Annotated in this window: 45 protein-coding genes and 2 pseudogenes; 37 read left to right on the forward strand and 10 right to left on the reverse strand. The window is 50.9% G+C overall.

The window, feature by feature from the left end:
- Nucleotides 1–308: 308 nt before the first annotated feature.
- Together R5268_RS18215 and R5268_RS18220 are read right to left on the reverse strand one after the other, a co-directional pair.
- Nucleotides 309–396: pseudogene (locus R5268_RS18215) on the reverse strand (IS200/IS605 family transposase); the annotation flags it as partial.
- Between the two features lie 66 nt (nucleotides 397–462).
- Nucleotides 463–945: a hypothetical protein gene (locus R5268_RS18220; protein WP_317420364.1), complete on the reverse strand. Its 483-nt coding sequence runs from the start codon at nucleotides 943–945 to the stop codon at nucleotides 463–465.
- Nucleotides 946–1,287: 342 nt separating this feature from the next.
- Here R5268_RS18220 and R5268_RS18225 point away from each other — a divergent pair, with 342 nt between their 5' ends.
- Entirely contained in the window at nucleotides 1,288–2,232 is a 945-nt protein-coding gene (locus R5268_RS18225; RefSeq protein WP_317420362.1) for an ArdC family protein, read from the forward strand.
- 238 nt (nucleotides 2,233–2,470) lie between these two features.
- On the opposite strand, the gene R5268_RS18230 is transcribed toward R5268_RS18225, so the two are convergent.
- Complete coding sequence (locus R5268_RS18230) at nucleotides 2,471–2,920, reverse strand: transglycosylase SLT domain-containing protein (RefSeq protein WP_317420360.1); 450 nt, start codon at nucleotides 2,918–2,920, stop codon at nucleotides 2,471–2,473.
- 469 nt (nucleotides 2,921–3,389) lie between these two features.
- Between R5268_RS18230 and R5268_RS18235 the strand changes: the two genes are divergently transcribed.
- From R5268_RS18235 to R5268_RS18390, 32 genes are all read left to right on the forward strand, one after another.
- Complete coding sequence (locus R5268_RS18235) at nucleotides 3,390–3,773, forward strand: relaxosome protein TraM (protein ID WP_317420358.1); 384 nt, start codon at nucleotides 3,390–3,392, stop codon at nucleotides 3,771–3,773.
- Nucleotides 3,774–3,975: 202 nt separating this feature from the next.
- Nucleotides 3,976–4,674, forward strand: a complete 699-nt coding sequence (locus tag R5268_RS18240; protein WP_317420357.1) for a helix-turn-helix transcriptional regulator — start codon at nucleotides 3,976–3,978, stop codon at nucleotides 4,672–4,674.
- 52 nt (nucleotides 4,675–4,726) lie between these two features.
- On the forward strand, nucleotides 4,727–4,918 hold the full coding sequence (locus tag R5268_RS18245; RefSeq protein WP_317420356.1) for a TraY domain-containing protein: 192 nt from the start codon (nucleotides 4,727–4,729) through the stop codon (nucleotides 4,916–4,918).
- A gap of 245 nt (nucleotides 4,919–5,163) precedes the next feature.
- Nucleotides 5,164–5,547, forward strand: a complete 384-nt coding sequence (locus R5268_RS18250) for a type IV conjugative transfer system pilin TraA (RefSeq protein WP_317420354.1) — start codon at nucleotides 5,164–5,166, stop codon at nucleotides 5,545–5,547.
- Nucleotides 5,548–5,575: 28 nt separating this feature from the next.
- The gene (gene traL / locus R5268_RS18255) at nucleotides 5,576–5,881 is read left to right on the forward strand and encodes a type IV conjugative transfer system protein TraL (protein WP_317420353.1); all 306 of its coding nucleotides are present in this window, start codon (nucleotides 5,576–5,578) and stop codon (nucleotides 5,879–5,881) included.
- Between the two features lie 10 nt (nucleotides 5,882–5,891).
- Entirely contained in the window at nucleotides 5,892–6,464 is a 573-nt protein-coding gene (traE, locus tag R5268_RS18260) for a type IV conjugative transfer system protein TraE (protein WP_214183242.1), read from the forward strand.
- Nucleotides 6,445–7,218: a type-F conjugative transfer system secretin TraK gene (locus R5268_RS18265; RefSeq protein WP_317420349.1), complete on the forward strand. Its 774-nt coding sequence runs from the start codon at nucleotides 6,445–6,447 to the stop codon at nucleotides 7,216–7,218. Before traE ends, R5268_RS18265 begins: the two co-directional genes overlap by 20 nt.
- 1 nt (nucleotide 7,219) lies before the next feature.
- The gene (locus R5268_RS18270) at nucleotides 7,220–8,602 is read left to right on the forward strand and encodes a TrbI/VirB10 family protein (RefSeq protein ID WP_317420348.1); all 1,383 of its coding nucleotides are present in this window, start codon (nucleotides 7,220–7,222) and stop codon (nucleotides 8,600–8,602) included.
- A 10-nt stretch (nucleotides 8,603–8,612) separates the two neighbouring features.
- Nucleotides 8,613–8,777 carry a hypothetical protein gene (locus tag R5268_RS18275; RefSeq protein ID WP_155402986.1) on the forward strand — a complete coding sequence of 55 codons (165 nt, stop codon included), beginning with the start codon at nucleotides 8,613–8,615 and terminating at the stop codon, nucleotides 8,775–8,777.
- 89 nt (nucleotides 8,778–8,866) lie between these two features.
- The gene (locus R5268_RS18280) at nucleotides 8,867–9,256 is read left to right on the forward strand and encodes a hypothetical protein (RefSeq protein ID WP_317420345.1); all 390 of its coding nucleotides are present in this window, start codon (nucleotides 8,867–8,869) and stop codon (nucleotides 9,254–9,256) included.
- Between the two features lie 110 nt (nucleotides 9,257–9,366).
- Nucleotides 9,367–9,576: a hypothetical protein gene (locus R5268_RS18285; protein ID WP_317420343.1), complete on the forward strand. Its 210-nt coding sequence runs from the start codon at nucleotides 9,367–9,369 to the stop codon at nucleotides 9,574–9,576.
- Between the two features lie 296 nt (nucleotides 9,577–9,872).
- Nucleotides 9,873–10,133, forward strand: a complete 261-nt coding sequence (locus R5268_RS18290) for a hypothetical protein (protein WP_317420342.1) — start codon at nucleotides 9,873–9,875, stop codon at nucleotides 10,131–10,133.
- A 4-nt stretch (nucleotides 10,134–10,137) separates the two neighbouring features.
- Nucleotides 10,138–10,665 carry a type IV conjugative transfer system lipoprotein TraV gene (gene traV / locus R5268_RS18295; protein ID WP_317420341.1) on the forward strand — a complete coding sequence of 176 codons (528 nt, stop codon included), beginning with the start codon at nucleotides 10,138–10,140 and terminating at the stop codon, nucleotides 10,663–10,665.
- Nucleotides 10,665–13,355, forward strand: coding sequence for a type IV secretion system protein TraC (traC, locus tag R5268_RS18300; protein WP_317420339.1), 2,691 nt, complete (start codon nucleotides 10,665–10,667; stop codon nucleotides 13,353–13,355). Before traV ends, traC begins: the two co-directional genes overlap by 1 nt.
- A complete protein-coding gene (gene trbI, locus R5268_RS18305; protein WP_317420337.1) occupies nucleotides 13,331–13,762 on the forward strand; it encodes a type-F conjugative transfer system protein TrbI in 432 nt (143 codons plus the stop codon). Before traC ends, trbI begins: the two co-directional genes overlap by 25 nt.
- The gene (traW, locus tag R5268_RS18310) at nucleotides 13,762–14,388 is read left to right on the forward strand and encodes a type-F conjugative transfer system protein TraW (RefSeq protein WP_317420335.1); all 627 of its coding nucleotides are present in this window, start codon (nucleotides 13,762–13,764) and stop codon (nucleotides 14,386–14,388) included. The genes trbI and traW overlap by 1 nt, the downstream gene beginning before the upstream one ends.
- Before the next feature lie 11 nt (nucleotides 14,389–14,399).
- Nucleotides 14,400–15,374 carry a conjugal transfer pilus assembly protein TraU gene (gene traU / locus R5268_RS18315; RefSeq protein ID WP_410795846.1) on the forward strand — a complete coding sequence of 325 codons (975 nt, stop codon included), beginning with the start codon at nucleotides 14,400–14,402 and terminating at the stop codon, nucleotides 15,372–15,374.
- 11 nt (nucleotides 15,375–15,385) lie between these two features.
- Entirely contained in the window at nucleotides 15,386–16,003 is a 618-nt protein-coding gene (gene trbC, locus R5268_RS18320; protein WP_317420332.1) for a type-F conjugative transfer system pilin assembly protein TrbC, read from the forward strand.
- Nucleotides 15,996–17,813, forward strand: a complete 1,818-nt coding sequence (gene traN / locus R5268_RS18325) for a type-F conjugative transfer system mating-pair stabilization protein TraN (RefSeq protein ID WP_317420330.1) — start codon at nucleotides 15,996–15,998, stop codon at nucleotides 17,811–17,813. The genes trbC and traN overlap by 8 nt, the downstream gene beginning before the upstream one ends.
- The gene (gene traF, locus R5268_RS18330) at nucleotides 17,810–18,601 is read left to right on the forward strand and encodes a type-F conjugative transfer system pilin assembly protein TraF (protein ID WP_317420328.1); all 792 of its coding nucleotides are present in this window, start codon (nucleotides 17,810–17,812) and stop codon (nucleotides 18,599–18,601) included. Before traN ends, traF begins: the two co-directional genes overlap by 4 nt.
- Before the next feature lie 15 nt (nucleotides 18,602–18,616).
- Nucleotides 18,617–18,901, forward strand: a complete 285-nt coding sequence (locus R5268_RS18335) for a hypothetical protein (RefSeq protein ID WP_317420326.1) — start codon at nucleotides 18,617–18,619, stop codon at nucleotides 18,899–18,901.
- Nucleotides 18,898–19,419: a type-F conjugative transfer system pilin assembly thiol-disulfide isomerase TrbB gene (gene trbB, locus R5268_RS18340; RefSeq protein ID WP_317420325.1), complete on the forward strand. Its 522-nt coding sequence runs from the start codon at nucleotides 18,898–18,900 to the stop codon at nucleotides 19,417–19,419. Before R5268_RS18335 ends, trbB begins: the two co-directional genes overlap by 4 nt.
- Before the next feature lie 112 nt (nucleotides 19,420–19,531).
- Nucleotides 19,532–19,888, forward strand: a complete 357-nt coding sequence (locus R5268_RS18345; RefSeq protein ID WP_317420324.1) for a hypothetical protein — start codon at nucleotides 19,532–19,534, stop codon at nucleotides 19,886–19,888.
- Nucleotides 19,881–21,278, forward strand: coding sequence for a conjugal transfer pilus assembly protein TraH (traH, locus tag R5268_RS18350; RefSeq protein WP_317420323.1), 1,398 nt, complete (start codon nucleotides 19,881–19,883; stop codon nucleotides 21,276–21,278). Before R5268_RS18345 ends, traH begins: the two co-directional genes overlap by 8 nt.
- Nucleotides 21,268–24,138, forward strand: a complete 2,871-nt coding sequence (gene traG / locus R5268_RS18355; protein WP_317420321.1) for a conjugal transfer mating-pair stabilization protein TraG — start codon at nucleotides 21,268–21,270, stop codon at nucleotides 24,136–24,138. Before traH ends, traG begins: the two co-directional genes overlap by 11 nt.
- 56 nt (nucleotides 24,139–24,194) lie before the next feature.
- Nucleotides 24,195–24,527 (forward strand): heavy metal-binding domain-containing protein, encoded by a 333-nt coding sequence (locus R5268_RS18360; protein ID WP_317420320.1) that lies wholly within the window; start codon nucleotides 24,195–24,197, stop codon nucleotides 24,525–24,527.
- Between the two features lie 51 nt (nucleotides 24,528–24,578).
- Entirely contained in the window at nucleotides 24,579–25,073 is a 495-nt protein-coding gene (locus R5268_RS18365) for a hypothetical protein (RefSeq protein ID WP_317420319.1), read from the forward strand.
- 163 nt (nucleotides 25,074–25,236) lie between these two features.
- Nucleotides 25,237–26,439, forward strand: coding sequence for an IS256 family transposase (locus R5268_RS18370; protein ID WP_317420317.1), 1,203 nt, complete (start codon nucleotides 25,237–25,239; stop codon nucleotides 26,437–26,439).
- Nucleotides 26,440–26,528: 89 nt separating this feature from the next.
- A complete protein-coding gene (locus tag R5268_RS18375; RefSeq protein WP_410795844.1) occupies nucleotides 26,529–26,678 on the forward strand; it encodes a TraR/DksA C4-type zinc finger protein in 150 nt (49 codons plus the stop codon).
- A 158-nt stretch (nucleotides 26,679–26,836) separates the two neighbouring features.
- Complete coding sequence (gene traD, locus R5268_RS18380) at nucleotides 26,837–29,065, forward strand: type IV conjugative transfer system coupling protein TraD (protein WP_317420315.1); 2,229 nt, start codon at nucleotides 26,837–26,839, stop codon at nucleotides 29,063–29,065.
- Entirely contained in the window at nucleotides 29,065–34,164 is a 5,100-nt protein-coding gene (traI, locus tag R5268_RS18385) for a conjugative transfer relaxase/helicase TraI (protein WP_317420313.1), read from the forward strand. The genes traD and traI overlap by 1 nt, the downstream gene beginning before the upstream one ends.
- Nucleotides 34,165–34,558: 394 nt before the next feature.
- On the forward strand, nucleotides 34,559–35,494 hold the full coding sequence (locus R5268_RS18390) for a hypothetical protein (protein WP_317420312.1): 936 nt from the start codon (nucleotides 34,559–34,561) through the stop codon (nucleotides 35,492–35,494).
- Nucleotides 35,495–36,268: 774 nt separating this feature from the next.
- On the opposite strand, the gene R5268_RS18395 is transcribed toward R5268_RS18390, so the two are convergent.
- Nucleotides 36,269–36,688, reverse strand: coding sequence for a type II toxin-antitoxin system HigA family antitoxin (locus R5268_RS18395; protein ID WP_036419713.1), 420 nt, complete (start codon nucleotides 36,686–36,688; stop codon nucleotides 36,269–36,271).
- Nucleotides 36,685–36,996: a type II toxin-antitoxin system HigB family toxin gene (locus R5268_RS18400; RefSeq protein ID WP_036419711.1), complete on the reverse strand. Its 312-nt coding sequence runs from the start codon at nucleotides 36,994–36,996 to the stop codon at nucleotides 36,685–36,687. The genes R5268_RS18395 and R5268_RS18400 overlap by 4 nt, the downstream gene beginning before the upstream one ends.
- A gap of 494 nt (nucleotides 36,997–37,490) precedes the next feature.
- Here R5268_RS18400 and R5268_RS18405 point away from each other — a divergent pair, with 494 nt between their 5' ends.
- Nucleotides 37,491–37,817, forward strand: coding sequence for a colicin transporter (locus R5268_RS18405; RefSeq protein ID WP_317420310.1), 327 nt, complete (start codon nucleotides 37,491–37,493; stop codon nucleotides 37,815–37,817).
- A gap of 22 nt (nucleotides 37,818–37,839) precedes the next feature.
- Here R5268_RS18405 and R5268_RS18410 read toward each other — a convergent pair whose 3' ends face one another.
- Complete coding sequence (locus R5268_RS18410) at nucleotides 37,840–39,096, reverse strand: colicin-like pore-forming protein (RefSeq protein WP_317420308.1); 1,257 nt, start codon at nucleotides 39,094–39,096, stop codon at nucleotides 37,840–37,842.
- 219 nt (nucleotides 39,097–39,315) lie between these two features.
- Between R5268_RS18410 and R5268_RS18415 the strand changes: the two genes are divergently transcribed.
- From R5268_RS18415 to R5268_RS18425, 3 genes are read left to right on the forward strand one after another with little or no spacing between them, the layout of a single operon-like run.
- A complete protein-coding gene (locus tag R5268_RS18415; protein WP_317420305.1) occupies nucleotides 39,316–39,897 on the forward strand; it encodes a recombinase family protein in 582 nt (193 codons plus the stop codon).
- On the forward strand, nucleotides 39,872–40,141 hold the full coding sequence (locus R5268_RS18420; protein WP_317420303.1) for a hypothetical protein: 270 nt from the start codon (nucleotides 39,872–39,874) through the stop codon (nucleotides 40,139–40,141). The genes R5268_RS18415 and R5268_RS18420 overlap by 26 nt, the downstream gene beginning before the upstream one ends.
- 37 nt (nucleotides 40,142–40,178) lie before the next feature.
- Nucleotides 40,179–40,760, forward strand: a complete 582-nt coding sequence (locus tag R5268_RS18425; protein ID WP_317420301.1) for a ProQ/FINO family protein — start codon at nucleotides 40,179–40,181, stop codon at nucleotides 40,758–40,760.
- A gap of 150 nt (nucleotides 40,761–40,910) precedes the next feature.
- On the opposite strand, the gene R5268_RS18430 is transcribed toward R5268_RS18425, so the two are convergent.
- The 4 genes and pseudogenes from R5268_RS18430 to R5268_RS18445 all read right to left on the reverse strand — a co-directional run.
- Entirely contained in the window at nucleotides 40,911–41,504 is a 594-nt protein-coding gene (locus tag R5268_RS18430; RefSeq protein WP_410795845.1) for a GDSL-type esterase/lipase family protein, read from the reverse strand.
- A gap of 33 nt (nucleotides 41,505–41,537) precedes the next feature.
- Nucleotides 41,538–41,762 (reverse strand): plasmid partition protein ParG, encoded by a 225-nt coding sequence (locus R5268_RS18435; protein ID WP_317420297.1) that lies wholly within the window; start codon nucleotides 41,760–41,762, stop codon nucleotides 41,538–41,540.
- A complete protein-coding gene (locus R5268_RS18440; RefSeq protein ID WP_317420295.1) occupies nucleotides 41,752–42,381 on the reverse strand; it encodes a ParA family protein in 630 nt (209 codons plus the stop codon). Before R5268_RS18440 ends, R5268_RS18435 begins: the two co-directional genes overlap by 11 nt.
- Nucleotides 42,382–42,388: 7 nt before the next feature.
- Nucleotides 42,389–42,658 (reverse strand): annotated as a pseudogene (locus tag R5268_RS18445) (hypothetical protein); the annotation flags it as partial.

A 42,658-nucleotide genomic window follows, 5' to 3' on the forward strand; every position in this document is an offset into this window, starting at 1 on the left:
TCCTGCAATCCTGCAATCCTGCAATCCTGCAATCCTGCAATCCTGCAATCCTGCAATCCTGCAATCCTGCAATCCTGTAATCCTGCAATCCTGTAATCCTGTAATCCTGTAATCCTGTAATCCTGTACTTGTATGATTGTGGGATATATAGATTTTTATAAAATTAATTCATTATATTCATATGGTTATAGGAGTAACATTTTTGATAATAAACAACCCGCTGCAAGCTGCAGGGTATTTCAGAACAGAACATAGCGTTCCTGAATTTCAAGGCATATCGTTATTTAAAATAAAATCAATGCGATCATCAAAAACAGCGCGGCGATACTTGGCAGGCAGTACTATGTGATACAGAAATACGGTTACATTATGATTTTTGTGTATGTATTCACTCATCCGATAAAATCCTTAATCTATATTAATGCTAATGTACGCATACATTAGTATTGATATTATGGGCAATTAATCCTCTTCTTTTCTGGATATCTTAACTCCCACCTGATAAAGCCGCTTTACTCGTTCAATTTCGGCCAGCGTTGCCGTCCAGTGCTGTCCAGCTGCACGGCGGTATCTGGCGGCTATTTTTTCCACGGCCTCCGGGGTGCTGTCGGCGCTGCGGTGCTGCCGCCCCTTTTCCCCGAATACTTCAACAATCAGCCACTGGCTCCCTGTTCTGCCAAACAGAGCATTACACAGCCGCTTCACGGTCAGCGGGGTTAAGTCCGGGTCAGGATCGTATGCGATGGTAGCAAAAATAAAGCGCAACATTTCTGATGTCTTGTAGCGTTTGACCGCGGCCGCCAGACGTGCGGCACGCTGCGGAGCTTCCCAGCGGTCGTCACTGTACCCGGTCACTTCGGCCAGATAATCCCTTTCGAGGTTCGCCACCGTGTAACATCTGCCACCGATAAACAACCGCATGGCCTCTTTGGTTTCATCTCTCATGCCTCATGCCCTTGTTAATGCTAATGTACGCATACATTAGCATTAACAGATTATCGCCGCAAGCGGCGGGGAATTAGACCCGGAGAGATTAAAATAGCCAAACTTCTGGGTCAAAAGCATTTCGCCCCCGCAGTGTAAGGGGCAGTACGTCCGGGTGACCCGGCCGTCATTCTCTCCTGTGTTTCATTTCACCTCCGTATCAGCTTCCGGTAATCGTTCCCTGTTTTGTTTCGCAGTACAAGGGTATATAAACGCTGCGCGCCCTTGTACTGCGAAACAAAACAGGGATGACGAACCGTCAGGCGATACGAAGACGAAATTCACACTGACGGAGAAAATGCTATGACTATGAATCAGCTCACCCAAACTACTGTCCCTAACCCCGCAGCGGCGACCAGCGTATCCCCGCTGGAGCAGTCAGGCTCCTCAAAAACGAAAAGTGCAAAACGCAAAGCAAAACCGGACATGTATCAGACGGTGACAGATAACATCATCAGGGCGCTGGAAGCGGGCGTAAAACCCTGGGTCTGTCCGTGGACAGGTAGCGGCGCAGCTTCCGGGTTACCAACTAATTTTTCAACCGGCACAGCTTACAGCGGAATTAATATTATGCTGCTGTGGAGCAGTGCAGCGGAGCAGGGCTATACAGATCCCCGGTGGCTGACTTATAAACAGGCGGCAGAGCAGGGCGGTCAGGTTCGTAAAGGCGAGCACGGCACCACCATTATTTATTACAAAATGCTGGAAAAAGAAAACGAGGCCGGAGAGACTGAACATATTCCGATGCTGAAAACATTTACCGTTTTTAATGTGCAGCAGATCGATAATTTAGCGGTTGAATATGCAGCATTACCGGCTGCGTCATTTGATCCCATAGAAAAAGCCGAAGCACTGACCGCCCGCAGTGGTGCCAAAATTACAGAGAAAGGCATACAGGAATTTTACCGTCCGTCTACCGATGAAATATATTTACCTGAAAGGTTCCGGTTTAATAATGCTGCTGATTTTTATGCGACACTGAGTCATGAATTAATTCACTGGACAGGGGCGAAATCCCGTTTAAATAGAGAGAAGGGCGGTAAATACGGTTCAGAAAAATATGCGTTTGAGGAACTGATCGCAGAGTTAGGCTGTGCGTTTTTAATGGCAGATTTGGGAATAACCGGTGATGTGCAGCATGAAAGCTATATATCATCTTGGCTGAAAGCTCTGAATGATGATAAGCGTTTTATATTTAAAGCTGCGAGCGCAGCATCAAAAGCACACCGGTATCTGAGAGAATTGTAATAAGAATCCTGTGATATCTGACAAAGTTGCCACTGTGATGAAATATCGTTGCAGTGGTTGATTTTACAGATAAGGAAAGAAATTATAAAACCATCGGAAAAAATAAAATGCTATTAAAAGTAATCATAATTTTTATCTTTGAATGATCGGGGGCTGAAAACTCCCCCGACCTGATAAAACCACCAGACAAAATTTTATCGCCATCAGAATAATAATACCAATGGGTGCAGTCAATACATTAATGACTATTTTTTATATTTCTGTAGATGACATAAATTTCGTCAGCGTAACGCTGTCTTTTAATCTCCTGCTCCGGTGATTTTTTCCTGCCTGCATTGTAAGCACCCACACCCCGCCAGATGTCTTTTTCAAGATGAATGAATTTAGCCAGGTAATAAGCGCCGGTATAAATATTCATACAGGGATCATGTTTCAGCATAGTTTCCTGAATGCCGTATTTTCGGAGTTCATTAAAATTCTGAGAATGGATCTGCATTAGACCAACAGCATATTTTTCATCAGACACCCGGTTAAGGGCATCAGTACGAAATGATGACTCTCTGAATGAGACAGCCCTTAATAAATCCGGATCAATATGGTAATCACGACCGGCAAGATCATAGCAATCCTGTGCAACTGACAGGGCAGGAAACATCAATGCTGAAAATAATGTGAAAAGTGTTTTCATAATATCCCCGTCAGTGACTAACTTTCATGGATTACAGCATTTTTTACCAAAAAACGGAAGCAGGTTTTTATTTGTGAATACACGCAAGGTACAAGATACAAAATAGTCTTATCTGAAAGTAGTTTCCCACACACTACGCAAATTTAAAATTTGCATGAATTTATCTTTAAATCATGTAGTTATACTTTTTATTTTGCGTTTTTTTTCGTGTTTTTCAAAATCAAAGCCCATTCATGTGTTCAGATTAGACCTTACTTATGGGCTAATCAGGATTTTTATGTGTGTTTTTCATTTAATTACAATGATATGTAATTTTTATTAAAAATAAGTGGGCTGGTTATGGGCTTTGTAATATACTGAATTTAAAGTATCCATTTTAACAGCTTTCTTGAGTGGGCTTTTAGTGGTCTTTGGTTTTTTACATCAAAGCCCACAAAGGGCGGCTAAAAATGCTAAGGGAAATAACATCATGCCTCGTCAACATATATATATGAAGCAAAAAACACTGGATGGTATCCGTGAGCTTGTCGATAAGCGACGTAATAAAGGCGCCTCAGCCAGTGAGGCTAATATCTCCAGTGTAGGTTCTGAGCTGCTGGAAATCGGTTTAAGGGTTGTTGAAAATCTGGAGAAAGAAAAAGAAGGGGATGACGGATTAACTTTTGAAGAACGATATAGACGTCAGGTTATTGAGGAATTATCAAAATCCCGGCAATGTATTCAGGTTATGTTTAAGATGATGTTTGACCTGACGGAAATATCCGGTGATAACCGATACAACTATCGCGAATATGTGGAAGAATTTAAAAGCAGAACACAACAATTACTTGTGGAAATGTTCCCTGATAAATGAACATTATTAGAATAATTCATAATAGAAAAGCGCGTTTTATCCGTGCGTCATTATGTGAAGCATAGCAATTAAATTTATTGTTATTTGACTTTAGTGTGTGTTATATTTTATGTGATTTACAATTTGAGAATTCGCTCAGTAAGAAAGCGGTAACTTTCCTACTGAGCTGAACACATAACCCCTAGCTTTAGGAGCAGGTTACATGTCTGATGAACATGCTATTGATCTATCCTTCGGATCTCAAGATCTTTTTAGGTCATTTATCCATGATGCTATAAAAAAAGCTGCTTACTGGATGGTTTTCGACCATGATGGAAACGTTCTGGTAAGTAATTGTGATTTTGATCTTGAGGTACACATCTACAGTCAAAAAAACACCCCTATCTACAGTAACTCTCCTTTTTTATCTACAGTTTTTATTGAAGACCAGAACTATGGTGTTTTTTCACCTCACTACCTTTATAAAACGCCTGTAATTTATAATGGAAATTCTTGCTTATTACATTCATGTTACAAAATACTGACATCAGACTTATATCACTTTTTATTTAATTCATGTAATTTCAATAAGAAGGATTCCTTTGGCAATGAGCTGGATTTTAATTTTCAGGTAAATAGGTTAAAGGATAGTAATCCTCTGTCAGTGCTAACAAAAAAGGAGTGGGCAATTGGTTGGCTTTTGATTAATGGTTTCTCAACACAGGAAATTTCTGAGATTTTGAATCTTAAACTTAATTCTGTTAGAAAATATATTGAAAAAATACTTGGTATTCAAAAATTAGCAATTTTCAAACGGGAGTTATTTATCCATTTAGCTCACTATCTTGGATGGAATCTTTATATACCCTCTCTATTTATTAAAGAGCACTGTATAAAAAAACATATGCAGGTTGCGTATTGACGGCTGTTGCTTATATCCATAAGCTAAATTTTATTTATCCATTGAGGCTTTTATGAAACAGAATGAATACCGTCCGGTCACGATCAGTATTTCGATTTCTGCCGAAACCAACCGCTTACTGACTGAATCCGCCAGACAGTCAAAACGCACAAAGGCTATTGAGGCAATTATCCGTTTATCTGAAAGTCTCCGCTCTGTAAATAATATTGAGGGGCATTATCAGCAGTTACTGACGAAATATTAAAATTTAAAAAATAATATCATTTCAGTTTTTATCCTTATTTGTTGTATTTCACAGCAACGGTAACGCTTTGCCTGAAAACAGGTGTTGCAAATCCGGGGCGGTAGCTTTGCCTGAAATCCGCAGTGTTACACGACATATTTCTGTTCACGCCATATACGGGAAATATGCCGGGTAATATTGCCCGGACGATGACGGTAATAATGGTTACCGCATCCTATTTTCAGTGTACTCAAAAGGATATTACAATGAGTGAAACCTCTGTAATGAATAATAACGCGGCTGTTCCGGCAGTCAAAAAAGGGCTTTTTTCCCGTGCGCTGGCGGCCGTTAACAACAAAACCGCCAAAACCCTGTTCAGATATGTGGCCGCACCGCTGGCGCTCTGGCTGGCTGCCCGTGGTGTCGCCAATGCAGCAGACTTAACGGCGGCCGGTAAACAGGATGCATCGGATACCTTCGGAGAAAACTCCACCATGATGTATTATTTCATGCTGGCCGAAGTTATCCTGGTCTTTATTCTTTACCTGCGTAACCACAACCCGGCCACTTTTCTGATGATCCCGGTCTTTATTGTGGTCACCAAAATTATCTTCTCTATCATCTCCTCCCGTTCCGGTGCAGGCAGCTGAAACAGCCTGACGTATAAGGAACAGTTTGATGGAAGAGGAGCGTATTAAACGTTTCAGTTTTCCTCAGACTCTCACGGAGCAGAGCCGTCCGATAGGACTGCCGCTGGATGAAACCGCCGTTATCGGCATCCCGATGGGATGGGGATTTCTGGACGGTCAGCATCTTGCCGGACTGGTGATCGGCGCTCTGCTCTGGTTCGGACTGAGGTATTTCAAGAAGGGGCGGGGAACCACCTGGCTGCTCAATGCCTGCTACTGGTATCTGCCTGCCTACTGTTTCAGAGGTCTTTATAAAGTCATTCCGGAGTCCGCGTTCAGGCTCTGGCTGAGATAGGAGTTTCGCAATGAAACTGAGCGCTGCCAAATCGGCTAACCGTTTTATCTCCCTGGTCTTCATTACCCTCGTCTTTCTGCTGATAACCAGCCTTGCCGGTAACCTGCTGGCCTGGATGCGGATAGACACCCTGATTAATTCCCGCCAGGAAACCTATATCCCGATGTTTTTTGATACGCCGTTCACCTTAAGCCGCACCCATGCGGATGCCAATTACCTTGAGCAGACGGCACAGTCCCTGATTTTCCTGCGTTACAACGTGTCACCGGAAACGGTGCGTGCCAATCACAAAGCGGTACTGCGGTTCGTGGACAAAGACAGCCGCACAGAGATGCAGGATGCGCTGGCCGACGAAGCGCGGATCATCACCGACAACAACGTGACCTCAGCGTTTTATATCAGCAGCCTTGATGTCTATCCCGATCAGGGCATAGCGGATATCACCGGCACGCTGCAGACCTGGATAGGCAACCGGAAGTCCCTGCCGGAGGAAAAACGGCTCCGGCTGGAGCTGAAATATGACCGGGGGCTGACCACCATCCGTGATTTTAAGGAAATAATTGATGAGAAAAAGAAAAAATAGCCCGCCGGTCAGCATGGTGCCGCGCCTGCTGCTCTGTGCCGGTCTGCTGTTTTCCTTACCGGTATTCAGTGCGCCGGTGACACAACCACCGGTGCGGATTCCGGTGACCGCAGACAGTCAGGTGAAAGTGGCGTTCAGCAACACGCAGCCCAATATGCTGCTCGTACCGGGTGACCGTATTGTCGCGGTGGACAGTGCGTCCGGGATATTTCTGAACGATGGCCTGAAGTCACTTACCGGTAATGCCAGCGGCGGTGTGGTGCTGATGACGGCACAGACTGAACCGTTCACCTTTTATCTGCGCACCGCAGGCGGACTGACCGTCTCCGTGGTGGCGGTGCCGCAGAAGCAGGACGGCCGGGTGCTGCAGTTTATCTCAGACCGTCCGGCGGTCAGCAAACCGGCAGAGCGCTGGGAACGGTCACAGGCGTACCCGGACACGCTGATTGCCTTACAGAAAGGGGTGCTTAACGGTCAGCTGCCGGACGGCTTTGTCAGTGCGCCGGTGACTCCGCTGCCGCCGCTGTCTCTGCCGTTCCCGCTGACGGTACAGGCTGAAAAAATGTGGAACGGTGGTCTGCTGCGTATCTATCAGGTCACCCTGCGCAATACCGGGGTGAAAGCAGCTGCGGTGCCTGAACGGCTGTTCCGTGCAGACGGGGTGCGGGCGGTGATGATCCACCCGTTTGTCTCTGTGCTGAAACCGGGTGCCACCGCACAGGTCTGGCTGACGGTGAGCGGGGAGGATAACTGAGATGGCGAATATTAATGTGAAAACCCGCCGTAAACAGGTGGTAGTACTGATAGCGGTACTCTGCGGACTGAGTGTCGTCGGCGGTGTTGCCTGGTATCTCGGGCAGCCGGTGAAACCGGCGGCAAAAGCCGCACCGAAACCCGCTCCCAATATGACCGGTGTGGTCTCGTCCTCGTTTGACAAAAAACTGGAGGGTGCCGCCGTGGCAAACCTGCAGGAAACCGCGTCTGAGGCGGACAAGAAAATCCGGGCGTTTTCCGGCCGTATCGACAAACTGGAGCAGACCAACAAAGCCTACCGCGACAAGATAGAGCAGCAGGAAAAGGATTTGTCCGTACTGCAGGAGCAGCTGACAGAGCTGCAGAGTGAACGGGCATTTCCGACATCGGATACCGGCGGTAACGGTTTTCCGGCAGGCAGTATGCCGTCACCGAACGCAGGAGCCAGTCAGCCGGTGATCCCGCCGCCGACCGCCTTTTATCCGGGCGGGCAGGGCTATGCCGCCCCGCAGAGTCAGCTTGTCGTGAATCCGGATCTGGGTCGCGGTCTGTCTTCCGTGACGATTGAGTATGAGGACGATAAGGAGCCGGAAGCCGCTGTCCCGGAACTGCCGTATATCCCGTCCGGCAGTTTTGCGCAGGCCGTCATTATTGAAGGGGCGGATGCCAATGCCTCAGTCACCGGCAACAGTAATCCGTCCCCGATGCAGTTTCGTCTCACCGGGCCGGTACTGATGGCGAACAATGAGGAATACGATCTGCGCGGCTGCATGGTCACCGCCGGGGTGTACGGGGATATCTCGAGTGAGCGGGCACTGGTGAGAACCGACCGGCTGTCCTGCAAACTGTTTGGTCATACCGTGGACATGCCGTTTAAGGGACACATTTCCTTTATGGGGAAAAACGGTATCAAAGGGGAGCCGGTGATCCGCAACGGGGAAATGATCGGATATGCCTTTGCGGGCGGTGCGATTGATGCCATCGGCGGCGGTATCGGCAAAGTGGGTCAGACCACAGTCGGTATCGGGGCGGCGGATACCACCTCGTTCGGGGATGTTGCCCGCGCCGGGTTAGGCTCCGGAACTTCTCAGGTCGGCAAAACCCTGTCCGATTATTTCATCAGACGGGCAGAGCAGTACCATCCGGTGATCCCGGTTGGTGCCGGTGTCGATGTGACCGTGGTGTTTCAGGAAGGGTTTCAGCTGGAATTTGCCGATGTGAAGAAAAAGAAAGCGGCCAGAGCGCCGGTGAAAGAGGCGGTACAGCAGGGGATCTCGGTTTCAAAAGAAACCCTGCGTGAGCTGAACCTGGGTTCACCTGTACCTTCAAATCCGGCACCTGCACCCGCTTACGGGTATTCGCAGCCGTCCGGTTATCCGCAATAAGGGGGCGGTGATGAATGTGGTCACTCTTGTGCAGTGCTTAACAGGGCTTATTTTCTTCCTGATATCACTGTATGTTCCCGGCGTCCCGGCTGAGGTGGTGATGTTTGCCTTATCAGTCGGCGGACTTGCGGTGCTGGCGGGTAAATATATTCAGTCCGATATTCAGGCCGGTTAAGGCGCTGTTATATTAATGCCGATATAAAAATTATCGGTTATGGGTACAATCAGATTTAAATAAAATATTAACTTTGTTCTGAGGTAAATATGATAATAATAGTTATGGTTATTGGTTCTGCTCTTGGCGCTATAACCACATTGATATATTTATGGAGTAAGGGAAAAACATGTAGGTTAATAAGCTTCTGTGTCGCCGCTGCCGGTATTTTGGTTATTGTTGTAGTGCTTGTTGGTAATATCTTGGTTGTTTTCGGAGGGTTTATTAGTGATATAACCAACTATAAAGAAAATCCTTATCAGGAGAGTTTAGGCAAGTATTACAGTGAGGAATGTACGCCTCTGGTGTTATCCGGCGGGAGCATTTCCGGTGAAATCAATATTATTAAATGTAATGAAACCATCCTGCAGATTGATGCGGCAGAGTATGACAATGCCATCAGGGCATACAATAAATCTGTCAGTAACCCGCAGGGATGATGTTCTGACTGAAATGACGTTAATATTATGATTTATATTCCTTGTAAACAAAAATTTATTGATTTTAACATAAAGTCGTAATTGTATTTACTCTTCGCGAGGAAGTTATAATGGTTATTTTTGGTTATATTATTATAGGTTTGAGTATTATTGGTTTAATCATTTGTTTTATAGATTTCGATGCTGGTGCACCGGTGATTATTTTATTAGTGTTAGTATTTGCTTTTGGGCTTACACTTATTAATCATGAGCCGCTAAGCAAAGTAATTCAGGCAAGGGAGCAGGAACAGGGAAAACAGGGTGGTTATTATTTGAATTAATGCAAATTACTGGAGGTTAATATTGATAATGGCTTTTTTTCGTCAGCTACCAATAAACTTAACTGTGATGGTACAATCGTTAATATTGACAAATATAATTACGATGAGCTGGTTAGTAAATATAAAGCGTCTGCTGAAAAATAACATTACTCTGAAAGAAAATACACCGTAATCAGCCGGTTATTAATACCGTATTACTTACCCGGATATATCCGTTATTTAAATTATCACATCCCCGTAATCAGGTCAGGTGATAAATCCCCGAACCCTGCCTGTATTACACAGAGAACATCCGCATGACAAAAAATATTAATATGAAACAAAGTCAGGTTTCCCCGTGCAGTCCGTATGATTTACGGTCGGTCACGGATAATGACAAAGATACCTTTCTTATTCAGACCTCATTAATTATTACCGCCCGTAACAGCACACTGACAAAAGATGAAACCGTCGTGGAACTGATTACGGGAGAAACACTGCGGCTCAGTATGCCGGTCAGTGAATTTATTGATGCCCTTAACCTTAAATACCCTTACGGAATACAGACGGAGAAATAATCGTATGAAACGTTTATGTATTTTATTCAGTATGTGCCTGCTGTCCGGCTGTGCCGGAATGAAAAGCAGTTTTGACTGTAATGCCACCGCGCAGGACTCCTGCATGACGATGGAGGAGGCGAACAAAAAAGCGCAGAGTCAGTCCCTGTCCGCGCCGGGGGCAAAAAAGTCCGTTCCGGCACAGCCGGAAGCTGTCCGTCTGCCCGCTCAGGCTCGTAACGATAACACTGGAACCGGCTCACCGGCTGGCACCCTGACGCCGCGCCCGGCGCCGGTGATGACCACGGCACAGACCGTAAAATCCGGCACCACCGTCTCCCCGCAGCCGGTCACCGGCCGCACTTCCGGCACGGTGAACCGCGCAGGCAGTGTCTCTGCCCTGAATGACACCGGCATCACACAGGCGGTGTATCAGCCCGCGCCGACCGCCCGCGTCTGGATCGCCGGATGGATTGATGAACATGACAACTTTTATCAGCCGTCTGTCGTCTCCTTTGTCGTGAAACGCGGTCAGTGGGCGGAGTATCAGTGATGAGCGAACAGATATCCGTGATGGACATCCTGAAAAACCTGTTCCGGGTGTCCGGCAAACCGCAGGCGGAGACGGATGAACCGGTCTCCGGTCTGCACGAGAATACCCTGAAAGAACTCTTTACCGACTGGCGCAAACCGGACGGCAAACGGCGGGCGGATGCCGCCCTTGAGGATATGGATTACCCCTCATTCAGTACCCTGCTGCCGTACCGGTTGTACGACCCGGATTCCGGGCTGTTCCTCAATGACACCACACTCGGGTTCGTGCTGGAATGCACCCCGCTGATTGGCGCCAACGACAAGATTGTGGATGCACTGGACTACTTTCTGCGTAACAAGCTGCCCCGCAAAGTCCCCCTGACCTTTCTGCTGCTCGGCAGCAAATGTGTCAGTGACACGCTGGCGTCCGGGCTGCAGGACATGCAGTGGAAAGGGGATATGGCGGATAAGTTTAATGCTGTCACCCGGGCCTATTATGAGAACGGGGCATTAAACAGCTTCCCGAACGGTAAAGACTACCCGCTGACCCTGCGCAATTACCGGTTGTTTGTCAGCTACGCAGAACCGTGCAAAAAGCCGGATGCCCTGGCCTTTCAGTCGGTCAACAAAACCCTCAGTATCATCCAGCAGTCCCTGTCCGGCGCCAGTATTGCCTCGGAGCGGATGGACGATAAGGGGCTTATCCGCCTGGTCCGTGAGCTGATTAACTTCCGTCATGACCAGATCCTGCCGCCGGATGATGCACTCGACCCGTATGAGGAGCTGAATTTTCAGGGGGCTGACCGTTCCCTGACCCTAACCGTGGAGCCGGACGCGCTGCGCCAGACCCTGTCGGTGCCGGGCGGCAGGAAAAGCCGCACCCGGATACTGAATTATGCCCTCGAGAAAAACCCGGTCCGCTTTGCCCTGTGGCAGGGCGGGGATAATCTCAGCAATCTGTTAGACCCGGCGTCCACCGTGCCCTGTCCGTTTGCGATCACGCTGACCACGGAGGTGGAAGACCTGGTGGCCTCGCAGAATGAGGCCAACCGCAAATTCATGACCAATGACAGCCGTGCCAACTCCAAATACGCCAGCTGGATACCGGGGGTGAAACAGGCGCGGGATGAGTGGGGGGAGCTGCGCACCCGGCTCAGTAAAAACCAGTCGGCACTGGCACGGTACAGTTTTGGGATCACACTGTTCTGCGAGGATGATGATGACAAGGCGCTGATGGCGGAAATGGCGCTGATGAACACTTTCACCGGCAACGGGCTGACGGTCAGTTCCCCGACCTTTATGCAGCTGCGCAACTATCTGTCGCTGTTCCCGTTCAAAATGCAGGAGGGGTTGTGGTCAGATATGCGCCGCTCCGGGGCCACCTTCCGGGCGGAAGCCTTTAATGTCGCCAACCTGCTGCCGGTTGTGGCCGATAACCGTATCTCGCCGCGCGGGCTGCCGATACCGTCTTACCGTAATCAGTTGTCTTTTCTGAATATCTTTGACACGGCCTCGGGTCTCGGAAACGACAACTACAATATGGCGGTCTGCGGGACATCCGGCGGCGGTAAATCGTTTCTGATCCAGGCGATGATCCGCCAGGTGCTGGACGGCGGCGGCCGCGGCTGGGTGCTTGACCTCGGGGACTCCTACAAGGGGTTGTGTGAGGCAGTCGGCGGTGTGTATGTCGATGCCACCACCCTGAAATTCAACCCGTTCGCCGGTATCAGCGACATTAAGGAATCGGCGGAAAGTATCCGCGACCTGCTGCTGGTGCTGTCTAATCCGGCAGGCGGCATGGATGACACCTCCAAATCCATCCTGCTCAATGCCGTGCAGGAGGTGTGGGAGAGCAAAGGCCGCTCGGCACTGATTGATGACGTCTCACTGCATCTGCAGGCGCAGATTGACGGCGGGTATTTTGATAATGCCGATACTGTCCGGCACCGGATGCAGGAAATCATTGTTTCCCTGAAAAAGTACACCACGGAGGGCATATACGGGGAGTATTTCAACAATCCGGAGCCTGCCCTGAAAGACGATGTCCGTTTTTCCGTGCTGGAAATGGGGAAACTCAAAAACAAGCCGGATTTGCTGGCCGCCATCATGTTTTCCATGATGATTTACATTGAGCAGCAGATGTATCTGTCCCCGCGCAGTGAGTTAAAAATTGCCACGATTGATGAGGGCTGGCGGCTGCTCAAAAGCACGAACACCTTTGTCGGTGACTTCATTGAGAACGGCTACCGCACCGCCCGCAAACACGGCGGCGCGTATATCACCATTTCCCAGGGGATCGAGGATTTTGACGGGGAGCAGGCCAGTCTGGCCGCCCGTGCCGCCTGGTCTAACTCGTCCTTTAAAATCATCCTCAAACAGAACCCCGAAGCGTTCCGCAAATACAACCAGTACAACCCCGATCAGTTCTCCGTCAGCGAGCGTGCCGTGATAGAGGGATTCCCTGCTGCCCGTGATGCGCATTTCAGTGCCTTTATGCTGCGCATCTCCGGTCAGGTGTCCTATCACCGGCTGCTGCTTGACCCCCTCAGCCGCGTCATGTTCTCAACCAACGGTGAGGACTTTGAGTTCCGCGAAAATGCCCGGAAACAGGGGATGACCATCAACGAAACCCTGTATCAGCTGGCGCAGCGTAATTTTCCCCGTGAAATGGAGGCGTTATCACAATGGCAGCCACAAACCCGGCATTAACACAAAATACTCCGGTAAAACCACCACGGCGCCGCAGTCGCCGCCGTCATGACTGTATCCGTGCTGTCTGTTTTTTTCTGGCCGTCTCGGTGGCCGTCAGTGCCGGGATATCGGTACTGGTTCACCGCTGGCTGGCACCGGTGACGGTGTCGTTTGATCTGACCCTCACCGTGGATCAGTTCCGTGACCAGATGGCACAGCAAATCAGCGCGGAGCATCCGCTGACGGAAGAGCAGATTGCACAGACCAGCCGCCGTTTTCAGGATGCGATGAATGACAGCCTGCAGGAATACAGCCGGTCTCATCACGCGGTCATTCTGGTCACTCCCGCCGTGGTCACCGGCACACCCGATATCACTGCGGATATTCAGACGGCGATAGCGGAAAAAATGAACGGGAGAGAGTGATGCCGCGTTTACCTGTGATGGTGTTATGTCTGCTGCCGGTCTGTGTGTCCGCAAAAGATCTCGGTGTGCGCGGGGATGTCTGGCCGGTCGCGGAGCAGAGTCTGTTATCCCTGATTGAGACCCGGCTGAAAACGATGGAGCAGACCGGCGAGCTGGCACAGCGGCAGGAGGACTTTAAAAACCGCGTGACTGAGAACACCCTGCGCCCGGCACCGGTGGAGGGGCTGGAAACTGACACGGAGTCCCATACCGTCTGGTATGACCCGACCTTTACGGTCAGACAGGATCTCGCTGACGACAAAGGCCGTGTGTTCGCCCGTAAGGGGCAGCAGGTGAATCCGCTGGAGAGTATCGCGTTTGCGCAGACCCTCTATTTTCTCGATGCCGATGACCCGCGTCAGGTCGCCTGGATGAAAGCACAGAAACCGGCCACAGTCCGTTACAAAGTGATCCTGATCCGGGGCAATATCCGCGAGGCCACGCAGACCCTGAACACGCGGATTTACTTTGATCAGGGCGGGGCGCTGACGTCACAGCTGGGGATACGTTATATCCCGGCGGTGGTCACGCAGGAAGGTAACCGGCTGCGGATTGTGTCCGCCGCCATGACGGAGGGGCAGCCGTGAAAACAGGATGGATTGCGCTCGGTTTTGCGGTGTTTTTCCTCACCGCGCCGGTGAAAGCTGACCCGGCGTGTGCCGGAAAATTCGTCAACCCGATCACCGATATCTGCTGGAACTGTCTGTTTCCGATGACTATAGGTAATAAAACAGTTTTTTCCGGCAGCGAGCCGGATACAGAAAATCCCACCTCTCCTGTCCAGATTTGTCCTGCACCTCCGCCTGTTTTTCAGCGGGTCGGGCTGGCGATTGGTTACTGGGAGCCGTTTGCCCTCACCGATGTGACCCGTTCCCCTTACTGCATGGTGAATCTCGGCGGGGTCAACCTCAATATCGGCAAGATGGGCGGCGGCACGGCCGGTCAGAGTGACAAAGAGGCACCGGGGGCGTTTTATCATGTCCACTGGTACAAATACCCGCTGACCTACTGGCTTAATATCATCACCTCCGCCGGATGTCTGCAGGGCGGGGATATGGATATCGGCTACCTGTCTGAACTGGATCCGATGTGGGAGGACAGCTCGCTGTCCTCGGTGATTGCCCCGGAAGCGTTTGTCTTTGCCAACCCCATCGCACAGGGTGCCTGTGCGGCGGATGCCATTGCCAGCGCCTTTAACAAACCGCTCAATATCCTGTTCTGGTGTGCCGGTTCCCAGGGCAGCATGTACCCGTTTACCGGCTATACCTCCAATGAGTTCAGCCCGCAGGCGTCTTCTGTGCTGCTGTCGGAGCGGATGGCGTTCAAACTGCACCGGCAGGGCATGATCATGAACAGTATCGGCAAAAATAAAGCAGTCTGTTATGAATACCCGTCCCCCGTTATGCCGAAAGACCGTTACCGCTATCAGATGGTGAATATGTATCCGGATGCGACACGTTGTCATCCTTTCGGCCGGTCAGTCATGCGCTGGCAGGTTGGTCACGCGTCTCCGGCCAGCCGGAAAAACTTCGGCTACCTTATCTGGCGCAAACGCAACTGCGTTTTTCTGTGAGGGATATCCCGATGAAAATGAAACGATTAATTCTGCTGCTGACCGGTCTGGCTGCCTTTGCGGTCGCCGCCGGAACGGTGCAGGAACAGCAGCAGTTTATTGAGTCGCTGCGCGACAAAAGCCAGTCCCTGCGCGAAGCGCCGCCCGCACTCCCGGAAACGGCCGCACAGGGTGAACTCAGTGAGCCTGACGCGGCGTGGCTCGCGCAGCTGCAGCAACGCCGTCAGCAGGAGAGTCTGGCATCACAGCCGCGCACGCAGTCAGACGCGCTGTACCTGATTTCGTTCTCCGTGCCGGAAGACGGCCTGAAACTGATGATCCCGGAAGCGGCCGGATTCGGGATACCGTCTGTGATTAACGGTCTGATTGACAATGATTTCCGGAAAACGGCCGCCGCCGTATTCCGGCTGACAAAGGAGAATGAACACAGCGGCGTACAGATTGATCCGACCGCGTTTGACCGTTTCGGTATCCGTCAGGTGCCCGCGCTGGTTGTCCGCTGCGGGGAGCAGTATGACGTGGTGTACGGCAACCTGAAAGTCGGCAGTGCACTGGAAGCGGTCGCCCGTGACGGAGAGTGTGCGGACACGGCGAAACAGCTGCTGAATAAGGAGAGCCGCGATGATTAACCGGAGTACGGTGCTGTTGTTATGTTTGTCCGCCGGTTTTGCCGGTGCTCAGAGTGATTACGATGCCGGGTCCCGTTTTGCGCATGAGCAGAAAGGACAGGGCACCGGCACCATTCAGAACATGAAGCCGGAGGAGATGATCCCCGGGTATACCGCCAATCCGCCGGAGGGCGGCTATTACGGCGGTGTGCAGGCCGGAGCGGCGCCGGGGCTTGAGAATGCCGGAACGGATTCACTCCATAACACGGAGGCCGGAAAAACCGTGATGGACGTTATCAAAAACCGTCCGCCGGACAGACCGGGTCTGGATGCCCCGTTTATCAGTAACGGGCTGGCGGTGCATGATAATGCCGAAACGGTCACCGGCGGTACGTCTGTCCCGTGCAAAGACGTGACGCTGGATAAAACCGATATCACCACGCATTACTGTGAGCGGTCACCGGCGGTACAGCTGGCCTGTACGCGCAAAGCGGTGGTGAACTTTAGGGAAAAGATTGTCACCACAACCGAAACCAAAACCTGGGCATTCGGGGATGGCGGCAGTAATCCGGATCATTACTCGCGTTCCGGGGACAACTTCACCTATGTGTTTCCGTATGAGGGCAGAATTACCGGCGCGGTCTGGGCTTCCAAAAAAGGATTCGGCCGGGCGGCTACGGTGACCTCTTATCTTTTCGGCACCTCTGTCACGTATAACACCCGCAATGCAACCACCGCCCCGTTTTACCCGGTGAAAAGGGATTTCAGGCAGGGCGAACATTTTGTGGTGACACATCCCGGCAGTTACGGCTCTGTCCAGAGTATCACCAGTTATCCGCTGCGCATCACCCTGACCATTGAGGTTGATAAGAAAGAGGTCACGTATGAGCCGTATACTGAATGGGTTGAAAACTGCCCGTTCGATAAATCGCAGGAAGTCAAACTGTCCACGCAGTGTACGGAAGCCGGGGGGACAAAAACCGTGGAATACGGCGGTAAACAATACCCGGTGTACAGTGACTGCTGGCAGTATACCGACAACTATATTTCCCAGGATGCGGATAACGGCTCCTGTGATGCGCTGATGAAAGATCCCGCCTGTACCCTGGCAAAAACCACCTGTACCGAACAGTCCGGCGCTGCCTGTCTGCGGGAGCAGGCGGTCTTTTCCTGTGAGAAAAAAGTCAGTGCCGCCGGGCAGTTGTGCGGTATGGATCTGGTCTGCACCAGTGGTGAATGTAACCAGATTAACAGCGGCGGGGTGAATGATTTTCAGCACGCGGTCTCCGCACTGGCGGCGGTGGCCGCTGCCGGTGAGGATGTGGCGGCACTGAATGATGTGAATGTCCGTGCCTTTACCGGACAGGGGCAGTCCTGCCGCAAAGCGGCTGCCGGATTCAGTAACTGCTGTAAAAACAGCGGCTGGGGTAATGACGTCGGACTGGCCGGATGCGACAGTGAGGAAAAAGCTATCGGCAAGGCAAAAGACCGCAAACTGGCGGTGTATGTCGGTACGTACTGCTCAAAAAAAGTGCTCGGTGTCTGTCTGCAGAAAAAAGAGGGTTACTGCGTGTTTGACAGTAAGCTTGCCAAAATTGTCCAGGAGCAGGGTCGGAGCTGGCAGCTGGGGATCGGCTTCGGCAGCGGCAGTAATCCGGACTGCCGGGGAATTTCCATTGAGGAACTGCAGGCAATAGATTTCGGCCGTCTTAATTTCGCGGACTTCTACGAGGATATGGAAAACGGCACAGATATCCCGTCAGACCAGGCGCTGATTGACCGTGTGAAAGAGCAGATCAGTAACCATCTGCAGCGGGGGACACAGCCATGAAAAAATCCGCGCTGATGACCCTGCTGTGTCTGTGTGCCGCTGTTGCCGGTGCGCAGCCCGGTACGATGCAGCCGCAGACGCATACCTATGTGGACGACCCGCTGACCGGCTGGCACTGGTATAACGAACCGCAGCCGGAGGAGGACGATGAGAGCGAACCGCCGCCGCAGGACACTGTCCCGTTGTCCTCGCTGCCTGCGGCGGTGCAGAAAAAAGTGATGCAGAAGATGACGCAGGAGGCACTGGATACGGCCATCATGGTGCCCAGTGCGGAAAATGCCGCACGGTTTTTGTCCCTGCAGCGTTACTGGCTGACGAAGTCCGCCGAATTTGAGCGGTCAGCCCGCAAAGCCCTGCTGTATTACCCCGCACTGGATTACAACCTCGAACACAGCCACTACAACAGCACGGTGCCGCTGCAGCTGGCGGCCACCCGGGAGAAAGAGGAACAGGCTGTCCGCGAACTGTCCGGCCGTTACGGATTATTTCTGTTTTACCGGGGCCGTGAGCCGGTTGACAGTCAGATGAGCACCGTTGTCGCGCAGTTTGCGCAGGATAACGGGATCACCCTGATTCCGGTCAGCATGGACGGGGCACGCAGTGACGCGCTGCCCGGCACCCGGACAGACAGCGGACAGGCCGCCGCAATGGGCGTCAGTCATTTTCCGGCACTCTATCTGGTTGACCCTGCCACTGAACACTATCAGCCGCTGGCGTTCGGCTTTATGACGCAGGACGCGCTGTCCCGCCGTTTTCTTGAGATAGCGACAGATTTTGCCGCTGATTAACAGAAGGATTTACCGATGAAAAAACTGACTCTGACCACCCTGCTTGAAAATATTTTCCTGTTTGCGGGCGGGGCGTTACTGGCCGCGGCGATGCTGTTCTACGTGCTGGCCGACATGATGATGAATAACCGGATGCTGCCGGACGGCAGCGGCATTCCGGCGGAATTTATCCGCGACAGCGGCACGGTATTTATTTTTGTGACCGGCGCGGCGTTCAGTCTGACCGGCCTGATTTACAGCGGACTCAATGCCTGGAAAAAATTTGTCAGCGGCAAACCGGCAGCGGGGAAATCAGCATGAAACGTCTGTGTATTCTGTTGCTGATGGTGTGCTTACCGGCGGCGGCAGGCACTCTGGAGGATATCGCCGCGCTGGAGGCGGTCAAGGGGCAGAAAACACCTGGCGGTGACACTGTCACCGCGCCCGCCCCGCTGCGCCGTGCCCCGGCTCCGCGTCCGTATGCCCTGCCTGACGGCCGGACGGTCAACCTGAATGATTACACCCTGGTGCTGTTTATGCAGTCGGAGTGTATTTACTGCCGCCAGTTTGACCCGCTGCTGAAACAGTGGGCGGACATGCGCGGGTTTAAGGTGTTTGTCTACAGCCTGAACGGGCAGGGCGACCCGTCCTTTCCGGATGCAATACCGGCACCGCAATCCGTGGTACAGACCTTTTTCGGCAGCGGGATACCGGTGATGACACCGACCCTGTTTCTGGTTGAGGTTAACACCCTGAAAACCGCGCCGCTGGCACAGGGATTAACCCCGCTGCAGGAGATTGAAAACCGGCTGCACCGGACACTCGCAGCCGCACAGTAATCCGGCCGGTAACGTTCAGTTACCGCACCTGCTTTCTTCATTTTCCGTACCGGGCCTGCAGCCCGGAACTTCCTGTCATTATCAGCGGCGGATTTTCCGCCGGGAGAAAATCATGAATAAAAAAACCGTAGTAATTGTTCATCCTGATTATCAGAAACGGACACAGAATGCGGCTGACCGGGCTTTTATATTTGTGGCCGCAGCCTGCATTTTATGGTTTGTCATCAGGTTTCACTTTTTCGTGGTATGGCCGGAAGGAGAAACGGCTGTTCCGGAACACGAACTGCGGGTCAAAGATATCATGAATACAGCCATGTATCTGATTCCGGAGACGCTGGCCGGTCTGGGGATAGCTAACCTGTTTCTGATGTTCTGGTACAGTATTCTGTTACCGGTTTGCAATATGGCAGATTACGGTCTGTCCGTTCTGCTCCGTAAAATCACCCGCCGGGGGAAAAGCCATGAATAAACCATTGCTTTCCCTGTTACTGGCCGGATTTCTGTTCTCCGGCGCAGCGGCAGCGGATGTGAACAGTGACATGAACAAATTTTTCAACAAGCTGGGATTTGACAGTAACGTCACCGGGGCCGCCGCCTGGCAGGGACAGGCCGCCGGGTACGCCACCGGGGGCAATATCTTTCTGCGCAACCAGGTAAAACAGTTACAGGTGGTCTCTTTTACCCCGCCGTCCCTCAATGCCGGCTGCGGCGGCATTGATGCCTATCTCGGGTCATTTTCCTACCTCAACAGCGAACAGCTGACCCAGTTTGTGCAGCAACTGATGACTAATGCTGCCGGATACCTGTTTGATCTCGCCCTGCAGACCACCGTTCCGGAGCTGAAACAGGCCAAAGATTTCCTGCAGAAAATGGCCTCGGATATCAACAGTACCAACATTTCCTCCTGTCAGGCAGCACAGGGCATTATCGGCGGCCTGTGGCCGACCAACTCTGTCCAGAGCCAGAAAATCTGTCAGGACATTGCCGGGGAAACCAATATGTTCGCGGACTGGGCGGCTTCCCGTCAGGGCTGTACGGTCGGCGGGAAAATGGACAGCGCGTTTGATAAGTCACCCGACAACATGAAAGACCAGGTGATGCGCAACAAGAACCTGATGTGGGAGGTGCTGAAAAAAAACAGCATGCTCGACGGGAATGATGAGCTGAAAGAACTGGTGATGAACCTTACCGGCACCATTATTTTCGGCCCGACAAACGGGGATGTGAGATTCATCCCCGTGAAAGCCAACCGGCAGGACGTCATCAAAGCCCTGATGTACGGCGGACAGATTGAAATCAGCGGCTGTGTGTCCGTGGGGGACTGTCTGGAAATCCGCACCAAAACCATCACCGTCAGTCAGAAAAATGCACTCAATGAGATGGTGAAAACAAATATTGAGGGGATTCAGGGCAAACTGCAGTCAGATACCGCGCTGTCTTCTCAGGAAAAAGGGTTTATCCAGAGCACCTCTGTCCCCATTCTGCGCTACCTTGTTGACCCGATGATGCTCAATATCAAAAGCTCTGTTTTGCCGACGCTGTCAGACTATATTGCCTATGACATTTTATTCCAGTATCTGCAGGAGCTGGTTGACCAGGCCAGAGTACAGATGAACAGCAAAAACTTTCCGGAAGAACAGATGAAATCGTTACGGGAGAATATCTCGGAGGCCAACCGCCAGCTGGAGTCCCTGCAGCAGACCGTGGAGGTGAAATCCAATGTGCTGATGGATCTGGAAAGGCAGATGAGCTATCTGCGTCAGCAGACCTCAAGCCAGCTGCAGGAGCGTTTTCAGCAGAATTACCGGTTTAATATTGTCTCACCGGAACCGAAGGGGAGTAACGGCAATGGCGGTTGATACAGTCTATGTGATGGCAGGCGGTGCCTACATGGCACAGATTTTCAACGGTGTGGCAACGATGGTCGGCACTTCCGCGTGGGATTCCATGATGCGGATAGTGATGCTGATTTCCGGGATGAGTGCGCTGGCTATGTATATGCGGGCGCATGACCCGAAGGAGCTGGTGAAATTTGTCGCCTTTATGATCCTTATCACCAGTGTGCTGCTGATTCCGAAACGTTCCGTGCAGATTATTGACCGCAGCGACCCGACCGGCGTGTACCGTGTGGATAATGTGCCGCTGGGGCTGGCTGTTCCGGCGAAGTTTATCACCAGTATCGGCACGGATATCACCGAAATCTATGAACGTCTGTTCCATCTGCCGGACTCCCTGATGTACAGCAAAACCGGGATGCTGTACGGGGCTGACCTGGTCGGTCATGTCAGTGATGTGATGACGGTGAACGGCGACCTCGCGGAACTGATGGGAATGTACGTCAAAAACTGTGTTATCGGCGACATCATGATTAATCATAAGTATTCCTTTCAGGAACTGATGAACAGCCGGGACCCGTATACCCTGATATTCCGGCAGCCGAGTCCGCTGCGCGGGGTGATGGTGCCGTACGGTAACAGTGAGGCACAGCAGGAGGGATTCTGGACATGTGAGATGCTGGCGAAAAATGTGCTGATGCCGAAGCTGGGGATCGACACCACAACCGGCGGGGCAACCTGGGAATACACTGTCCGCCGCCTGTTCGGCGGGGCACCGAACGCGAATGTGCTGTATGCCACGCTGCTCGGTGACAGCTACAATTACTACTATCAGGGCGGGCAGACCGCCGGTCAGCTGATGCGTACCTCGGTGGTGATGAACGCGCTGCGCAACGGTATCAGTGCCTACAGTGCACAGAGCGGTGACACGGCCAGTCTGGTGAATCTCTCATCCTCTTCGTCGTATAACAAAATGCGGTTAAGCTGGGCAACTTCCGGCTCTATCGGGGTGAAATTTCTGCCGCTGATGAACACCATTCTGCTGGCGCTGATTTTTGCGTTATTCCCGATCACCATTTTGCTGGCGACAATTCACGCCCTGACCATCGGGATGCTGAAAAACTACATTTTCAGCATTATCTATCTGCAGTCATGGCCGCCGATGTTTGCCATTCTCAACAGTGCCGCCACCTTTTATCTGCGCGGCAAAACCGGCGGCACGGAGTTTAACCTCGCCAATCTGGCGTCCATACAGGAAATGCACAGTGATATCGGGCTGGTTGCGGGCTGGCTGACCCTGTCCATTCCGTTTATCGCTTACGGTATCGTGAAAGGTATGGGGTCAGTGGTCTCACAGGCCGGTAACTACCTCGGCACGGCGATTAACAGCTCCGCCACAGCTTCCTCATCCCAGGCGGCAGACGGGACATGGGCATTCAATAATATGCAGACGGATAATGTCTCCGGCAACAAGTGGGATACCAACTATTCACACCGTGAGGGACAGACCACGCAGCAGCTTGCCAGTGGTGCCTCGGTAACACAGACGGCCAGCGGGCAGATGGTGTATGACAGTTCCACTGCGATGTCCCGCCTGCCGGTGTCCATCAAAGGCTCGGATGTCACGGCCAGCACGCTGCAGGATATGGCGAGACGGGCGGATGTTCAGGCGTCCTCCGCCCAGCACGGTTACCAGAGCAGCGTGAACAGCGGCTGGAATCAGCTGAGTCAGTTCTCCTCGCAGACAGGTAACAGTGCGACACTGTCCTCGGGCACGGATTCCGGTATGACCGCGAACCAGTCACAGGCCGTGGCGAAAATGCAGAATGCGGTCAGTACGGTTGCGAAAAACCAGGGTATTTCTGAGCGTGAAGCCTTTGAAAGATTGATGAATAATCAGGTCAGCAGCGGGTATACAGCCGGTGGAAAAATGAGTGGTGGTTTTGGTGTTCCGGGAGGAATGGGAATATTAAAAGGTGGTGTTGAAGGATATATAGATACTAATAAATCAGACCGTGACAGCATCACCAAAGGCACTCAGGAGGGCGGCAGCCGGAATACCGATTACCATTACGGGCAGAATGTCCAGGCGCAGAAAGACTTCCGCGAAGGCTGGGATGTGCTGGAAAGTGAACGGCTGAGCCACGGCACCAGTCAGAACGACAATACCGCGAACTCCGATATTAACCAGTTTGCGGCTACCCTGTCAGTCAGCCAGAACAGTTACGACCAGTATATGACCAGCCGGACACGCAGTCAGGAATACAGTGAGATGGTCTCGCTGGCGAAAAGTCACAGTGCACAGATAGACAGTAACTTTGACCAGCAGTTTGTGAACTATGTGATGGAAAAAACACCGGGCAATGCAGACCGTATTCTGAGTGATACCTCATCCCCGGATGTTGCCCGTGAGCGTGACGCGCTGGCGAAGTCGTTTGCGGAAGAGCGGATAGTTCCTCAGCTGGAGTCGGAACATGCGGCGAATAAAGCGAAAGTCAGTGAACCGGGCGTTGCTGACACCGGTGCCGGTTCAGTGTCGGCAGATCCGGCGAAAAGTTTTGCGGAGAACAGGAGAAAAATTGAAAAAATGAGCGATGAGGCAAATATCCGGCGGGATATTCCTGGTAAAGTGGCGGAGCAGCAGTCCAAAACCGAACAGCATATCCGTGATAACCGTGAACAGGTGGCGGCAGGAAAACAGGCACTGGAAGATCAGAAAGTGGTTGCCGTGACGGAAAATCAGGTACAGCAGGTACGTCACACCGGGAATTTTAATCAGGTTAAAAATGAGCAGAAACTGAATCCGGAAGTTCAGGAAAGAGAACAACAGGAGCGGGAAAAATTATTAAGTGAGCAAAGCTTTAGACAGCCCAGAAAGTATTAATATCGGTTAAGGCGGTATATCGGCTCAAAACAAAATTTTATAAGGATCTAATTAAGATGGGTATATTCTCTAAAACAAAAAAAGACATAAGTGTATTTACATCACATTCAACAGCTTGCTTTTCTTCATCAACTATTCTCGGCAAGAAAATTATTAAAAATTTAGGTATGGTGAGGGCGACATCACGTCCTTTTTGTGGCGAATATGATGAAGAAGATGTTTTCGTTCAGTCGGAGCTAATTAAAAAAGCAGAAAGTATTGGAGCCAACGCTATCATAAATTTTCGCTATGAAATAGGTAGTTTTCAGGCAGCCCTTGGTACAGCCTGGAATAATGCTTTCATAATTGCTTATGGTGATGCTGTTCTTATCAGTGAAGAAAAACCATGAACTTTTGTTAAATATTTTTAATGCAAAAATTTCGTTAATTGGAGAGTTAGCATGAAGATTTGTAACGCAATGATTTTTGCAATTTTTATGTCTTTTTATGCAATAGCAGACGTCAGTGTGATAGGTATTACTATAAATAAAGATACAAAGGAAGATGTTGTCAGTAAATATGAAGTAATATCAGAAGATGGTAATGTGCTTACATTGAATGAAAAAAATATCCCTCTTGATGATGTCTCATTAGTTTTCGTTGCATTAGAAAATGATAAAGTTAAAGCAGTTCTTCTGGAGATAAAGAAAAATAAGTTTGATTACTTTTATAATTTACTGAAAGGGAAATATAAGTTAACAAAAAAAGAAATACCTTATGTAGGTAATAAATATGTTTCTTTTATCAAGGATGATGTCATGATTTCACTGGATGCCCCGCATCTATCATTTGAAATGGATTTATTATATATAGACAGGGAATATGATAAAGCTCTCAAAAAGAGACAGAAGGAAAAAAAAGAAAATGAGAAGAAACAGGATTCGGAACAGCTTTAAAACATGCTAACGCACTTCGTTTGTTAACAGTCCGTTACCCCGGATAATAAATTTTCCGGGGCAACAGACTGTCCCGTCTCAGGAGTTTTTATTATGGCCGATGAAGCGGGAGTGTTAGAAATTCTGTGTCATTCCAGTAATATCTATCAAAAAGGAATGACAAATGACTCAACTTTTCGATTTCGACAACGCCCTGAAAGCTCTTCAGAATGGTCAGGCTCTGACCGGTAAAGATGGCATCCTGACCCCGCTGATTAAGCAACTTACTGAAGCTGCATTGGCCGCCGAACTTGACTCCCATCTCACCAATGATGCTGAAGCTAACCGCAGGAATGGCTCTACGAAAAAGACCGTTAAAGCACCAACCGGTAGCTTTGAGCTGGCTACTCCACGCGATCGCAACGGCTCTTTTGAACCACAACTGGTGAAGAAGCACCAGACCACACTATCAAACGAGATTGAGCAAAAAATTATCCGGTTATTTGCCATCGGTATGAGCTACGCCGATATCAGCCGGGAAATAGAAGATCTATATGCCTTCAGCGTCTCCACAGCTACCATCAGCGCTGTCACTGACAAGGTTATCCCCGAACTTAAACAATGGCAGCAACGTCCTCTGGAGGCGATTTACCCCTTTATATGGCTGGATGCTATTCACTATAAAATCCGTGAGGACGGGCGTTACGTCAGTAAAGCGGTCTATACTGTTCTGTCGCTCAATCTTGAAGGCAAGAAAGAGGTTCTTGGCCTCTATCTGTCTGAAAGTGAAGGAGCTAACTTCTGGTTGTCCGTGCTGACTGACCTGCAAAACAGGGGGCTGAAAGATATTCTGATAGCCTGTGTGGATGGACTCACTGGTTTCCCTGAAGCCATCAACAGTATTTTTCCACAGACAGAAGTTCAGTTGTGTATTATCCATCAGATCCGCAACTCGTTAAAATATGTCGCCTCAAAGCATCATAAAGCGTTTATGGCCGACCTGAAGCCGGTGTACCGGGCCGTATCAAAAGAGGCGGCAGAGACCGCGCTGGATGAACTGGATATTAAATGGGGGAATCAGTATCCGGTGGTTATCCAGAGCTGGCAACGGAAATGGACTCATTTATCGGGCTGCTTTCGCTATCCTGCTGATATCAGGAAGGTTATCTATACAACCAATGCAATAGAATCAGTCCATCGTCAGTTCAGAAAACTGACAAAAACAAAAGGTGCATTCCCGAATGAAAACAGTTTGCTGAAACTCCTGTATCTTGGGCTGCTTAATGCACAGGAAAAATGGACAATGCCGATCCAGAGCTGGAATCTGACACTATCGCAGCTGTGTATTTATTTTGAAGGGCGCCTGGATCATGTGATAACGTTGTAGCAGCTAAATTAACGTGACACAGAATTCTGAACGCCCTCGATGAAGCTGATATCTCTCAGGCTGAGAGTGATTTTCTGTTATCTGTAATTTTGCAAAAACGGGCACAGTATCAGGGGGAAAGCGCGGAATACTGCACCGGCTGCGGTGAGGTGATCCCGGCTGTCCGCCGCCGGGCACTGCCGGGTGTACGGTATTGTATTTTCTGTGCGGAATACCGCGAGCGAACCGGCACCCGCTGACCGGTTTCCCGGTAAATTTACCGTTTGTTTTTATCTCTCCGTTATAAATCTTTTTTCCTGTTTTAGTAACACTGTATTCATACCGGTGTGATACCGGAATATCGTTATTCTTTATCCGAATCATGTTTCTCTTCTTTTAATCTCAGAGTGATAACATTATGAGTTCAACAAAACATATTACCCAGGGCGGGCAGGTATTCGGCTACATGCTCGGGATGTTTATGCAGGTGAATAAACGGATTTCATTTTACCTGATATTATTTTATCTGATTCTGACTCCGGTTATTTTTTATCTGAAAGTCCCGCTGCAGGAAATTAAAAACGGCGGCCTTTACTGGTGGTTATATTTTATGTCGCCGGGTGAGAAAGCCTTATACCGGGTGCCGCCGGTTTATGATTTTAATTTTGACGGAACGGTGTACCACTTCACGTCAGCGAATATCTTAAAAGACCCGTACATGACCTATGCCGGGGATATTTTTCTGCAGGAACTCTGGTTATCCCTGTTCTGGTCTTCTGTCCTGGTGTTACTGCTGGCGTTTGTGGTCTATACCCTGCTGCACCGGCTGGGCGAAAAGCAGGCCAGAGACGAGACAACCGGCGGCCGTGAGCTGACAGAGGATGTCAGTGCGGTTGCCCGTCAGATGCAGCGCCGCCGTGAGGCGTCCCCCATCCGGATTGATAAGCTGCCGCTCATTCTCAACAGTGAAGTCAAAAACATACTGATGCACGGCACGCCCGGCTCCGGTAAGTCCAATACCATCAATAAACTGCTGCTGCAGCTGCGTGAGCGCGGCGATATGGTGATTATTTTCGACAAAGGCTGTTCCCTGGTCAAAAAGCACTTTAATGAAAACCGCGACAAATTACTCAATCCGCTGGATGCGCGGTGTGAGAACTGGGATCTGTGGCGCGAATGCCTGACAACCCCCGATTTTGACAGTATGTCCAATACCCTTATCCCGCAGGGCACCAAAGAAGATCCGTTCTGGACGGGGTCTGCCCGGACCATCTTCACGGCGGTGGCCGCAAAGCTGAGAAACGACCCGGAACGCTCTTACAACAAATTGCTGCGCACCCTGCTGGCCATCGATTTAAAGGCGCTGCGGGAGTATGTGGCCGGAACCGAGGCCAGCAACCTGATGGAGGAGAAAGTCGAGAAAACGGCGATTTCCATCCGGGGCGTGCTGACCAACTACGTCAAGGCACTGCGCTATCTGCAGGGGATTGAGCGTAACGGCAAAGCCCCGTTTGCCATCCGTGAGTGGATGAGGCAGGCCAATGAGCCGAAAAAACCGCACGGCTGGCTGTGGATCACCAGTAATGCCCGGCAGCACGAATCGTTAAAACCGCTGATCTCGATGTGGCTGGCACAGGCGGCCAACTGTGTGCTGGAAATGAATGAGAATCCGGAACGGCGTATCTGGTTTATCTATGACGAGCTGGCGTCCCTCCATAAACTCCCCGAATTACCGCAGGTATTGTCCGAAGCCCGTAAGTTCGGCGGCTGTTTTGTGCTGGGATTCCAGAATAAACCGCAGCTGGACTTCACCTACGGGGAGGATTATGCCGATGCGATGATGGATTTGCTCAACACACGGTTCTTTTTCCGCTCCCCTGACCAGAATGTGGCGATGTGGGTGCGTGACCAGCTGGGGCAGAAGCGGGCAAAACTCTTTAACGAACAGTACAGCTACGGCGCGGATACCGTGCGTGACGGGGTGTCGTTCTCCAAACAGGAGGACGACAAAACCCTGGTGAGTTATTCCGATATCCAGAAACTGCCGGATCTGGAGTGTTATGTCACCCTGCCGGGGGATTATCCGGTGGTCAGAATGAAAATGACCTATGAAAAAATCCGGCCGGTCGCTGCCGAATTTATTGAACGGGCACTCAATGACAGTCTGGAGCAGGACATCACCGCACGGCTGGATGCCGGGGAGCAGGATGACGCACGGCTGCAGCGTCTTCTGGACGGCAGCAGCACCCCGGCACCGGAAACCCCGTCCCGTCTTCCGCCGCAGACAGCGGCAGTGCTTGTCGTACCGCCGGTGCTGACACCGGCGGCCGGACACCCGGCGCCGGTGGTTTCTGCCGCTGTTCCGTCCGTGACAACACCGGTGACAGCAGTCTCATCAGAAAACACCACACAGACCGCACAGACTGACACTGCCGTGACCGGCGGTCGTGAGCAGGACGTGCCTGACATGGTGATAGACACCGCGACCGGTGAGATTGTGTATCCGGGAGCAGATGAGCCGGATGCGGAGACCCGGGCCGCCATGTATGAGAACTACAGCGCCCTGCACCAGGAGGAGAAAAATATCGCGGTTCACCGCAGGGCGGAGCCGGATGATCATGACGAACATGAGCCGGAGGTGTGGTAATGCTGAGTGTCGCACCGATAGCCCAAAATGCGGAAAATTACTATACCGCACAGGATAACTACTATTTTCTCGGCAACGCGGAGTCCCGCTGGCTGGGGAAAGGCGCGGAAGCGCTGGGACTGACCGGTGAGGTCAGCAAAGAACAGCTGCGTGAGATACTGGCCGGGCGCCTGCCGGAGGGCAGCAGCCTGGAGCGCACGGAAAACGGGAAAAACACACACCGGCAGGGGCATGACCTGACCTTTTCCGCCCCGAAAAGTGTGTCGGTACTGGCGGTGGTGTCCGGGGATGAGCGGATGCTTGCCGCGCACAATGCGGCGGTGACCGCCGCCCTGAAAGAGACGGAGACACTGGCCTCCACGCGGGTGATGAAAGACGGGATATCGGCACCGGTCATGACCGGCAATCTGGTGATTGCCGCGTTTAACCATGATACCTCCCGCGAACTTGACCCGCAGCTGCACACTCACGCACTGGTGATGAATATGACAGCGCATGAGGGGCAGTGGCGGACACTCTCCAGTGACACCCGGCATAACAGCGGATTCAGCGAGGCGGTGTATAAAACCCGTATTTCACTGGGGCGGATATATCTGCATGAATTACGGCAACAGGTTGAAAAAATGGGATTTAAAACCCATGACACCGGTCGTAACGGGTTATGGGAAATTGAGGGGATACCGGTTGCGCCCTTCTCGCAGCGGCGGCAGCAGATTCTGGACGCAGCCGGACATGACGCCTCCCTGAAATCCCGGGATGTGGCCGCGCTGGATACCCGGCAGGCCAAACGGACTCCGGACAAAGCGGAACTGCTGACTGAATGGTATGACCGGCTGGACAAAAACGGTTTCGGCAGTGAGGAGCGCAGCCGGTTTAATACGGCCGCGCAATCCCGTGAGCAGGACAGTCTCACCCCGCCGCCGTTACCGGCAGCACTGCAGAAAGCGGCGGATGCCGCGCTGACGGAGGCGGTGAACGCACTCAGTGAGCGGCAGGTCAGCATGACTTACAGCGCGGTGCTGGCAAAGACCCTCAGCGGACTGGATGCCCGCCCCGGTATCATCACGGTGGTAAGAAATGCCATTGACCGGGCGATTGAGCAGCGTCAGCTGATACCGCTGGACGAACAGAAAGGGCTGTTCACCTCGGCCGCCCACCTGACGGATGAGCTGACCCTGCAGCAGCTGGCGGCGGAGGTGCGGACAGAAAACCGCACGCCGGTGTTCCGGGTGCCGGACACCCCGTTCACCGGTACGTCGCAGAAACTGGCGGACACCCTGCCGAACGCGGCCGTGATTGACAGCCGGGGCAACCGGCAGATGCAGCGTGACCGGCTGGCGGAAACCGCCGCCGTTGCCCTGCAGCAGGGACGGACAGTCCTGGTGATTGAGGCGGACAGTAAACATACCCCGGAGCCGGTCAGCGGCACCCTGAGTACGGATAAACGCCGCTGGACAGAAAAACCCGCGCTGCCGGTGAACGGCACCGTGATTGTCACCGGCGCGGAAACCTGGTCACTGAAAGAGACGGTACAGCTGTTTGCGCAGGCAAAAGAGACCAATACCCAGATACTGCTGCTCGACAGTGCCGGACGCAAAGGCACCGGGAATGCGTTGCGCACCCTGGAGGACGCAGGGGTTGTCCGGTTTGCGGCCGCCGGTAAACCGCCGGTGCAGACAGAAATACACAGTATCGGGGACAAAACGCAGCGTTATGCCGCTGTGGCTGCCCGTTATCAGGCACTGCGCCGGGAGGGCGTTCCGGTCACGGTGCAGGTGACGGGCACCCGCGAACGGGTGGCACTGACGGACGCGGTCAGGGCGGAACTCACCGCGCAGGGGGTACTGCACGGCAGTCCGGTCAGTGTCACCCTGCTGACGCCGGTGTGGTCAGACAGCAAAACCCGCCGGGACATCAGTCAGTACCGGGAGGGAATGGTACTGGAGCAGTGGCAGGACGGTAAAAAAAGCGCGGAGCGTTTCACCGTTACCCGGGTGACGCCTGCCACGCGGAGTGTGACGCTGGAAGACAACCGGGGACAGTCTCAGGTGATAAAGGTGACGAAACTTGACAGCAGCTGGTCATTGTTTCATCCGGCACAGAAAGAGATTACAGCAGGGGAAACGCTGACCCTGCTGGCAAAACACGGCCGGCTGGCCGCCGGTGACACCCTGATCGTCACCGCAGTGACAGACAGCACCCTGACGGCAGAGCATCACGGCCGCCGGGTGACACTGCCGCTCACGGCCGGTCTCAAAGCGGATTACGCCTATGTGACCACACCGGGGCAGTCCCTGCCGGATAATCAGGTGGTGCTGGCCGCCGCGTCTGTCCGCGACACCCGGGCCGATTTTTTTAACACCGTTGCCCGCAGCGGGGAGAAAGTGGAACTGTTCACCCCGCTGGATAAAACCGAAACTGACCGCCGCCTCGCCCGTTCACCGCACTATCAGACCGTGGCCGCACAGCTCGGCATTGACCCGCAGGATCCGGATACCTCCGTCAGACAGGCGGCAGAGCGTCTGTGGTCAGTGCCGGAGAAAGCGGTGCGGCAGGGCATTGTGTTAACGCAGGAAAATCAGGTGATGTTCTCCGTGACTGATGTGGTGGCAAAAACGCTGCCGCTGCACCCGTCCCTGACGGCGGAAAGTATCCGCCTGCAGACCGCAAAAATGGCGGCGGCCGGTGAACTGATTCCGGTGCCGGGGTCGGGGAAAAATGAGTACGTGACCGCCGCCGCGTGGGAGTCGGAAAAGCAGATTATCCGCGCCATCCTGCAGGGCAAGGGCACACAGCAGCCGTTTTTTGAACGCGTGCCGGAGGCCATGCTGGCCGGACTGACGCCGGGGCAGCAGGCGGCGACACGGTTAATTCTGGAGAGCACCGACCGGTTTATCGCGGTGCAGGGCTATGCCGGGGTCGGGAAAACCACCCAGTTTAAGGCGGTGATGCGCAGTCTGGATTTGCTGCCGGAAGATACCCGGCCGGAAGTCCGCGGTCTGGCACCGACACACCGGGCGGTGGGGGAAATGGTGGCAACCGGCGTGAAAGCGCAGACCCTGCAGTCGTTTCTGACCGATACCGCGCAGCAGCTGCGTAACGGGGAAACCCCGCGTTTTGACAATACCCTGTTCCTGATTGATGAAAGCTCCATGATTGGTAACCGCAACATGGCGGAAGTGGTGGCGGTGATTGAGGCAGGGGGCGGCCGGGCGGTCAAGAGCGGGGACACCGCACAGGAGCAGGCGATTGACAGCGGTACGCCGTTTGAACTGGCACAGAACCGCTCTGCGCTGGATACCGCGATTATGAAGGAAATTGTCCGCCAGACCCCGGCACTGAAACCGGCGGTGGAGGCGGTGATTGCCGGGCAGATGAAACAGGCGGCGGCACTGCTGGAAAACGTGTCCCCGGATATCGTGCCGCGTCTGCCGGATGCGCATGTACCCGCAAAATCGGTCATGCAGGCCGGGGAGGAGGGCGTTATCCGCGATATTGTCCGTGACTACAGCAGCCGGACACCGGAAGCGCGGGAAAAAACCCTGATTGTGGTGCAGACCAACGCGGACAGGGCAGCGGTCAACGCCGGGGTGCATGAGGCACTGACGGCCGGGCAGGACGTGCGCAGAATCCGGATACCGGTACTGGTGCAGGAAAAAACACAGACGGAGTCCCTGCACTCGGTGGCCGGACTGGCGCAGCATCACGGTAAAACAGTCCTCGCCGGTGATACCTATTACACCCTGATTGTCACGGAGCGTGACAAAGCGGATGGTGTGGTGATGTTACGGGATGCGGATAACAGGGATATCCCGCTCTCCGCCTTTGAGAACAGTTCGCGGGATATTCAGGTGTTCCGGACAGAAACCCGTGAGATGGCGGAAGGGGAGAAAGTGACGTTCACCCGCACCGACCGTAACCGGGGACGGGTGGTCAACAGCACCCGGACCGTCAGTCAGATACACGATGACGGCACCCTGACGCTGACGGACGGGCAGGACAGTATCCGGATTAATCCGGCGGAGCCTGCTGACCGGCACATTGACTACGGTTATGCAGGCACGGCGCACAAGGCACAGGGGGCGAGTGAGGAGTATGTGATTGTGCTCGGCGGCGTGACCGGCGGCCGTCAGCCGCTGGCCTCGCGGCGTAATGCCTATGTGGCACTGTCCAGGATGAAAACCCATGTGCAGGTGTACAGCGATAATCTCGAAAAATGGCTGGATAAAACCGGCAGTAATGCTGTCCGTCCGACCGTGCATGATTTACTGCTGGCAGACAGCGACCGGGCGGCCGCGACCGGAAACCGGCTGTACGCGGGAGCAAAACCCCTTACGGATACGGCCGTCGGCCGCACGCTGTCCCGTGAACTCGGGCTGACCGCTGAGAGTACCGCCCGCTTTGTGTACGGCAGTCAGAAATACCCGGAACCGGGTGTGGCGTGGCCGGTGTATGACCGGCACGGCAGACCGGCGGGCACGCGGATAACGCCGGTGCTGCTGAATGAACAGGGGCACCTGAACGGCGCAGGGCAGGAACAGCGTCTTGTCGGTCGTGAGGAAGCCGCCTGGATGGTACTGCAGCGCGGCAGCAGCGGGGAAACGCGGATTGCGGAGAGCATGACGGAAGCACTGGCACTGCTTAAACAGACCCCGGACAGTGGTGTGGTTGTCCGGCTGCTGCCGGAGGAGCCGGTGAATGCGGCGGTGATGCGAAAACTGACCGGCGGGCTTCCGGCTGACCTCAGCGTGCCGGATACGCTCCGTGTCGGTGTCCCGGCAGCGGATGACCCGATGACCCTGAAAACAGCGGAAGAGCAGCGCCGTGAGGCCGAACTGAAAGCGGCCGCGTTACCGGAAAAAGCAGACACCGTCCGTGAGGCGCCGCAGGACGCACGTCTGGACGCGGAAATTACCCGTGAACAGCAGCGTCTGCAGTCACAGGAAAACGCGCATGAACAGAAAGCAGCCATCAGCCTCGATGACATGATCCGGCAGGAACAGTTACACCGTATGCGGCAGACGGAACAACTGCAGCAGGCCGAGAAAGATATCGTGAGAGAAAAAGAGATAGTAAAAGAAAAAGAGATCGGGGAATAGCCCCGGTTAATCCCGCCCGTTACCGGAAAACACCGCCAGCCTTACTGTTCAGTCAGTTACCCTGTTTTCCGGGCACAAATCAGTCAGAACGTGATCCGAAATCGGATAAATCACCGTAAAGATTGCGGGAAGTGCGGCTGAGTGCTAAATTAAGCGGCATTAACGAATTTGTGGTTGTCACGCCGAAAGGTGACGTAAAGGGATGTAGGCACGAAGTACAGCGCCGAACCCAATAGAAAAGCCCTGCAATCTGAATCTAACTTGGCGGTAGGATAAGATTAGCAGGGCTGTCCAGAGATATTCCATCAGGGGTACTGTTGAACTCCTGATGGGGAGTATAGAATTATGCCGAGCAAAATTCAACTCCTGCCGCACAACATAAGCGCAGGAGAATGTGTCTGATTCCCTGACACGTCATACCCCGGTGAACGGTCATAAAATTCACCGTCATTATCTGCCTGTCTTTAAAGGCAAATTACCGGCCATTGCGGCGGTGCGCCGTTTTTCAGCGGCACTGTCCCGTCATGACTGGAACCGTAACCCGCATATCTATAATCTGCGCTGTGAACGTAACCAGCGGGTCTCCGTGCGCTCAGAGCGCCGGGAAACCTGGTATGCGCTGGCGCTGGCGATGCTCGCCAATGCGGACTACAACCCGGACAGTGAGGCGCTGTTTGAGGTGATGTGTCCGGTGGAAACGCTGGCTGCGCAGTGCGGTCAGCTGCATCAGTATGAGAACGGCCGCAAAAGCTATGACCCGGTGCTGCACGCGCTGCACGACTGGGAAGCGGCGAATCTGATTATTATTCACCGTGACTTTGACCGTGAGGCGAAACAGTACAAGGCGATGCGTATCTGGCTGCGGCCGGAGTTTTTTGCCGGGCTGGGGTTTGGTCTGGCGGCACTGCGTGACATTGTCACGCGCTTCCGGCGCTGGATGGAGCGCAAAGGTCTGCGGGAAGAGTACCAGAAACGCTATGCCCGTCATGTGCTGCGTCTGAGCCGCTCGAATGTGGCGTCACTGGATAACCGGCACGCGCTGAAAAATCTGCTGAAAAAGCTGCGCCGTCTGGTCACCGGGGACGATGAGGCGCTGGAAAGCGAAAAGAAACACCTGGAAAAAGCCCTGAAAGAAAAGAAAGCGCAGCTGAAAGCCTCGCGGCCACAGGAAAATATGCCCGGAGACGCCTGGCGGCTGTATGAGCGCTGGAAGCAGATAAACCCGGTGGCTGTTGTCCGTGCGCTGGAGCAGCGGATTAAATCGCAGTTCCCGGCGCTGCACGGCGAGCTGCTGTATCAGTGCTACCTCGATAACCTGCCTGACCATTAGTCCCGTCACAGTCTGAACTGACCGCCTCCCCGGCGGTTTTCGTGCCGGCTTTCTGCCGGAAATGCCCTGTTTTTATGTCCCGGACCGGTTCTTTTTTACCGGCGGAGAGTGAGCCGGAGTCATCACTATCAGTTATTGTTCATTATACCGTCACTTAATTTCGCATGAGATGAAAGCGCATCAGTTAACTTCGTACGGGCTGTGATGAATCTGGTTAAATTCGTCCTTAGCTTCTGAACAAAACGTCCTTTTTTAATAAAAAGGAGATTGGGGCGCGTTTTTAAAGCGCACCCCATCAGTAAACATCAGATAATGCCTTCGCTCACAGGGAACTTTGTTCCCGCCGCTCAGTGCGGTGAGGTTTCAGTTTCAGTGAACTATTCCCCGTAATACTGCGCAAGCGCAGCATAACGCGCAGTACAGCCGGGCAAGCCCGGCCAACTGCGGCCAGAGGCGGGAATAAGAAATAGTAAAGTGGTTTTACGTCCGGAATATTCAGGCAGGGAGGAGGGGGATATGCGGACTATAACAGCCTGTCACCGGCGCTGCCGGGCTGCGGCGGCCATCTGGTCACGGTGATATTCTCAGCAATATTTGCCGCCTGACATGCGCTGACGCGCATAAAAACAATATTATGGGGTTCTATTGATGACCACCTGTTCAAAAAACGTACTTAGCGTACGTTTTCGTACGGTTGGGCTTCAGACCCCTTCTACGCCGGAACCCCAGATTTTTCCGTCAGGTTGCTCAAGGCTTAGTAGAGCGTCACCTCTCTCAAAGAAACCATTCAGGTCTGATACCAAATCTGGCTGACAGTGCTTTAATATGAGAAATAGTCAAAGCCCGCTGCCCTGAAAGGATCTGACTGATAAGTGACTTGGAGCCTATTTCATTTTTCAGGTCAGAATAAGATAGTTTGTACTGGTCAATCAGTGTTCGCAACAAGGCAACACCCACAGAGGTTTCTGTGATGGAATTGTTAAATTCAGCAAAATCTTCACATGTGTCTTCATAATCTGCAATTTTCCCAGCCAGGAAGTCAATGAGCGGACTCTCATCATCGTATTCGATAAGATAATCCATTAAACCCAGAGCGTCACGGTAGTCTTTCTCTGAGGAGTTTCCGCCTAAAAAAGGCACCGCTGCAACTAAGTCTTTTGCGGCGGTGATTGCTTTTGCTGTATCTGTAATCATTCTTTGTGTTCCCTGTAGTAACGAGTCAGTTTGTCGTATTCAGTGTGTGTAGTGATATGCTTAACGTAAAATCGCTTGTTAACAAAGTTAATGTAAGCAATAACCCGGAGATTGTTTCCTCCCACATCTAGAACCCACCATTTATTACGGTATTTGAAATTATCAAGACTGGGCAGAATTTTTCGTAAATCTTCAGGTGAAGAAAAATCATTTTCTTTGACTACACGATAGAGGGCTTTTATGGCCTGAGCATCATTAGGGTATTGTTTTGTTGCTTCTAAAAAAGGTTCTTTCGATATGACGTGCATCAGGAAATCCATTGTGTTTATAATATGTGAACAGTATAAAGTATTGATGATTGGTTTGCAATATGTAAACGATGGTTTTGTCAAATAATATAGAGGGCAGTTTGGATATCGAAAATTATTGTACGTTAAAGCCTTTTTTGAACAGCCTTGCATAGTCAATAGAGTATACCCCAGCGTCATAACCTGAAATGCTGCCATTTTTCCTTGGGTCATCATCTATCAGTCACGTGTATTGTGATCATCACTTAAAGGGGGGGGGTGAGAAAACGCCTGCTTGCAATACCAACGTACTGCCCGCAGCATGATCATGCCGATAAAATGACGCCCTTTGAACGGATTCATGGTGCGGGCTTCGCTGCGATGATTTCCTTCAGCGTATCAGGTGGCGGATCTTTGCAACAATGCCATATTTATGGGTAATAATTATCATTCCCTTTTATGATCTATGCTATATTACTTTGTAAGAGTAAGCAAAAATAACCGGATAAAGTTTAATGAATAAGAAATACTACATCAAAAATATGTGCTGGGGATGGTTTATGGGAGGGTTTATTTTATATTTAGCACGGGGGGATGACGTTAAATATAAAATGTTGTTTTTCACTGCTTCTATATTTGGAAGCGTGCTATACCCATTAGCCAAATGGTGTATTGAATGGTTTTTCCTTAAATTTACTACTCGAGAATTTTGGGATAGTATAGATACTCCAGGTAAAGCGGGTATGTTGGCGATGTATTATGGGACTGTGTTTTTATTATCTATTCCAATTGCTGTTATTTTTATTGTGATAATTTCTATTAAAAGGCTGCTAAAAAAATAGGCAGCCTTGTATTCAAATGAAATTAAACACCCCAGAATTGATTTGCTTTTTCTACCATTTCGTCATTAATTAAATATCCAGCTATGGCCATAATCAATCCATAGCCAAGAAGCCCGATCGGGTTGCTCAGCAATACACTGAACATAAATGCGACCACGACTGTAGCAGCCCTCCCTGCCACAATGGCTTCCGTCTTAACAAAAAATGGTCGCCAGTTACCGGTTTCTGTTGCTTTGTATAATTCAGTAGTCCAGTCTGCAAAATCAATAACACTACTTGTATGCAGCATTCCCTTACTGAACCGTTTAAAATTATTTGCTATATCAGCTACTTTCACTGATTCTAATGCTGTCGCAATCGCTTTGCGGTCTTTGGCATTGATTTTTTTATTGATGTCTGCTTTGTGCTTTTCGTAGGCTTTTAACGCATCCTCAATATTCCGGATTTTCTTCCCTCTGGCCTGGTCAGCCAGCGCCTTCGCTAACTGTTCGGCTTTTTCTCCATATGCTTTAAACACTGATTGATAGAAATCAGCGGTAAACTTAACCGCATCTTTGACCTGGCTAAATTCATCTTCTGCTTTTTTTACTTCATTTTCAGCTTGTTTGATTTTTTCTTTTTGTGATGCGATATCTTTGTCTGCTTTATTGATATTTTTATTTTCCTCTTCATGTTTTCCATATTTTACTTTATCAAATTCATCGAAATCATGGTCGCTGAGAATAAACCACATCTCATTACTTGTATACCAAAAATCAGTTTGGTATATTTTAAGTAAAATTTCATTGTACACACCAATTGATTTTTCTTTTTCTAACTTCAATTTCTTTGTTATTAATTTTAAATTTTCAGATTCAATAACATTATTGTTTTCTTTTGATTTTTTCTCTGTATTACTGATATCGTTGGCTATTGCAGATAATTTATTAGTTATTGCATCTTTCAGCGCATTAAGGGGTTTCAGTTTTGCGGCATAAATATCTTTAAATTGTTTTCTGATATCATCAGGCACTGGTTTTGCCGGTACCATGTCCTCATTGTCCTCACCTGTAAATTCAGACAGTACAGGGTTAACCGGAGTATTTATATCTGCAATATTGGTATTCCAGATATGGTTAAACTGACCGGGTTCTGTCGGGATATCCCCTTTCCAGCCGGTTACGGTCATGGTATCACCAGTATCAGTGGCTTTCTGCCAGCCCTCCCCTTTCCAGTGATAGCCCATAGAGGTCATTACATCTCTTTCAAACTGAGTGGTATCTTCGTATCGGTTAGCCATAATAATGAATTCCTTTTATCCAAATGATACAACGGGGGTGCTGTATATATAAACAGTATTGTGTTAATAACCAGATGTCAATGATAATTATTATCGTATGCGGGTGTCTTAAATTATGATATATGAGACTGTGTTTTGCTCAGTGAAAAGCAGGTATCAAATATCGTATTTTTGATGTTATGATACAGGTGTGTATCAAAATCGATTAGTGAGAGCAAAATGGCCTTATTAGGTTATGCCCGGGTATCAACCAGTCACCAGAAGCTGAATATTCAGATCGATGAGCTTAAAAAAGCCGGTGTCCGGGATGACCGGATTTTTACCGATATGATGAGCGGTGCCACCGATGAACGCGAAGGACTCAAACGCCTGCTGGGACGGGCTGAAAAGGATGATGTTATTTTGTGTACCAAAATGGACAGACTCGGCCGCAATACGGCGGATATGATTAAAATTGTCGATACCTGCCATAAAAAAGGGATAGCTATCCGTTTTCTGGAAAACGGACTCAGTACCGAAGGGACAATGGGCAAAATGGTTATTCAGATTCTGGCTGCAGTGGCCGAAGCTGAACGGGCACGGATACTCGAACGGACGAATGAAGGCCGGGAGGCGGCAATGGCTGCCGGTATCCGTTTCGGCAGAAAGCCGCATAAAGAGACGTCAGCGGCGGAGGCACTGATCCGGCAGAGAGAACCATTCAGTGCTGTGGCAGCAAAAACAGGTATATCAAGAGCGACCTATTACCGCCTGAAAAGCCGGTTAAAAGGAGAAAATGATGGGATTCTTCAGTCATATTGAGTACAGCGGGCAGCTGCCTGACGGAAAAACAGCGGAAAACCTCGTCACGGATGATCTTGAATACGGTGAGTTATGGTATCGTATTTCCGGTGAAAACCGTCTGCTGCGTGAAAATGATGACAGTTCAGTTACTGATATGAATTATACCGGTTCATTGTATGTTTATACGATGACCGGAGATGAGGCGTATTATTTTATTTTCAGTGAGGACGGTTTTCTGGAAAGTGTACAGACAGCGCAATGAATACGTTAACCTGAAAGCATACCGGCAGGAACCCGTAATGAGTGATACATCCCGTCCCGTTCTCACGCTGAACCGCAAACCGAAAGCGGAGCCGGAAAAAAGCAAAGACACCCCAATACAGCCGGTGTTTCGCAGAAAACAGCGGGTAGATGCTGTCCCGCGCCCGAAAAAAAACAAAGCGGCTCCGGCCGTAAAGCCCCCTGCTCCCGTCAAAAAAACAAAAGTCCCTGAACCGCCTGCGGTGAAGCCTGAAAAAGCCCCGGTCCCGCCGACACCGCCGAAAAAACGGATGAATATCATTGAGGCACTGGGGATTATTACCCGGTACTGGCCGGAACTGTTTCCGGACGGTCAGCTGCGGCCGATGAAAATCGGGCTGAAAGAAGATTTGCTCCTGGACCGGAAAGTCAGGGAACTGCCGGTTTCAGTGCGGACACTGACCCGCTGCCTGTCTTCGGTATCGTATGCCGGGGGCTATCGTCTGACGGTGATTACCGGTGCGGCTCGTTATGATAAAGACGGGCATTCCTGCGGAACAGTGACGCCGGAGGAAGAAGCGGATTCCGTTAAGCGACTGGAAAAGTTAAGAAAACGGCAGGCAAAAGGAAAAGCAGAATAACGTAAGTCAGGGATGAGTTGATTAAACAATGTACAAATCAGTGAAGCTACGGCGGAACGGCGGATACAGCCTGTTTTCCCCCAGGATTCCCTGATTTATCCACAGAATTTCTGGATAAAGCGCCCTTCCCTGCCCTTCTGACATATGTTCTCAGTTTTGCCGGACAGCCCGGTAAATCTGTTCTGAAATCAGTTTACCGGCTTCCGGCGTATAGTGGATACCGTCAGCAGTACGCAGAACAATCCCGTTGACTGAATATGTCCATACCCTGCCGGTAAGCGGACGCGGATCAAATACGGTGTAACCGGCCATTGCGGATGTTTCTGAAATAATCCGGCGGGTATTCACCAGTGCGTTTTCTGTCTGTGTGTTTTTCATGGCCGGAGGCAACACCCAGATAATACTGGCCGCCGGGTAACGTGTTTTTAAAACGGAAATAAACCGTCTGATTTTTTGGCTGTAACGGTGACCGGCAGAGGCAGTCATACCATCATTAGCACCCAGCGATACAATGATTAAATCAGGGGAACTGACCGGCATCCGTTGTACGAACGCCAGCCAGTCATAAAATGCTCCATTTATCAGCCCTGATCTGTCCAGGTAATAATATTCCAGAACGTCCTGCTCTTTCGCTCCTTTTGCTAGGCTTAGAGTAAGACTGTCTCCGATGAATAGAGATTTAGAGTAAGCGCTATTAAAAAGTCCAAACAGCAGAGATATTAATGCATTTATTAATATTTTCATGTGGTTAGGTGATGATATTGAAAGTTTTTCACATCATGGTTTATCTTCATTTTCAGCCAGCCATTGAACTACTAGTGAAATGACAACATCTGTCATATCAATGTTTTTTTTAAGGCAAGAAAATTTAAAGCGATGATGTAGCTCTTCAGGAATGTTCATTTGTAATTTTTTAGTTGGTAAAGCTGGTTTTTTTATGGCGTCAATTGCTGAAGAAAGTTGTCTGTTTTGACCACCTTTCATTAATAATTTATTTTTCATTTAAAATCTCCAAAATTTCGCGCACTATATTATCAATTTCCCCTTTTGCCTGACTATCTGATGTTTCAAATACTGTTCCGCCGTCAAGCATGGTTTTTATGTATGACTGCCTTTGAGTTGTACCAGTTTTGAGTGCTTTGAAACCAGTTTCTTGGATCGAATCCTTCAAAACCTGAACCATTGTTGCGGCATGAACTTTCTTCGTTACTAAAAACCTGGCTTTGACGGGTTGTAAATCGTTACGAGCTTCTATTACGGCCAGTATTGCAGTACTGGCGGCAAAATCTAAAGGAGAGGCTGTAACAGGAATTATTACTAAGTCACTGACCATGACAGCTGCTGATGATATCTCGGAAATAGCTGCCGCACCGTCTATGATTATGTAATCATAGGTTTTCAGACTTTTTTTAATCGAATAGACTTCTTTTTGAGAACTGGCGGATACTACGTCAAAGTTACATTTTTCAGGAACAAACCAATTTCCTATGCTTTGCTGTGGGTCTGTATCTACGACAACTATGTTATGCCCCATTTTACCCAGCGCGGTGGCTACATTAATGGTAGTTGTGGTTTTACCTACACCACCCTTTCCGTTAAGAAATGAAATTATTGTGCTCATAATATCCTCATATAAAATATCCTGTAATCCTGTAATCCTGTAATCCTGTAATCCTGTAATCCTGTAATCCTGTAATCCTGTAATCCTGTAATCCTGTAATTATAGGATTACAGGTTGTGTTATACAAGCGACAATTTTTAATTTTTGAAAATTTTATATCAGGGCAAGTTGATATCGTTTTGAGATTCACTACAATCCTGCAATCCTGCAATCCTGCAATCCTGCAATCCTGCAATCCTGCAATCCTGCAATCCTGCAATCCTGCAATCCTGCAATC

This window comes from Morganella sp. BCCO 40_0007, assembly GCF_032989665.1.
Lineage (GTDB): Bacteria > Pseudomonadota > Gammaproteobacteria > Enterobacterales > Enterobacteriaceae > Morganella > Morganella sibonii.

What these genes read in the sequence shown, in the direction of transcription:
- R5268_RS18335 (WP_317420326.1), top strand. Translation starts at nt 18,617, where the DNA reads ATGAAAAAACTGACTCTGACCACCCTGCTTGAAAATATTTTCCTGTTT.
- traL (WP_317420353.1), top strand. Translation starts at nt 5,576, where the DNA reads ATGGAAGAGGAGCGTATTAAACGTTTCAGTTTTCCTCAGACTCTCACG.
- R5268_RS18285 (WP_317420343.1), top strand. Translation starts at nt 9,367, where the DNA reads ATGGTTATTTTTGGTTATATTATTATAGGTTTGAGTATTATTGGTTTA.
- R5268_RS18225 (WP_317420362.1), top strand. Translation starts at nt 1,288, where the DNA reads ATGACTATGAATCAGCTCACCCAAACTACTGTCCCTAACCCCGCAGCG.
- R5268_RS18250 (WP_317420354.1), top strand. Translation starts at nt 5,164, where the DNA reads ATGAGTGAAACCTCTGTAATGAATAATAACGCGGCTGTTCCGGCAGTC.
- R5268_RS18290 (WP_317420342.1), top strand. Translation starts at nt 9,873, where the DNA reads ATGACAAAAAATATTAATATGAAACAAAGTCAGGTTTCCCCGTGCAGT.
- R5268_RS18415 (WP_317420305.1), top strand. Translation starts at nt 39,316, where the DNA reads ATGGCCTTATTAGGTTATGCCCGGGTATCAACCAGTCACCAGAAGCTG.
- R5268_RS18435 (WP_317420297.1), bottom strand. Translation starts at nt 41,762, where the DNA reads ATGAAAAATAAATTATTAATGAAAGGTGGTCAAAACAGACAACTTTCT.
- R5268_RS18365 (WP_317420319.1), top strand. Translation starts at nt 24,579, where the DNA reads ATGAAGATTTGTAACGCAATGATTTTTGCAATTTTTATGTCTTTTTAT.
- R5268_RS18405 (WP_317420310.1), top strand. Translation starts at nt 37,491, where the DNA reads ATGAATAAGAAATACTACATCAAAAATATGTGCTGGGGATGGTTTATG.
- R5268_RS18430 (WP_410795845.1), bottom strand. Translation starts at nt 41,504, where the DNA reads ATGAAAATATTAATAAATGCATTAATATCTCTGCTGTTTGGACTTTTT.
- R5268_RS18235 (WP_317420358.1), top strand. Translation starts at nt 3,390, where the DNA reads ATGCCTCGTCAACATATATATATGAAGCAAAAAACACTGGATGGTATC.
- R5268_RS18360 (WP_317420320.1), top strand. Translation starts at nt 24,195, where the DNA reads ATGGGTATATTCTCTAAAACAAAAAAAGACATAAGTGTATTTACATCA.
- traI (WP_317420313.1), top strand. Translation starts at nt 29,065, where the DNA reads ATGCTGAGTGTCGCACCGATAGCCCAAAATGCGGAAAATTACTATACC.
- R5268_RS18220 (WP_317420364.1), bottom strand. Translation starts at nt 945, where the DNA reads ATGAGAGATGAAACCAAAGAGGCCATGCGGTTGTTTATCGGTGGCAGA.
- trbB (WP_317420325.1), top strand. Translation starts at nt 18,898, where the DNA reads ATGAAACGTCTGTGTATTCTGTTGCTGATGGTGTGCTTACCGGCGGCG.
- R5268_RS18410 (WP_317420308.1), bottom strand. Translation starts at nt 39,096, where the DNA reads ATGGCTAACCGATACGAAGATACCACTCAGTTTGAAAGAGATGTAATG.
- R5268_RS18275 (WP_155402986.1), top strand. Translation starts at nt 8,613, where the DNA reads ATGAATGTGGTCACTCTTGTGCAGTGCTTAACAGGGCTTATTTTCTTC.
- R5268_RS18420 (WP_317420303.1), top strand. Translation starts at nt 39,872, where the DNA reads ATGATGGGATTCTTCAGTCATATTGAGTACAGCGGGCAGCTGCCTGAC.
- R5268_RS18245 (WP_317420356.1), top strand. Translation starts at nt 4,727, where the DNA reads ATGAAACAGAATGAATACCGTCCGGTCACGATCAGTATTTCGATTTCT.
- R5268_RS18280 (WP_317420345.1), top strand. Translation starts at nt 8,867, where the DNA reads ATGATAATAATAGTTATGGTTATTGGTTCTGCTCTTGGCGCTATAACC.
- R5268_RS18230 (WP_317420360.1), bottom strand. Translation starts at nt 2,920, where the DNA reads ATGAAAACACTTTTCACATTATTTTCAGCATTGATGTTTCCTGCCCTG.
- R5268_RS18345 (WP_317420324.1), top strand. Translation starts at nt 19,532, where the DNA reads ATGAATAAAAAAACCGTAGTAATTGTTCATCCTGATTATCAGAAACGG.
- R5268_RS18395 (WP_036419713.1), bottom strand. Translation starts at nt 36,688, where the DNA reads ATGATTACAGATACAGCAAAAGCAATCACCGCCGCAAAAGACTTAGTT.
- R5268_RS18370 (WP_317420317.1), top strand. Translation starts at nt 25,237, where the DNA reads ATGACTCAACTTTTCGATTTCGACAACGCCCTGAAAGCTCTTCAGAAT.
- traC (WP_317420339.1), top strand. Translation starts at nt 10,665, where the DNA reads ATGAGCGAACAGATATCCGTGATGGACATCCTGAAAAACCTGTTCCGG.
- R5268_RS18440 (WP_317420295.1), bottom strand. Translation starts at nt 42,381, where the DNA reads ATGAGCACAATAATTTCATTTCTTAACGGAAAGGGTGGTGTAGGTAAA.
- traG (WP_317420321.1), top strand. Translation starts at nt 21,268, where the DNA reads ATGGCGGTTGATACAGTCTATGTGATGGCAGGCGGTGCCTACATGGCA.
- R5268_RS18425 (WP_317420301.1), top strand. Translation starts at nt 40,179, where the DNA reads ATGAGTGATACATCCCGTCCCGTTCTCACGCTGAACCGCAAACCGAAA.
- trbC (WP_317420332.1), top strand. Translation starts at nt 15,386, where the DNA reads ATGAAAATGAAACGATTAATTCTGCTGCTGACCGGTCTGGCTGCCTTT.
- traV (WP_317420341.1), top strand. Translation starts at nt 10,138, where the DNA reads ATGAAACGTTTATGTATTTTATTCAGTATGTGCCTGCTGTCCGGCTGT.
- R5268_RS18265 (WP_317420349.1), top strand. Translation starts at nt 6,445, where the DNA reads ATGAGAAAAAGAAAAAATAGCCCGCCGGTCAGCATGGTGCCGCGCCTG.
- traW (WP_317420335.1), top strand. Translation starts at nt 13,762, where the DNA reads ATGCCGCGTTTACCTGTGATGGTGTTATGTCTGCTGCCGGTCTGTGTG.
- R5268_RS18270 (WP_317420348.1), top strand. Translation starts at nt 7,220, where the DNA reads ATGGCGAATATTAATGTGAAAACCCGCCGTAAACAGGTGGTAGTACTG.
- traD (WP_317420315.1), top strand. Translation starts at nt 26,837, where the DNA reads ATGAGTTCAACAAAACATATTACCCAGGGCGGGCAGGTATTCGGCTAC.
- trbI (WP_317420337.1), top strand. Translation starts at nt 13,331, where the DNA reads ATGGCAGCCACAAACCCGGCATTAACACAAAATACTCCGGTAAAACCA.
- traH (WP_317420323.1), top strand. Translation starts at nt 19,881, where the DNA reads ATGAATAAACCATTGCTTTCCCTGTTACTGGCCGGATTTCTGTTCTCC.
- traN (WP_317420330.1), top strand. Translation starts at nt 15,996, where the DNA reads ATGATTAACCGGAGTACGGTGCTGTTGTTATGTTTGTCCGCCGGTTTT.
- traE (WP_214183242.1), top strand. Translation starts at nt 5,892, where the DNA reads ATGAAACTGAGCGCTGCCAAATCGGCTAACCGTTTTATCTCCCTGGTC.
- traF (WP_317420328.1), top strand. Translation starts at nt 17,810, where the DNA reads ATGAAAAAATCCGCGCTGATGACCCTGCTGTGTCTGTGTGCCGCTGTT.
- R5268_RS18400 (WP_036419711.1), bottom strand. Translation starts at nt 36,996, where the DNA reads ATGCACGTCATATCGAAAGAACCTTTTTTAGAAGCAACAAAACAATAC.
- R5268_RS18240 (WP_317420357.1), top strand. Translation starts at nt 3,976, where the DNA reads ATGTCTGATGAACATGCTATTGATCTATCCTTCGGATCTCAAGATCTT.